Source organism: Cyclobacteriaceae bacterium, from assembly GCA_013141055.1.
Taxonomy (GTDB): Bacteria; Bacteroidota; Bacteroidia; order Cytophagales; family Cyclobacteriaceae; genus ELB16-189.
In genome coordinates this window covers 576,715-634,385 of the sequence record JABFRS010000001.1, presented here as the reverse complement: position 1 = coordinate 634,385, position 57,671 = coordinate 576,715, and the positions used below count along the sequence as shown (strand labels likewise).

Genomic DNA, 57,671 nt, shown 5'->3' with positions numbered 1-57,671 from the left:
TCATCCTTCATCACAATCGGGTTATCAGAAAGCTTATTCCAGTTCCACATACGAACAGAGTGATCGCGGCTTGTGGTTGCAAGGAAATTGCCAGCATTGTTAAAGACGATTTGCTCAATGTGGGCTTCATGACCTGTAAGAACACGCGCTGGTAACGTCGCATCTTCATAGATAACACGTACCTGACCTTCCTCATCACCAAAAACAATACGACGATTGTCAGGTGCAAAAGCAATAGCAGTAATGTCAGATGCATTCTTAAATGCAATCTTCTCAGCATAATTGTTTGTCACGTCCCAGATATACAGTGTTCCAGTCGCACCAGCTCCAGCGATCCTTTTTCCATCATTGCTCATCGCAATGCTGTGGATCTTTTCTTTAGGTTTGATTACTTCACGAACAGTATTGAAATCTGTAAATTTAATACTCATGCCTGCCTGATCACGAACATAGACACCGTTCTCTTTCGCTGAGTAGATCAATGTCTCTACACCGGAAAAGCCCATCACTTTCTTAGGTGCTGTTCCTTTATTTTTCAGATCGTAGACTTCGATATAATTCTTGGTAAGATCTCCCGTCGTTGCTCCTCCGGCTACAAGGGTGTTTCCATCCGGACTTAGATCCAGAGCGTATACCTGATAGTCTGTTCTTCCAACCATAACAGTATCGGCAGTCCAGAAGCCGGCAGTATGAGTCCATCTCAAAATCCGTCCGTCACTACCTCCGGAATAAATCTCCTTCGACTGCACTCGGGTAACCAGCGCACGGGCAGCACCTTTCTTATGACCTGCAAGATTTCTTGTCAATGGGTCATTGAACTTAGGATTATCAAGTGCTTTGTATAAACCGTTGTATACATCGTTATCATAGGGATTTCCCTGATATTTATCATTGAACTTGTGAGCCTGTTGTGCTACGAGAGCTTCCAGTTCAGGGTCACTATCAAGTTCTTTTGATTTAACCGACATGGCTTTTGCCTGGGCGATATAACGCATTCGATTTGCACGAGCCTCCGCTCGTTCAGCAGCGGCCTGAGCAACCTCAGCTTCCTTCTGCTTTTGAACGGCGATCGCAGCACTTGCCTTTGCTTCTGCTTCCGCTTTCGTAGCACGGATTAGATTCTCCTCAGCCTGCTTACGTTTTTCTTCGGCATCAGCTCTTGCAACCTGTGCAGCAGCATTCGCGATACGTGCATTTTCCGCTTCCTGCTTGGCAATCTCTGCCTGACGGGTTGCTTCTTTTGCATTCTCGGTAGCCAGTGCCTCCTGTTTCTTTGCTAATGCTTCCTGTCGCTTCGCTTCAACAGCATTCGCTTCAGCAACTGACTGCTGAACGAACGCATATACCAATGCGATCAACGCAATTACGGCTAGCACACCAAATACGGTAGCAGTCGTACGTGCGCGTTGAAGGCGTCGTTTCTGTTCAAGTTCTTTAATACGTTGCTCTGTCTCCCATTCCTTCTTGGAATACTCCAGGAAAATCATGGTTCTTTCGAATGCAGGATTGTAGCGTTGTCCCCACACAAGGGTAGGACGGTGCTTCGCCTGCCAGTTAAGAGCAAGTTGTAAATCAGGTGGTCTCCATAAACCTGCCTTGCCTACCTGGTATTGAGTGGCGGCTTCTGCCAGACGTAAATACATCTGAACGGCATCCGCTTCATCATCCACCCAGTTCTTAAGTCGAACCCAGATACGCATCAAACTTTCGTGAGAGATATCTACCATTGACTTGGAGCCGAGTACTACTCCATAAGCAGGAGTTACCAATGAACGTCCAGGTGCGCGGAACTTATCAATGACTGCTGCTACATCATTTTCAGATACATCAGCAATCGCAGCAATTTCATTCAATCGTGTTGGACGACGAATGCCAAAGTTCTCACCACGTTTTTCTGTGATGGCCTTAAACATGATTTCGCAAATACGTTGTTGCTCTTCATCCAACTCATCGTACGCTTCATTGGCGTGCATTGACAACGCCTCGCGCATGGTACCAATCGCTTCATAGTGCTTTAAGTCGAGTGGCTCACCATCATAATCTTTAAACCTTGTCCAATAACTCCAGGTACGCATCAAAGCGTGCTGCAGAATTGGCAATTGATCCGGGTTATCACCAAGATCATTAAGTAACTGTTGTGTCAATCGTGGGGCAATGTTTGCTCCACCTACTGCTACTGGTCCATCAATGGCGCGACGTTTCTGATCGCGGGTCATTTGAGGAATCAAGTAGTGACTATCGTTGATTTTTCTTGTTAGTTCTGGGAATTGTGCACAGTCTCCGATAAAATCGGATCTCATGGTAATGGCTACGTAAATAGGGGAGTCTTCGTAGTTAACAGCTTCCATCAACAGGTTAACGAAACTCAACGTTTCATTAATAGAGTTGGGATCAGTGCTGTCTTTGAAACGGAATAATTCCTCAAACTGATCGACCAGGATCAGATAGTTTACATCTGCTGATCTTCTTGATTGTTGAATGGCTTCTACCAATCCGAGCGAGCTGCTTCGCAACAAAGTAGAAACGATCGTGCGCTTGATCTTCTTGTCTTCAGGATCAGCGAGGTTGTATTCTTTGGTTGAGCCAAGCAATGACTCTGCCATGTTGTCGATCGGATTAGCTCCCGGTCGGGTAACGATTACCTCCCAGTTTGGACTGGTATCTGTGAGGAACCCACCGTAAAGAATCGGCAGCACCCCGCAATAAATGAAAGAGGATTTACCGCTTCCAGACGGTCCGATAACACCCACAAACCGGCTTTTGGAAAGCTTGAGGAGTACCTCATCGCTTTGTCCTTCACGACCAAAGAAAAGGTGACTTTCTTCAATCTTAAACGGCCGTAACCCGGGGAATGGATTGTCGACACTGACCTGCAGAGGTGCGCCTGGTAGTTCTTCTACTGATTGGCTCATACAACTTATGATTTAAATTCTTGTAAAAACATTTTCAAAGACTCTGATGATTTATTGCTGTCGCCACTGATGAGAGTGACGTTTTGATTCTTGTAATTTTCAAGGCTGGCTTCACTGACAATCGCTTTACCGCGGATTGGTTTATTGCGACCAAATCCAGGAGCTTTCAACAAGTCAAGCACTTTCATACGAACCCACTGATCATTGACTTTTCCTTTATAGATAATGGCTGCATCAAAATTGCGTAAGTTCTCAATGTGCTTCTTGCGAACTTCCATCAAGTCACCCTCAAATGCAGGGAACACAACATTGAATCCTGACTTTTGAATAACATCCACCAGTGGTAAAACCTGCTGATGATCTACCTTATCATGAACGAGATAAATAGTTTTGCCAGAGGTAACATGATCTGCCGTTTTGTTTTGTGATGAAAGCAGTTCTTCACGCATGATATTTTTAAAATCTTCAAGAGGATTCTGAAGAATTTCTGCACCTTCCTGAGCTTCAATGTCTCGGCGAAGGGAATCAATGAACATCTTTTGTTTGTCGCTCGCATTCCTGAGGTTAGGAGCGATCCAGATCAGTCGGGAGAATTCTTCTTTGCGTGATCTTTTAATAACAGTATGCTCTGCAGCAAGCTTATTCTGAATATCAACTGTTGAGCGATCTGATCCTTCAGGAATTTCCCCATAAGCACTTCCGATCAGGTGAATCGATAAACTGGACTCTTCAAGATCTTTTCTTACAACGCGTTCAAGTTCTTCTCCACGGCCTGGTAATAGCTGGCTTGGAAGGATTACATAACCGTGTCGTTGTAATTCGCGACGAATAATATTGCGTTGAATAGAAAGATCGTGGCCTGTTTCTGCCAGAAAGATCGTTCTGCGCTTGAAGATATTTTTAACTTCTGTTTTTGCCTGACCCTTCAGGATGATCAGTGTCTCGTGAATGTCATACACAAGATCCACCATCTTCATCCAATATTGTTTTTCTGCTTCCTGACTAAAGAAGTCAGTGTATTCTCTCATTAAACCTGTTTCATTATCAAGCTGAAACATATCGTAGGTGAGAAGGTCTCTTAGCCGTGGAGGTTGTTCCTGTAAACTCAGAGGTGATTTCAAAACTTTGAATACACGGCCGATCTTTGAATCAGCCGTTGCCTTGTAGTAAGATTCAACCGTATCGAGACAACGTCCTGACTGTGCGAATTCTTTTGAAAGAACAGTAACCAGAACAGCCGCATTGTTAAGATTGGAAGCTGTGAAGTCATCGTATTCAGACTTTACTACAATGTTTGTCTTTTCCCCCAATACCTGAAAAAGCATGAGGTCAAGAAACTTTTTAAACTGGGATATCCATCCTGTTTCATTTTTCTTTCCCGTCTCGTTGTCTTTTTCGGCAAAGGTGATTAATACATCAATGTCGTAAGCCATATTCCTGTTTGTTATATTAAAAAATTAAAGATCTATTGTATTAGTAGTAGGGGTATTCTTCGAAACGTTTCTTACAAGTCCCTGAACCAATTCATGATGTTTAGCCATTACAAAATAAAAATCTGCAAGATTGATTCTGAAGACAACGGAACGCTCCACTGCTTCAGCTTCTGTTATTTTAACAGAAGGTCCTTCCTGAAAGAGATCTCCGAAAACTGAATTCTTCTTTAATGTTTCAACTTCCACTCCATCTTCTCTCAACTTCACTTCACCATGCGCAACAATAAGGATCGGTCTGTTTTCGTCAGGATTATTGAACATGATCTTGTCGCGTGCTTTAAGATCAAGCGGGATGATCTTATCAGCAAGATCGCTGAGGATTGATCCCTGTATTCCTTTGAAGACCGGCAACGCTTTGATAAACATTACCATTTCAATTCCGAGATAGAATCCGTCATCTAAACCTTCCAGCAACTGATTGTTCTCAATTGCTGAATCGAGGAACTTCTTGTCACGCAATGGCAGACGATCTGCAACGATCTGATATTGAATCTTGTCCTTATTGTAAATTACCCAGGCTGCAGTCTCTTGTAAAAGTCTGTCTGGATTGAACATCTGTCCGATCAATCCACGGCTCACACGGAACTCAGGAATAAATGCAGATGAATAAACGGCACACATTTTTGTCCAGCGATTGTTAAGATTAAAATCCCGGTTCAGGATATAATTAACAACCTGTACAGGATTGTATTCTTCGCGAGGGAAATATATCTGGAGACGATTCATTTTCTCCTTCACAGCGATGTCATCGAAAAGAGGGAAGAGCTTTGGTTTCATTTCCTGATCGACGAACAAGTCCATCAACTCAAGTGCATATGCGATACCATCGGCAGTTCCTGTTTCAACATTCTCACGAACCAGTTGAACGGATTGAGGATCATACAATATGGATAACAATAAAGAGATTTGATCGTAGTTATCACGCAACTCTTCTCTCAGGGCTTCCTTGAGGAAAAGGAAGTGTTCATCTTCCGGAAGTTCATCCTGGGAGCAAAGATTCCAAAGTGTCTTACCAATCTCAGTATCCAGCAACTCCATTACCTGACGGCGTTCACGGCCCTTGGCGCTATAGTTTGTAAATCGAAGTGAATAAAAAATCTGTTTAACGATTCGCTTATCCGGGTAATCAGATTTCTTCCAAAGTAACTGCCACGCTTCCGTTCCGCCGATGTGGCCCATGATCTGAACGATCTTTAACATTACCTGATCAGATTGTCCTGACTTGTAGAAAGCAGAATCCAATACCTGAAGTACAGATGTACCCGCCTCTTTCAATGCTGCCGTTACCTGATTGCTATACATAGGTGATGAAAGCAAATCGATCATGACCGGCCATGTTTCAGGACGCTTTACTTTTCTTGCTGTAAGGATTGCTTCATTACGAACTTTTCCATCCGCATCACGCAAGAGCTCAAGAAGAATGAAGATTGATTTCTGACTAATGAGTTTTCTTAACAGCTTGGCGGCAAGTAATCGATCAGATTGACGAACGGACTTACCTAATTTCATCAGCTTATCAGAAGAGATAGAAAGAAGATCACTGTCTTCAGAAGCGCCAGCAGCCTGTTTCGCCAGGCCGAGCATTTCATTTTCTCCCTGCTGATTGTCAATTCCTAATTCATGAATTTTCTCCTGTGCGAATTTCTTCACCTTCTTCAGGTTGCTTTCTGAAAGCTTCATGATCGACGTCTCAAACAATGCAGGCTCCAGTTTCTCCATAAGCTTAAGGCCATAGATCACTTTCTCTTCTGCAGTGCTGTTAACTTCTTTCTCTAATACGCTATTCAGAGTAAACTCTCTTACAACGTGTCCTTCTACTGATGACCGGTTGCGCTGAAGGGAATTTTGTAATGTTTCCCGATAGCCGTGATACATCTTATTGGTAATGAAATACCAGATTCCCAAAAGAGGAATCGTAAAGAGGGTAATAGATAACAAGTTGAATATCTTGAACGAGTTGATCAATACGATCAATCCCCCTGCAATGATTGTTGCAAAGGCAGTGACAATACCCTCAATTTTTGTTTGGGCATCAAGCTTGATTGACTTCTCAATAGGCACATAATAAAACTTAAATACAGGAGAGTCCAGTGCATCCCGGAGTGAGTTTACAAACAGCTTACTCATCGCCACCATAATAAAGAAGAAGACGACGGAAGATGACCCGCTTACCGTGGGGTCATATCCAAAGAAGAATCCCAATGCCAACGCTGCTGTTGTAAAGATGAGAAGCAGGAGAGGATTAATAATAAGAGAAACCCGTAGTCCGTATTCTTCCTGAATCCGATCCGTTGCAAACGTTGCGAACAAGAAACCAAAGATCACAACCGTTGCCTCAAATAAGCTCAGGAAGATCGGAAGCTGCTCAGGCTTGAACTGTGTGGAAGTGATGTTATAGAAGGAGTAGTCAATGAATCGAAGGGCGGAGAATGAGACAATGATGAAAATAGAAAGCAATACAATGTACCGATAACTGATAAACTTCGCGATCGTAAGCTTTTTATGATCTTTCTCGTTCAGAAGCCCAGCGGAAGATGGACTGGCTGTAGCCGTAGCGGATCTGTGTAGGTATTTATTAGAGAGGATGATGAAAAGGATGAGGTATCCTACAAGACTGAAAAGACCAATGGTGAAGAGTGAATCGATCTCAACGCCGAAATTCAGCATGATTGGGATCGTAAAGAAGGCCAGGATTTGGGCAATGTCCATTCCAACGTCCACACTTCCAATAACTCTTTTTTGCTGCCGCAAAGTGAAAAGTCGGTTGAAAGACCCCCAGAACACAAGCTGGCTAACGAAGGTGAAGGGAAGAATAAGTGTGAATCCTATATAATAGAGTTGGCTGACGTCCTCAACATAAGGCTTTCCAAACTCAATGAAGGCAGTCCCGGCCAGAATCAACAAAAGGAAGAAAACAGCTAGTGAACGGAAGGCGATTCTACCCATTAAAAGGTTGAAAAGTCCTGTTGCGATGAATCCGAACCCCCCGCCAATTACAAGAGCGACAGGAAGTTGCGATTTTTCGTCGTGAGTGTTCAGGAAAAGCGTCTGGGCAGCAACGGCTACGGTAGCCAGAAACAAGCCCATAAAAAAGCTGATTGCCAGAAGAAGGGAAACGGGCCCCGTCTCTTCCGGCTCAACACCCAAAAATTTGGTTAGCCGTTCGTGCATGGTCTAGACATGGTTTAAGTCGACAGGGAAATATCAGACAATTCACCGAAAAATCCTATTCAGCCAATAATTTCAAGGATGTTTATTTATCTACTGGTTAGTAGGTAGTTACCCGTATATAAGAAATTCTACTTCAACCGTTGGGCAGTTTTAGGGGTTTCGATGGCATGATTTTATTGATTAATCCTTCCCTGCATTTGTTTGTAGAACTTTGTCAACAATTCTGAATTTTAGGATCTGAGCAGCAAAGAACTGTCTCCATAGCTCAAAAAACGGTATTTTTTGCTAATAGCTTCCTGATAGACTTTCTTCCAGTCAGAACCTATCAATGCAGCAACCAGGAGGAGTAATGTTGAGGAAGGCTGGTGGAAATTGGTGATCAATCCATCCGTTAATCTGAAGATATATCCGGGAAAAATGAAGATAGAAGTTTGACCTGTGATAGTATCCGTTTTGTGCTGGTCCATATATATTAGCACTGCCTCCAGTGATTTTTCCAATGATGGAAGCTCTCCATCAGTCTGATAAGGTTGAAGTTTCTCTACAACAAATGGAGCAGCCGGGTTTGAAATCAATCGAACCCCATGCCAATAAAGACTTTCAAGAGTTCTCAAAGCAGTAGTTCCAACAGCAATTACTTTTCTATTGCCTTTTAGAAGGTTTTCGATGTTTTGACGGGTAAGAATGATCTGTTCATCATGCATATTGTGATCAAGGGCGTTCTCAGCTTTTACGGGCATAAAGGTTCCTGCGCTAACATGGAGTGTCAGGAAGTCGGTTGCATAACCCCTTGATTTTAAGGCCGCAAGAACTTCATCCGTAAAGTGGAGACCTGCAGTAGGTGCTGCCACTGCACCTTCCATCTTTGAATACACGGTTTGATACCGTTCCTTATCCGAAGCTTCATCTTTCCTTTTTATATAAGGTGGTAAGGGGATAGCGCCGATGTGCTGGACGACTTCTGCAAATGAAACAGATGAGGGCTGCCAGGAGAATTCCACAAGATTCTGATCACGCTCTTTCAGTCTTGCATTTAAGATTATGGTATCAGTCTTTCTTGTAAGGACAAGATTTTCATTCCACTTTTTGAGATTTCCGATGGCGCACTTCCATGTAACAGGTTCCTTTGATTGGAGATTAACTGAAAGGAGTACCGAAGGTTGAATGGGTTGAAGGAGGAAGACTTCTATGGAGGCTCCTGTGTCTTTTTCAAAGAGAAGTCGCGCGGGAATTACTTTAGTGTTGTTAAAGAACAGAATCGCCTTATCAGGCAGTAAATCAGGTAGTTGTGAAAAATCTGAATGCGTTATTTTTCCTTCATGGTATTTTAAAAGTTTGGATTGATCTCTTCTCTCAAGTGGATAGTTTGCTATACTCTGTTCAGGAAGATCATAATTGTAATCCTGAATATTGATGGGAGGAAGATTCTTCATTTGTGCAAAAATAGGAAGGTGATTGTATTTGCCGACCATGCGTACCATATTCGTATGATATATGGCGCTTAAAGCATCCTTTTTTAAGAGAACATTTACTTTCTCATTCAAGGCCCGAACCTCCCGGGGCGCCATGACTCAAAAGGATTCATGGTTCCTAAAGATATGGGATTCAGCTCACCCGGAAGTCATCGGTGTTGGTGAGGCGGGTCCGTTGCCTGGCCTTAGCCATGAGAAACCGGAAGAGGTAGAAGCAGAACTTTATACCATCATTGAAGCGCTATCTAAAGTATCTGTTGACAACCTAAAATCTCTTGAGGAGATCAGCACCTTTATGAAGGGGGGCGGATATCATTCTTCTGTGATATTCGCTGTTGAGACGGCATTACTCGATCTTAAAAATCATGGCAGGCGACAGATATTTGACAATGAGTTTTTAAAAGGTCAGTCCATTCCAATTAATGGCTTGGTGTGGATGGGAGGTCTTGATTTTATGCTCCAGCAAGTCAGTATTAAGCTGGAGGAAGGGTTTTCATGTGTCAAACTGAAGGTAGGCGGTCTTAATTTTGAAAAGGAGCTGGATATTCTTCAGTTCATCAGAAGAAAGTACTTCAGAGATGTGATAACGATTCGACTGGATGCAAACGGATCTTTCAAGCCTGAACAGGCATTATATAAGATTATGGATTGTTCAAGGTATGATGTTCATTCCATTGAGCAACCATTAAGAGCTGGATCTCCCTATTTGGCAGAGCTTTGTAAGCAATCTCCAATACCTATCGCGCTTGATGAAGAATTAATTGGATTGAATACCCGCGATGAAAAGATAGAATTGCTTGAAAGAATAAAGCCACCTCTGATTATTCTAAAACCTTCCCTTCATGGCGGACTTCTGGGATGTCAGGAGTGGATTACGCTGGCGGAGGAGAGAGGTATAGGATGGTGGATGACTTCTGCCCTGGAAAGCAATATTGGCCTGAATGCAGTTGCTCAATTTACAGCCAATTATCATGTTACATTACCCCAGGGGCTTGGAACCGGGTCCATTTATGATGATAATATCCCTTCACCATTGCAGGTAAAAAAGGGGTCCTTGCGCTATAATTCCCAAGAAAATTGGGATATGTCTGAATTTAACTAAAAAATTTAGTTAAAAATTTGCTTGAGAAATCAATTCTAGCTTCATTTGACTAAATATTTTAGTTATGAAACTCAAGCTCTCCAGCAAACGCTTATCATCTGGCAGATTTCAGGTGAATTTTTCAGCGGAAGGTTTTGATCAACCTTGCTATGGTTATTTACTGGCAGATCCGAAGTCTACAGTAACTGATGTAGTCGATAAAATTTCGAGACATGTGAGGGCCATGCAAAGCAGGGATTCATACTTCCAGAGAAATCTCTTTTCGTTACATGCAAGGAACGTTCACTCTGGTCGCATATTATTATTCACCAAGTAATTGAACATATCTCTTTTATAAACGAATCACTTAATTAATCCATAAACCAAGTCAATATGGTGGTCAAGCTTAATGAAAATATTCGCTTTGTAAGAAAGCAATTAAATCTTACTCAGGATCAGTTCGCTCAGCAACTTGATATCAAACGATCGCTGGTGGGTGCATATGAGGAGGGAAGGGCAGAGCCAAGGCTAGAGCTATTACAAAAGATGGCGACGCTGGCAGGACTTTCTGTTGACCTTTTAATCAGTCGTGATATCAGTCAGTTAAAGGAATATGAGAAGAAACTTGCGCGAAGCAAGGAGGTACTTGTTGTTACAGTCGATGAGGAGAATCGTGATAACATTGAATTAGTACCTCATAAGGCAGCTGCTGGTTATCTTAATGGTTATGCTGATGTTGAATATATAAAGGAGCTTCCCAGGTTTAAGCTACCAATACCTTTGTTAAGTCGAGGTACCTTCAGAGCTTTTGAAATCACGGGCGATTCTATGTTGCCGATTCTTCCCGGCACAATTGTTATTGGTGAATGGGTGGAAGATATCCATAGCTTGAAGAATGGAAAGTCTTATGTGCTGGTCACTGAACGTGAAGGCATTGTCTATAAGCGTGTATTTAATTACCTCCAGGAAAATGGAAAGTTATTTCTAGTATCCGATAATCGTCAATATGCACCTTACCAACTGGATGCAGCAGAAGTAATTGAAGCATGGGGAGCGAAAGCTTATATCAGTGTTCAATTTCCGGATGCCAATACAAAGAATGAGATGTCGATGGATCAGTTGTCTGATGTTGTTATGGAATTGAAGCAAGAATTGAAATTCCTGAAATCTGAAAAATCTGAGAACAAGCCTACAAAGAAATCTTCTTAGCCGAGAACTTCTCCGTCCCTCTTTGATAGGAGGGGCGGTGATTTTAATTCCTGAATTTTATTTTGAATGTTGGATCGCATTGATGGTAGCAATGCGGTCAATTTTTTGTGTCAGTGTTTCCACGAAACGCTCAATTGAAAGTACTGATTTAGGGATTTCGTACCTTTTCAAATAAAGCTCCAGGGTGCTTTTTATTTTTTGAGTAGTCTCCTGGTCGGGTGATGGTCCTTCCATTACAAGGGCTACATGCTCACCGAGTTTTGTATCAGAAACACCTGAGACAAAGAATCTATGATTAATATTTAATTCATGGAAGACGATTTCTAACGCTCTTTCAATTTTTTCAGGATGAACTTTTACTCCCCCAGTATTAATAACCTGATCGTAGCGCCCGATCCATTGAAATTTATCTTTGTCCAGTAATGTAACGATGTCATTCGTTGTGATAGGATCTTTCCCAAGATGATCTGCCTGAATAACAAGGCATTCCCGATCATCTACTGAAATTTTGATGCCTGGTAAAACCTTGAAAAAATCCTGTCGATCAGCTCCATTAAGCTTTTGCAATGCGATATGGGTAATGGTCTCAGTCATTCCATAAGTTGCATAGAAATTAGTATTGAATTGCTGGAGTGATTGGATTGTTTCGTACCGTAAAGTGGCTCCCCCTATGATAATTGTTTTGACAGAATTGAGATTCTTATAATCTTCTTCAAGAATAGTCATCAATTGATAAGGTACCAAAGCAACGAAGTCGATTGGTTGATCAATATTTATCAAGGGATTCGCAGAAGGTGATGTGATAATCATATTCATTTCTGTCACCAAGCTCCTGATAACCATTAAAGCCCCGGCAATGAATGTTGCATCCAGACAAACAAGAGAAGTGAATTCTTTTTGGAGATGAATAGCCTGTTCAGTAAGCTTGGCGCTCTGAATAAGTTGATTTCGGGCAAAAGTAATTTTTTTTGGAATTCCGGTAGACCCGGATGTATGAAACTCAAAAACAGACTGATTACTCAGCCATGCTTTACATAATGCAATTACTTTTTTTTCCTGATCAGTTACTGTTTCAGTATTGATAGTGCTGAGATCAGAAAGAGTTATCCATTGATCTCCAATCCTGATCTTTGACTTTATCATTTTTGTTTTGACCTTGGCTTAATTACTAATTCGCTATAGCCGTAGGTAATATCTTTTTCTTTGGTAAATTCCACCTCAGTTAATTCCACTATGATTATCTCCAGAGTAGTGTAAATAAGATTATCCTCCATCAGGTGTCCACCGGTTGTTATTCCTGTGCTATCGGACACAGACAAGTGAATGTGTGAAGAAGTGTCAGAGAATGTTCCTGTTAGTGATACGATTTCAAAATGGCCTTTTTTCTTTTGAGCAGATTCCTGATTTGCGAATCTTATATTTAACTGCTCAAGACTTCCCACTGCTGATACGATGCAGCCTGCTTTGATTTTAGAGTCTTTCGCAAACTTCAGAATGGATTTCTTGATATCTTCATGAGGACCAAGTCTAAAGGCAAAATATTTACCGTTACTGGAAACAACCTGTGGCATTGATTTTAGGGAGATCAGTAGAAAAAAGATAAGGACTAAGTAAGTCTTCATAATTAAGGAAACTTAGGAAACTTTGAAAAGTCAGGTTCACGCTTTTCCAGGAATGAATTCTTACCTTCTTTGGCTTCATCACTTAAATAGTAAAGTAAAGTAGCATTGCCTGCCAGTTCTTGTATGCCCGCTTGACCATCAAGCTCTGCATTGAAAGAACTTTTCAACATTCGAATAGCCAAAGGACTTTTCCTTAGAATTTTTCTGGCCCATTCAACATATGTCTCTTCAAGTTTATCTAATGGAACAACCTTGTTCACAAGTCCCATTTCGATTGCCTCCTGAGCGTTGTATTGATCGCAGAGATACCAGATTTCCCTTGCCTTTTTTTGTCCAACAATTCTTGCCAGATAGGACGCGCCAAAACCTCCATCAAAACTTCCAACTTTTGGGCCAGTTTGACCAAATTTTGCGTTTTCTGCCGCTATTGTAAGATCACAAACAACATGAAGAACATGCCCACCTCCAATTGCCCAGCCAGCTACCGCAGCGATGACAGGTTTTGAAATAGATCGGATGATCTTTTGAAGATCGAGCACGTTTAATCTTGGAACGGTATCAGTTCCTACATAACCGCCATGTCCTCTCACGCTTTGATCTCCACCACTGCAGAATGCCTGACCGCCTTCACCTGTCAGTATAATAACGCCAACATCACTGTCTTCCCTACAGACATACATTGCATCGATCATTTCATGAACGGTCAATGGAGTAAAGGCATTATGTACCTGCGGACGATTAATGCTGATCCGCGCAATGCCTTCAAACTTATGTAATAAAATTTCTTTATACTCCTTAACCGGCTTCCAATCGTAGTTGAGTTTCATAATATTTATTTTAACTGCTTTTTAAAATCTTCAAATATTTCCTTGTTGATGGATTGAGAAGAGATAATCTCAAGTATCCTGACTTTTCCATTTGACTTAAAAAAATCCTTCATATCAACTGTAGGCCCGTCATAAGAAAATCCAAATTCTGAAGCCAATGATTTAGCATTCAATTTTTGTTGGGTAATAAAAAATTCATCTTTCTCAGGTAGTGATGATGGGCCGTCAATCAGGTTGAAAATGATTCCACCTTCATTGTTCAATACAATAACAAAAAGGTTCGGCAATGCATAATTATGCCAGAAAGCATTTCTATCATAGAAAAATGCAAGATCTCCCGTGATTAATACATTTGGAATATCTTTTGCAATAGCATGGCCAACTGCGGTACTGGAGCAACCATCAATCCCACTAGTTCCTCGATTTGAGAAGACATTTACATCAGTCTTAATATTCGTTAAGCCAATATGATTTGCATAACGAATAGTCATGCTGTTGGCAAGATGAAGATTACATGAAGGTAAAGATTCTAGAATTTTCTTGACGAGTTGAAATTCCCCATCATGCTTTTGCTCAAAGAAGTTTTTGATTTTTATTCGAATCCTATCTTCTGCGTTTAACCATTTCTTTTCAAAGTCTGGATCGACTTTTGAAACATTCATCTTTGTCAATGAATTAAAGAATGAAATGGGTGACAGGGGTATGATTCGCGTGAGGCATTGAAAAGTATCAGCCACATCTCCAGATTCCTGAATATGCCAATGTTGTTTAGGCTGAAATTTTCTTAGGAATAATTTTAAATTTTTAGAGATAAGCGATTTTCCAAAAGTGATTAGAACATCAGGCTGAATCTGTTTTTTTTCATCTTCGGAAAGAGCTGCAAGAAAGGTATCTGTGTGTCCGCAGAAAAAGGGCAGGGGATGAAGATTGCTAAGAATATCACCGACGATTGGTAAATGATAAGAATCATGAAACTTTGTAAGCGTTTCGCAAAGTTCTTTATCAGAAGAATTCTGTCCCGAAACAATAAGTACTTTTTTATTCAGAAGCTGCTCTTCAATCAGTTTCCAATCTTTTTGTGAAAGTGTTGGAGATGGAATTAGTGAATCAATGATTCTAACTTCTTTTGTGGTAATTTTTGAGGCATCAGATGGATAAAGAGGTTCGTGGAAAGGTGCGTTAATTTGAACAGGACCTTTTAATCCGGACTGAGAAAAATTGATGGCCTCATTGAGGATACGATTTGCATGCCATTCGGAATCTGTATGCAGGTAATCTTGTGGAAGCTCATAATATTTTTTTACATGAGCACCATATAACTCCTTTTGCCGGATAGTTTGTCCGTCTAATTGGTCAATCCATTCTTTTGGTCGATCCGCTGTAATAACAATCAATGGAATTTGCTGAAAGAATGCTTCTGCAACAGCGGGAGAGAAGTTATAGGCAGCAGACCCTGAGGTGCATACCAGCACGACTGGAAAATCATTCTCCTGAGCGATGCCAAGGGCAATAAATGCTGCGCTACGCTCGTCACTGATCGTAAGACATTTTATTTTTTTATTTCTTGCAAAGGCGATGGTGAACGGTGCACTTCTTGAACCTGGACAAAGCACAGCGTGACGAATGCCCTTTAAAGCACAAAGTTCAACGAGATGATATAAGATATTTTCGTTCACGTTTGATTCTTCTTTCTAAGAATTACTTTCCGACGATCTTTCCAAGGGTATTCATTTTCATTTCTGTTTCTCTCCATTCTTTCTCCGGATCGGAATCTGCCATGACACCAGCGCCGGCGTACAGCGTTGCTTCATTCGCAAAGAGCTGCATACATCTTAGATTAACATAAACACTGGTTTCATTGTTGATATTTACTGGTCCAAGGTAGCCACTGTAAAATTCCCGGTCATATCCTTCATTTTCTTTCAAAAATTTTAATGAATTCTCAAGTGGCATTCCGCATACCGCAGAAGTAGGATGAAGAAGTTTTAACATGGTCGATCCGAGTAGCGGAAAATTGGTCGCTATCATGTCAACCGTGAAATCTGTTTTAAGATGAAGAACATTTCCAGCAACGATTGTTTTGGGGCCATGCTCATCGTATTCACGTAGCCTGATTTTCTTAAAGCAACTTATGATGTAACGTTCCACCAAAGCCTGCTCTTCAATCTCTTTTTGATTCCAGCTAATGGATCTCAAATCCATTCCTTCAAGATAAGGCTGAGTTCCGGCGATAGCTGCGGTATAAAAATGCTGATCGTTTTTGATGCCCACCAGCATTTCCGGGGTGGCTCCGATCCATGTTCCGGTGATGGGACTGGAGAAGATGGAAACCATCGCATAGGGATATAGTTCACAGAGAAGATTGAACGTGTGAATAAAGTTAAATCCTTCCGGAAGCTCAACAGTCTTGAACCGCGAAGGCACAACTTTTTCAAAAGTACCTTTTCCGATCTCTTCAATACATTTAGCAACCAGTTGGTGATAGTGATCCTCTTTTGTTATCGACGAGGGTTTTTTTGTATTGAGATAGGGGATGGAATTAGATTTTTTATCATTTCTTCTTTTAATGATCTCTTCTGTTTTATTTCCTTTGGATATGATGATCTGATCCGATTCGAAGCTATAGAGCTCATCCGCCGCCAAGTGTATTTTTTCTTTGGAAGGATCGAATGGTGAAAATAAAAAACCAGGTGCAATCTCCTCAATACTAATTTCACTGAGTAATTGAGGCTTATCGGTTGCGGCCAGATAAATGGTACTGGAATGTGGGCAACGCCAGAGTGAAAAGGAAAAATTACTTTCAATATATATTGAAATTGCCGCGACAATAAATTCACGCGCAGAGATATCAAGAGTACTATTAACCTTCTCCATTCTACTATTATCTCCTATCAATGACAGCCATTGTGATTCGACTAACACAAACAAGCTCATTTTGCTCGTTTGTAATTTTTATTTCCCAGACTTGAGTGCGGGATCCGACATGAATTGGTCTTGTAACGCCCGTTACAAATCCGCTCTTCACACTTTTCAAATGGTTTGCGTTAATTTCAAGTCCTACACAGTATTTATTCTTATCATCCAAGCTGCACATAGCAGCGACACTTCCGAGAGATTCCGCCAGTGCAACAGAGGCTCCACCGTGTAACAATCCAAAGGGCTGGTGAGTTCTGTGATCCACAGGCATTTTTGCTTCTATAAAATCCTCTCCGATTTTAGTCACAACAATTCCAAGGTGTTCCAACATCGTATTCTTGGAGAATGAGTTTAATTGCTCTACTGTTACGCTTGGGTTAAATATTGATTTCATAGGATGGCGAATTATGTTCCGACTCTGATTCTTTTATCTTTGCGGCCTGTTTGTAAGGCACGGCCAAATTAAAGCAAATTGACCTCTCAAAAAATTTATTTAATACGTCACGGTCAAACTGATTTTAACCTGCGGGGAATAGTTCAGGGGAGTGGAGTGGATGCTTCTTTAAACGAGAAGGGAAGGCTTCAAGCGCAGAGTTTTTTCGATTTTTACCGCTCAGTTCCATTTAACAGGATATACGTTTCAAAACTGAAAAGAAGCAGGGAATCTGTGGCTTCATTCATTGATCTAGGGATTCCTTTTGAAGAACACGCAGAACTTAATGAGATTAGTTGGGGAAACCGGGAAGGTCAGAAAATCACTCCCGAAGAAGATGCCTATTACCATTGGATATTGAAGCAGTGGCAGGAAGGTAAAACCTCAATCCCAATAGAAGGGGGGGATAGCCCTGATGCCGTGGCAATCCGTCAGCGGCCATTTGTCGATTTATTGAGAACACGCAAGCATCAGGACAACACAATACTGATTTGTATGCATGGAAGAGCGATGCGAATTCTTCTTTGTCAACTCCTAAATTATCCATTAGGTTCTATGGATATGTTTGAGCATCAGAATTTGGGACTCTACCTGCTTCAATTTAATGGAGATCAGTTCACGGTTGATCTTTACAATAATACAGATCACTTTACTCAACTGAGCCCTACTCAGGAAGTGAAAATTCTAAGTCCTGAAAAATAACTAGTTCTTAAGGGATTCAAGAGCTGACTTGGCCTTGCTATCAATGCCATTTTTGTATTCATACCGCTTATAGCTGAGGGCCTTCTCATAGTATTTCTTTGCAGAAGCAAGATCACCCTGTGCCTGACTGATATAACCAAGCTGAAGTGCAGCGTTGGGTGCAAAGTACCATGGTTGTGTCCCGGTCATATCAATGGTCTGTTGATAAAACAATTTCGCAGCGGATAGTTCATGGGTTTTATGAGACAACCTTCCTTTACGGTAATAAAATTCAGTTGCATCTTTAGAATTAGGTAAGTCAGCAGGAGTAATTGTCTTCAGAACTTCTTTAGCTTCCTTATAATATCCTCCATCAGTATAGAACCTTGCTTTGAGAATCTTAACATTAGGGAGGACTGACTCTTCCAACATGGCAGCTGCGTATTTATCAGGATCGGAAGAAGCCTTACCTGTTTTTTTGGCAATATCAAAGTTCTTTTGAGCGTTTACCAAATTTCCGGATATGTAATAGCTAAGGCCAATTTTATAATAGGAATCTTTACGATAGCTCTGACTCTTATAGTTTTTTAAAAACTTCTGGTAGGAAAGTATTGCAAGATTGTAATCTCCTCTTTCCATTAATGCTTCAGCTCTCAGATATTCGATGTAGTCCATTGATAATCCCTGAGGCTTCGAATCCAATGAAGTCATTAGCTTTAAAGCTTCCTCACTTTGAGAATCTTTCATTAGCATATTGATTGCCAGAAAGTGTAAGAGCCTACTATCAGGTTCTTTTAATAGAGATTCTTGAAATCCCTTTGCCGCCTCACCGTACTGCTGATTGATAAAACCTTTGATCGTAAAGAACAGAATGTTTGCCTCCTGGCTAAGGGAGGATTTAGATAGTCTTAATTCTTCAAGGTGCTTTTGTCCGACTTTTACGGATCCTTTCATTCCAAGAAGACTCATAAACCACTGGTACTTGTCAGGTACTGAGCCTACCATTACCTGGATTACGCCATATGTTTTTTTGATTGGGATAAAATTGGGATACTTCTTGATGCATTCCTGCGTCGACTGATATGCCTGACGGATGGCAAGGACGGCATTCAATTCTTGTCCAAGATTGAGAAGATTAAATCCTCGCTGGAGATTAAGTTCTGCTTTAAGAAACAACGTTTCAGCTGTTTCAGGAGCTTTTGAGATTATATCGATCCTCTCCTTAAAGCCCTCATTGATTTTGTCAAATCGCTTTTCATCCTCAGTAATGAGCATATCTGCGGTTTCAAGAAAGCTCTGGAGGTATAACTTATGGTATTCGTTAACATTTTTCAGTTGACGAAGTTCTGTATAAGCTTGTTCCGTTTGGAGATTGAGAATCAGCTTGTAGATCTTGTCAAGAGCTGGATCGAATTGCCAGATATTGTCCACGGCAAGAGCGGGCCCTGCGGACATAAAAAAAAAGCAGACGATTGCGGCTGCCTTTTTATAATATTTAATGATGCGATTAGCCAACTTTCTTAGCGCGTCTGGCAGGTGCGGCCTTTTTAGGCTTTACTTCTTCCTCCATAGACTCCATATCTACGTCAGCTAATATGCGACCAGAATGCTCATCAATTACAATCTTTTTCTTCTCACGGATTTCTGCGATCTTTTGAGGAGGGATGATGATGTTACATCCTTCCGCTGCTCCACGTACAACTCGTACTACGGCTAAACCATTTGAAAGATTTACGCGAAGACGCTCGTAGTATTTTAAGAATTTGTCTTCAATCTTTTTCGCAGCCTTCTCACGATCAGTCAAAAGTTTCTTCTCTTCTTCCTGACTTTCACTTGAGATTTCATCGAGTTCTTTCTTCTTGTTGTCAAGATCATCACTTCGATCCTTAATAAGGGTTTCTATTTTGGTGATCTCGGACTTCTTATCTTCAATTTTATCTCTGGATTCCTTAATACGTTTTTCGCAGATCTGAACTTCTAATTCCTGAAGCTCAATTTCTTTTGTGATGGCATCAAACTCGCGGTTGTTCTTTACGTTTTTTTGCTGCTCGTTATATTTCTTGACAAGCTTTTCAGCTTCTTTTATTCCTTCCTTATTCTTCTTGATGGCATCTTCTACTTCTTTCTGATCTGCCTCAAAACGTGTCAATCTAACCTTGTACCCTTCAATTTCGTCTTCCAGATCCTGAACTTCGTCGGGAAGGTCTCCTCTCAATTTGCGGAGTTGATCAAGTTTTGTGTCAATGGACTGTAGCTTTACGAGGGCTTCTAACTTCTGTGTAATTGTCTGATTTTCCATTATTTACAGGTAACTTATTGGATTGGTGACAGTATTTGAAAAATTGATCGCAAAAGTAGTAAATTTTTTACTCAAAACCTCCCTAAATAGCTCTTTAGTAAACTGCTCACTTTCATAATGACCGATGTCTGCTATCATAATTTTGCCCTCTGCGTCAAAAAACTCATGGTATTTGAAGTCAGAAGAAATGAATGTGTCCGCGCCTTGCCGGATGGCTTCATCCAGCAGAAAACTACCCGCGCCCCCGCATACCGCGACCTTCTTTACCGGACGATCCGGTGCTGTATGGCGCAACATTGAAACATTCATCTGTTTTTTTAAACGATTAAGAAATGCTATTGGTTCAGATGCCTCCGCTAATTCTCCAATAAGTCCTGATCCGACATCCTGATCTTCATTTTCAATCTTCGTCACATAGAATGCGACTTCTTCATAGGGATGTGATTTTTTTAATGCTCTAAGAATTTGCTTCTCGAGATGAGAAGCGAAAACCATTTCAATACGGTCTTCTTCAACCTTTTCCGAAACCCCTGACTTACCTATAAAGGGAGATGCTTTTTCATTCGGTTCAAATTTTCCAATGCCTGAAACTTCAAAGCTGCAGTTTTTATAGTTCCCGATTTGACCAGCACCCTCTGCGTGCAATGCCCTCGTAACATTTTCCACATGAGCCTTTGGAACAAAAGTCACCAACTTTGATAGTATGCCTCGCTTTGGTAAAAGAACCCTCGTATTTTCTAAGCCGATTCTTTCGGCAATTTTCTTATTGACTCCTGTGTGAATATTATCCATATTAGTATGCATCGCATAGAGCGCAATATCATTTTTGATTGCTTTGATCAAGGTCCTCTCCACATAAGTCCGACCAGTAATTTTTTTTAATCCTTTAAACAGGATCGGGTGATGGGCAATGATCAAATTGCAATTTGACTGAATAGCTTCTTCAACGACCGCTTCTGTGCAGTCCAGGGTAACAATAATGCCAGAAATCTTTGCGTTCAAGTCTCCGGTAAGCAAGCCAGAGTTGTCATAAGCCTCCTGATAGGCAGTGGGAGCCAATGATTCTAAATAAGCGATTACATCCTTTATCTTTGCGGCTTCCATGTATTTCGGTTTTGTTCAAATTTATAGAATTGGGGCCAAGTGATGATCAAAATATTAAAACTCCTGTTGTATCCCTTTGCGGCCCTCTATAATCTGGCAACAAGGATCAGGAATTACCTGTACGACATAGGTCACAAACCTTCCTTTCAATTTGATACTACAGTGATTGTTGTAGGAAATCTCAACGTTGGAGGTTCTGGAAAGACTCCGATGGTTGAGTATTTAATTCAATTGCTAAGAAAGACAAATAAACTCGCCACACTAAGCCGAGGCTATAAACGTGATACACAAGGTTATCGAGCTGCAGAAAATATAGACACTGCACGTTCGATTGGGGATGAGCCATTTCAGCTTTTTAGAAAATTTGGTAATGAAGTTAAAGTCGTAGTAGGAGAGGATCGGGTATTTGCAATTCCAAATATGCTTCAGGAATTTCCTGAGACCAATGTTATTCTTCTGGACGACGCTTTGCAAAACAGATCAATAAAACCTCAGTTATCTATTCTTGTTACTGAGTGTTCTCACCCTTTCTATGAGGATTTCGTAATGCCTTTTGGCAGGTTGAGAGAAGCGCGTTCAGGAGCAAAGCGTTCTGATATCATTGTTGTTACAAAATGCAAGGAAAATATTTCTCAACAGGAGACTACAAGCATTCAACATAAGATACAGCAATATACAGGTCCAAAGCCAGTCTTCTTTTCAGGAATTCGATACAAGGATCCGGAACCTATTGGTAGCCAAAATTCGATCAGTAAGAATGTAATTCTGGTAACAGGAATTGCGAAGACTGGTCCCCTTAAAGAATTTTGTATCTCCAACTATAAACTGTTAAAGCATTTTAATTACACAGATCATCATCCTTACTCTCTAAAGGATATGAAAGAAATTGAAACTTTTTGTAAAAGTCTTAAGGAAACCTTTTCAATACTTACCACTGAAAAAGATATGGTGAAATTGCTTTCACCGGAATTTAAACCCTATTTAGAGATGTTGCCTTGGTTTTATTTGCCCATTGAACAGTTTTTCATAGAAGATGGACTGAAATTTGATGAACTGGTCGTGCAAGCAGTAAAAGCTACTGCAGAAACTAATTGAGTCGTTTATCTTTGTCCGTGATTCTGCTTCGAATTTTAGTCATAATAGCTGTTTTTACTAGCTTTTCAGCCAATGCTCAACGGCAGAAAAAGCCTGTCAAGCAACGCATTGGCTCTTCGATAGTTGATGATTCCACTAAGAATGTCTACGGTCCGCAAACCACTCTATGGACAACAGAAAAGGATCTATTTGAGAACCGACCCAACTATCGGGTACTCGACACTGCGGTTAATAATTATCATCGATGGACCTATGTGCAGAGGTTCAATAATTTTTACAAGGACCTTGGTCCAATGGGAACAGCGTTGTCCTCAATCTTTCCTCAGGTTCCAGGTATCTCAGGTGCCATTTCAGGCTTCACTGCTTACGAACCATATTATAATTCTGAAGAACCTCATTATTTTAATACAAAGTCTCCCTATACAAGAATGTATGTTGTATGGGGAGGAAATGGTAGAGCGATGACACGTGTTGAGTTTAGTAGAAATATTAATCCGCGATGGAATGTTGGCTTTAACTATCGTCCTATTCTTGTGGAAAAGCAAATCCAAAGAAGAAGAAACGGAGATTACCAAACCATCAGTCACTACTATGACTTTTACACTACCTACAAATCAAAGAATGATCGCTATGCTTTGCTTTTTAACTATAGAAGAATCAGACATCGTGTTAATGAAAATGGGGGAGTCTATAACCCATCCGACACGTTGAAAAATTATTTTGATACAAATGCAAGACCAATCCTCGTAGCAGCTCAAAGTGAAGAATACAGAAGAAATATTCATTTATCACATCAATACCAATTAGCAGAACCTTTTCAGATCTATCACATTGCAGATTTTTCAATTCAGAGCAATGCCTATTCTGATCTGAAGGTAAGTGATCCGAATTCATTGTATGATAATATTGAAGTTGATGCAGACAGTGTAAAGGATCGTACAACATTCGCATCCATGCAACAGGAGGTTGGTATAAAAGGAAATGCTGGCAAGTTATTTTATAGCGCACATTACCGCTTTCGGAATTATGACTACTCCAATTGGTACCTCGATCCCTATGGTAATCACATAAAGGGAACTGAAAATTATCTGGGCGGAACCATGTCTCTCAGATTTGATTCTCTCTCTGTTATTTCAGGGTCCGCTGATTATATGCTGGAAGGGTACTATCGCCTGGAGGGGGAGATTCAAACTCCCTGGATTGAAGGTTCGTTCAAAACATCACTTTCCAAGCCATCACTGATGCAAACTATTTATCGAGGGAGCAAAGATTTATGGAGCAATTCTTTCGATAAAGTAAACTCGACAGAAGCCAAAGGTTATCTTAAATGGAATAGCAGTGATCTTCAATTATGGGTGGGAACCACTTTTACGGTTTTTAATAATTATATCTACTTTAAGCAAGCCACACCGATAGATACAACTGTCAGTAAGCAAACCGTATTGCCATATCAATCCTCCGGAACACAATCTACTTTTTCACCTGAGGTAAAGGCAAGTTTCAGATTTTTTAGAAATATGTTTATCCGACCTCAATTTGTTTATACAAGGATGCTGGCAAACGATCAGAATGTCTTTCAGATACCGGAACTCTTTATGAATGTTCAGTTGGCGTATGAGAATCATTTATTTAAAAGACATCTTCAGATTCAGGTGGGGACAGATTTTCATTGGAAATCATCCTATCAGGCACTGGGTTATGATCCAGCGATTCAGACATTCTATGTTCAGAGGGATGGAGCCAAATTGGTACCTGCTTTTCCTTTGGTAGACGTTTTCTTTACAGGAAAAATGCGAAGGGGTAGATTCTTCTTTAAGTATCACAACCTCGTTCAGGCCATTACGAAGGTTGGCTATTTACCAACACCAGGATATCCTGGACAGGGCAGCATTATCGACTTTGGATTTGATTTCCTCCTGTTTGACTAATCAGGTTTTCTGCTTTTTCTTTTTTGCTGCTGGGAATAAGACGTTGTTGAGGATCAGTCGAAATCCTGGTGAGTTAGGATGTAAATTCAGATCAGTGGGCTCTTCATATACTGTATGTTGATAATCCTCCGGGTCATGACCTCCATAGTAAGTCCAGAATCCTTTACCAAAAACTCCGTGTAAATATTTAGCTTCATTTATCTCCTTATTTTCACCCATGATAACAACATCAGATTTGATCAGATTCTTTTTGAATCCTGTTGTTTGCCCATAGAAGCCCCTGATAACCTTTGTATGACTTTGTGTGAGCATGGAAGGAATAGGATCCCATTTTGCCGAAAATTCAAAAACATTGAAGTAGTCGTTATCCTGCCGTACGCCTCTTTCATGAGCATTATTATCAATATCAGAGAACTCATATTGATAGGGATCTCTTACGAGGTGAAAATTTGTAAACGCTAATGTGTTATTAAAATTAAGTTTTTCCTGAGCTTGAGGATCAGATCCATCTCCATCATACATTCTTTCGCAGATGTCTGTACCTTCCGCTGCGACAGCAATATCAAACGTATCAGTAGCAGAACACATTGCAAATAAGAATCCGCCGCCACCAACGAACTCCTTTATTCTTTTAGCAACAGCAAGTTTCAACTGAGATACTTTTGGAAAGCCATGTTTGCGTGCCATGTCTTCTGCTTCCTTTTGGTTTTCGAGATACCAAGGCATGTTTTGAAATTGCCCATAGAATTTTCCATACTGACCTGTGAAATCTTCATGATGTAAATGCAGCCAATCATATTTTGTCAGGTCTCCATTCATCACTTCATCATCAAATACAACATCGTATGGAATCTCTGCATAACTTAATACTAAAGTTACCGCATCATCCCAGGGCTGCTTTGATTTTGGTGAATACACAGCAATCTTGGGATATTTCTCCAGCTTCATGATATCGTAATTGAGTGCCGGACTGGCAATCTCAGCGAGGATCTGATTGGCCTCAGCGTCTGAAATAACATCATAGCTCACTCCTCTGACAACCAATTCATTTTGTATCAGGGGGTGATACTTGCACATAAAACTTCCGCCACGATAATTCAGCAACCAGTCGACCTCCGTGTCTTTTTTCAGAACCCAATAGGCTATTCCATAGGCCTTTAGATGATCGGCCTGTTTAGTGTCCATGGGAATAAAAAGATAGTTTGCCCTGGCGGCAACTCCACAGATTAAAAAGCAAAACAAAAGCAGAAAGCGCATCGTTAAAGGTACCATTGTTCAGGGAATAATATTAATAGAAACTCTCCTGATACAACGTAAAAGGAGGTATTTTTGTGCTGTATAACTGTTTTTTTCTATAACCTATGCTGGAAAATATAAGGGAAGGCCTCCGTTCGATTAAGGCCAACATGCTCCGTTCGATTCTAACCGCAGTCATTGTGACCTTTGGAATTACGGCATTAGTAGGCTCTCTCACAGCAGTGGATGGGATCGGATATACCCTCAACGAGAGCCTTGCATCCCTCGGTGCCAATACTTTTGACATCGGATCCAAGAGAAATCGCGGAGCAAGCCAGGCGGGTATTAAACAGAAGGTTTATAAGCCGCTTCAGATGAATGAAGCGCAACGTTTTATTGACCTATTTAAGGTTCCAGCGTACATCAGCCTTTCCGCTGACCTTACGGGAATCGCAGAGGTTAAGCATTTATCAAAAAAGACTAATCCGAACATCGCTGTCAATGGTATCAATGAAGACTACATGTATGTGAAGTCTCTCAATTTTGAGAAAGGAAGAAATTTTTCTCCACTCGAAATTCAATATGGTGCGAAGACTGTAATTCTGGGAAAAAAAGTATTCGATGCAATCTTTGACCCGAATGAGGATCCGCTTGGAAAAGAGGTGTCATTTAAAGGAACTCAATTCCGTGTTATTGGAGTACTCGTCGAGAAAGGAAATCTCGCTGAGGATAATTTTGATAATATGGTATTCATACCTGTGATCGTTGCCAATCAGATGGCTTCTGGTCGTGGACTTAGCTATGATATTACAGTAGCAGTCTCTGATGCAACGCAACTTGATCTCGCCATGGGAGAGGCTACCGGGCTAATGCGCTCCATTCGCAGAGATCAGATTGGAAAGCCGAATTCATTTGAATTGGATAAAAGTGATACACTATCCGAGCTCAATAATTTAATGAGCATCATTACCTGGGTCGGATTAGGTATAGGATTTGTAACGCTATTAGGGTCATCCATCGCTTTGATGAATATCATGTTGGTATCAGTAACAGAACGGACTCGTGAAGTAGGAGTGAGAAAAGCACTGGGAGCGACACCTGCAAAGATCCGTCAGCAATTTATCATTGAAGCCATCGTAGTCTGTCTGCTAGGCGGAATATTAGGAATTATCCTTGGGGTCATTGCGGGTAATGCTTTGGCGAAATTGATGAGCATGGCTTTTGTTCTTCCCTGGCTATGGATATTCGTTGGATTGGTAGTTTGTGTTGGAGTTGGATTGTTATCTGGATATTATCCTGCCAACAAAGCATCAAAGCTCGATCCGATAGAATCCTTACGTTTCGAATAATAGCAGAATAGAAATTGACGAAGATTGTTGCCGGATACCTCCAATGGTATCCATCGTCTAAATATTCCTATATTTTATCTAAATAATCCTATAGCCAAAATCGAATGATTCAGGCTATGGCAAAAGATTATGAAGATTTTGTCCTGTTTTCTGTAGTGTACTTTTGAATCCTATCTATTTTCTTTCATTCAAATTGCAGGCAACCAAATTTGCCTCAATATGTCAAAAGTTACACCTGTTCACAGCGTCAATCCTGGCTCACCCCAGGTTTATCATGATAATGATAAGTGTTCGGAAAGAAATAATCTTGAGCGTGATAATATCAGACCCGGGAAGGCGGGAAGACCATTATGTCCGCATTGCATTGCACTGGGAGTTCAGGGAAAATGACACAAGTGACAACAGAACTTAAGCCATCAGGTGATAAGAAGAAGAATTATTCAGCGTATTGAATGACCTTTTTTTCCACACCCCTGCCAGATAGAAATTTCTCTGTTCAGGATTTTGACTTAGTTTAATCTTCAATAAAAACCGAAGAAGATAATTCCAGGTAGGATAGGAGGAATCTCTTTTCAGAATTTCATTTAAAGTGGGCTCAATGACAAGTTCTCCATATCCTACAAAGAACTTTGGCTGGGCATCACCTGCCATATTTTCAAGGTATTTCTTAAATCCTTCCCGATAGGGCAAGGTATTTAAACTATAGACTTTTTCAAGATGCGTCCAGATTTTTTCCAGATCCGACCATTCGATTATACTTTCAATTTCTTTTGAATCAATTACGTTGTTCATAATATTTTTTTTATAATTCATTTCCTGTTGGTTCGTCTTCATAAACTTTAATGGCTGCATCGATCTGAGTATAAAATACTTCGTTTGTCAGTTGCGTGATCGTCTTCGTTTTTACCTGCTGAAGTACGTGATCAAAGATTGTGAGGTCGACATTTTTGGTTTTCAGATAATTAAGCCTGTCTTTTATTTCATCCAATTCTGCTTTAGTTGATTTCATGTTAAATCGATAATCCAGATAAGTAGGAAGGTCCCGGAGCAGGCGATTGATCAGAATCTCCTGATGCTGACTGAGGACTTCCCTGAGTTGTTCAAGCAGGACATCCGGATTGGAATCATCCAATTTTTTGAAACCCAGCAATGCTGATTTGATCGTTTTCACTGCTTTCTCTTTTGATTTACAGCAAACATACAATTACTAAATATATTAGCAAATAGTACTAATTAAATTAGTTAAAATTGCCGTTACAGCCCTAATTTGAAGGATATTTCCTGTAGCAAGTCCACTTTTTAGGTGGAATATTGCCACAATAGGCTATTGACAAGTTCTTTAATATGTTTCCGGAAGTTGACCACTTCATTAAATCCTGGAGAAGCATTTGTGAAACCATTATTTCAATCGGTGTAGAGTTTGTCATTAGCCACCCAGTCAGGGTGAAAATGACTCGGTTTTTAAGTTTTTTATCAATAAACATTAAGGATTGACTCCCCATTGTTTCAAAGTGTTAACACGTTTTTGTATGTTGGTAAAAATTTAGACCATGAAGAACCTACGACTAACCCACCTTCTCAGCATCTGTTTCATTCTTGGACTGTTGATCATTTCATCCTGTAAGAAGGACGATCCTGCTCCGCTAGGTGCTCAGGTGAATGCAAAATTCCTGGCTGGTGAAGCAGGGAAGAGCAAGAGTTGGAAGATGAGAGAGTTTACTTATAAAGTTGGTTCAGCGGCGGTTCAGACAGCATCTTTTAATGGATGTTTTACTGACAACGTCTATTCTTTTACAAACAATGCAGCTCAGGATTATGCAGCATCAGAAGGAACTTCAAAATGTGATACAGCCGATCCGGATGCTATTGAAAGCGGTACATGGGCATTCACATTAGATGGCCTAACTTTAAACATTGAAGTCGATAATTCCCAGACTCCAAATGGACTCTTTGCTTCAGCGATTTATTATTATGGAGATGCAAATGGTAATCTGACAGATGCCGGCAATGGAGGTATTGTGCCATACCCTGCGTTTGTCAAGAAGCTGGATGATAATAACATGATTCTTGAGTTTAACATTACTCAAGGCACTTCTACAATTGTATTCACATTAACCTTTACTCCTGCATAAGGTTAAATGAGGGCTTTTATTTTAGGGGTCATCATTTTATTAAATGTTCAGGTAAGCTATTCTCAAGTGAGTAAAAAATTTCTGGCTCTAGGTGATTCTTATACCATCGGAGAAAGTGTTTCTGAAAGCGATCGGTGGCCTGAACAACTGGCAAAAGTCCTCCAATCCAAAGGTGAAAAAATTGAAAGACCTCATATCATTGGGGTCACAGGATGGCGCACCGATCAATTAAAAAAGGCAATTGAGGAAGCTCATTTAAAAAATGAATACGGACTCGTATCTCTTCTAATTGGAGTTAATAATCAATATCAGAATAAGTCAGTAGAAAGCTATATTCCGGAATTTGAAGAGCTTCTTCAAATGGCAATAACCCTGGCAGGTGGTAAAAAGGAAAACGTGTTTGTGGTTTCCATCCCTGATTATGGTTATACTCTTTTTGGAAAACCAAGACAACCGGAAATCACAAAAGCCATTGATCTCTACAATGACGCAAATCGCTCCATCACAAAAAAATTAGGTGTTAAGTATGTCAATATAACAGACCTTACTCGTCAGGGTCTTGACAAACCTGAGTATGTAGCAGGCGATGGTCTGCACCCTTCAGGAATCATGTATTCTCTCTGGGTGGAAAGAATACTGTCCGTTATTCGCTAGTTGTTCACAACAAGCGGAGAGATTACCTCAACGAGATGTTTTGCAACAATCTTGTGTCCTTCCGCATTAGGATGAATCCCATCTGCCTGATTTAATTTTTCTATTCCACCCACATCCTGAAGCAGAAAAGGGATGAGTGTTGCATCGTTTTTCTTAGCAATGTCTTTGAACAGATTTTGAAAAGAGGTTGCATAATCTTTCCCCATATTGGGAGGTACCATCATTCCGGCAAGAACTATTTTACAGTCAGGATATTTTTTTTTGACTTTGTCAATGATTGATTGAAGATTGGATTTGGTCTGATCAATCGGAAGACCTCTTAACCCATCATTTCCGCCAAGTTCAAGGACAAACACATGGATCGGTTGCCGCAAGATCCAGTCGACTCTCGCCAATCCTCCGGCTGTAGTTTCTCCACTTAGTCCGGCATTCACCACTTTGACGCTGACCCCGTTTTTGATCATTGATTTTTCCACCAGCGCAGGAAACGCTTCTTCAGGTGAGAGGCCGTACCCCGCAGAAAGGCTGTCTCCAAAAAAAAGCACCACTTTTAAAGAAGAAGATGTCTGAAATAGCAAGGCTGTCACAATAAAGAGAAATATCTTACCGACCATAGGAGAAGCGATTGCGTTTAAAACAATTTTAGGTAATTAACGATTTATTTCACGATCCGACTGACGTTATATGGCAGAAATACTTTTATCCGTAGAGAATCTCACCAAAGCTTATCCTTCAGGGGAAAAGGATCTGGTAGTTCTTAGCGACGTATCATTCAAGGTGGAGCAAGGATCGCGCCTGGCTTTGATCGGCCCTTCAGGGAGCGGCAAAACCACGTTATTGGGCCTGTGCGCTGGTCTGGATGTACCAACCAGCGGTGCAGTCTCTCTCATGGGATTTAAACTCAACTCAATGAGCGAGGACGATCGGGCTTATCTTAGAAATCAGTTTACGGGATTTGTATTTCAAAACTTTCAACTTCTGTCAACTCTCACTGCCCTGGAGAATGTTATGGTGCCGCTTGAGCTAAGAGGTGAGCGCAATATTGAACCACGTGCAATTGAATTGTTAAAAAGAGTTGGTTTGGGTGATCGGCTTCATCATTTTCCTTCACAGCTTTCGGGAGGTGAGCAGCAAAGAGTGGCGATTGCAAGAGCCTTCATCACGTCACCAAAAATTCTGTTTGCAGATGAACCAACCGGAAATCTCGACGAAGAAAACGCTAAGCAGGTAATCGATCTTTTGTTTGGAATCAATGGGGAAGAGAAGACAACTCTTGTCCTTGTTACGCATAATCTTGAACTGGCCCAGAAAACGGATTGGATCCTTCAAATGAAGGGAGGAAAAATTGTTGAGGAAAGACGATTGGTAACGTCATGATCGAATACCTCATTAAAATCAAGCGCGATGTTCGGCCGTTCTGGCGTGACTCATGGGTTTGGGTGATGGCCTGGCGCGATGCAAGAAATAATTTCTCAAGATTGTTTCTGCTTGTAGCTTCCCTCATAACGGGAATTGCAGCCGTTGTATCTATTGGCTCTCTCAATTATTCATTGCAGGATTCACTGGACCAGAATGCCAAGGAACTTCTTGGTGCTGATTTGGTCATCAGTAGCAACCGAAAATTTGAAAAAGAAATCCTTACCACCCTTGATACAGCACATCTGACAACCGCAGGAGATGCTGAGATGGCATCCATGGTGATGTTCATGAATACACGTCAGTCAAGATTGGTAAAACTGACGGCATTGCACGGTGATTTTCCTTTTTATGGAAAGCTTGAAACGCAACCATCCAATGCGTATGAACTAATGAAGACAGGAAGTTATGCGATGCTTGATGAGTCGCTTGCCCGTCAATATGAGATAAGTTCTGATGATTCTGTTAAGATCGGAACCCGGATATTTAAAGTAGCTGGGGTTGTTACCAGGATACCTGGAGGAGGAGCGTTGACTTCCACATTAGCGCCATCCGTATACATTCAAACGGAAGCTCTGGATTCAACGGGGCTTGTTCAATTTGGAAGTCGGGTAAGCTACAGATTGTTTGTTAAAACTTCTTCAAACAAGGAAACTGAAGAAACGATTGAAGCTATCAGGCCTATCGTAAAGAAATCCGGATATTCATTTGAAACAGTTGAAAGAAGAAAGGAAGGGTTGGGAAGAAGTTTCAGGTCAGTTTATCAATTCTTCTCATTGCTGGCTTTTATAGCCTTAATCCTTGGATGTATTGGTGTTGCCAGTTCTGTTCACATTTATGCTCAGGAAAAACGTAGTGAGGTGGCGTTGCTCCGTTGTATTGGATCCTCCGGATGGCAAGCTTTCAATATTTATTTTATTCAGGTTGTTACTCTTGGGATAATCGGAAGTGTAATAGGTTCAGCACTGGGCGCCGCCATTCAGAAGATCATTCCGATTGTATTCAAAAATTTTATTCCTGTTGAACTTGCATTTGCGATTTCATGGGAAGCGGTGGCGGAAGGACTTATTCTTGGAGTTGTGGTTTCTGTTCTGTTTGCTATTCTTCCTCTTAGCTCAATCCGTTTTGTGCCGCCTCTTGCAGTGCTGAGATCACCATCCTCTCCTTTAAAGGTTTTTTCAAAACTAAGAGCTGTTGCCATTGCTTTGATTGTATTGTTTCCGGTAATCGCAGCTTCTTATCAGACAAATAGTATTAAAACGGGTGTCGTATTTTCAGCAGCCATTGCTCTTGCGCTTGGACTTCTGACATTAGTTGCGATCGGATTACTAAAATTGGTGAGAAGATTTTTTCCTAAGAAAGCAAGTTTTGTATTTCGTCATGCACTTTCAAATCTGTTCCGTCCTAACAATCAGACTCGTGTTTTAATGGTTACAATTGGCCTTGGAGGATTTATTATTGCCACGTTGAATATCGTTCAACATAGTTTGCTCGGACAGGTTGAATTCACTGGCAATAGGAATCAATCGAATACGATCCTTTTTGATATCCAACCGTCCCAAAAGGAGGGGATATTAAAGCTGATTGATGATCATCATCTGCCCTTGAATCAAATGGTGCCAATTATTACCTGTAGGATCCAGGAAATAAAAGGAAAGAGTGTCGCACAGCTTCAAAAAGATACTGTGAATAAGACACCAGGTTGGGCGTTGACCCGTGAGTATCGTGTTACATATCGTGATTCACTTCATCGTTCTGAAGAAATACTGAAAGGAGAGATTCAGTCTTACAAGCCTGGACAGAGAGATTCAGTCTGGGTGACGATCTCAGAAGGAATGCAGGAGTCTTTGAATGTAGATGTGAATGACTCTTTGGTATTTGATATCCAGGGCGTTCCGCTGCGAGCTAGGATCAGTGGTATTAGAAAAGTAGAATGGCCAAAAGACCCGCCTAATTTCATTTTCGTTTTCCCGAAAGGAGTTATTGATAATGCCCCTCAAATCTGGGTGGCAACTACGAAAGTTGGGGATTCAAATTCCGCGAACAGGTTTCAGCAGGAATTGGTAATGAGCTTCCCAAATGTGTCCCTTATTGATTTGCGATTGATATTGAGCACAGTAGAGAATTTGTTCAGCAAGATCAGTGTGGTCATTCGGTTCCTGGCATTGTTCAGCGTCATTACAGGATTGGTTGTGCTCGCGGGTGCGGTCGTGAATAGCAAGTTTGTGCGTATAAAAGAGAATGTTTTGTTAAGGACCATTGGTGCCAGAACTCAACAGATCATGCGGATTACTCTTATTGAGTATGCCTATCTAGGCTTGTTCTCAGCCCTTACCGGAATGATCCTTTCATTGGCAGGAGGATGGGCACTTTGCAAATTCTTCTTTGAAGTAAAACTTGGAGTATCATGGATAGATCTCATAATCGTCGGTGTGGCAGTGATGGTTTTAACTGTTTTTATTGGATGGTTCAATTCCCGCAGAATTATTTCTACCCCACCTTTGCAGATATTACGAAAAGAATAATAAAATGCCAGTTATAAGATACTAATCTATAACTGGCATTATAAAATTCAGAAGACGCTCTCCGTTTGTAAAACCCGGGATGCCGCTGTAAGGTCATCAATAAGATCATCCACATCTTCAAGGCCTACCGACAATCTAAGAAGACCTTCGCTAAGACCGAAATCAGCATGACGATCTTTAGGAATGGAAGCATGAGTCATGGTAACAGGATGAGCGACAAGACTTTTTACTCCTCCAAGGCTTTCAGCAAGCTTGAATAGTTTGGATGATTTTGTAAATCTTTTAACTGCATCCAGAGTTCCTTCTTTTAATGTGAAGGAAACAATGCCTCCAAAATATTTTTGTTGGCGAACTGCTATATCATGACCTTGATGAGATAGTAATCCCGGATAAAATACCTTTTCCACCCAAGGTTGACCTTGTAAATACCGGGCGATGGCAAGAGCGTTGGATGAGTGCTGCTTATAGCGCAAGTCGAGCGTTTCAAGCCCGCGGATGAGCAGCCAGCTTTCAATAGGACTGAGTACGGCACCGCTGGCATTTTGGATGAAGAGAATTTCTTCTCCTAGCTTTTTGGTTGAAGTAACCACCAGGCCAGAGATCACATCACTGTGGCCTCCAATGTACTTAGTCGCACTGTGCACAACAATATCGGCCCCTAATTCTATGGGCTTTTGAGCGATAGGAGAACAGAAAGTATTATCGACACACAGGAGAATGTCATTCGCTTTTGAGATTTCTGATATAACCCGGATATCAACAATTTTAAGAGAAGGGTTGGAAGGAGTTTCAACCCAGATCAATTTAGTATTAGGCTGAATAGCTTCGATAATCTCTTCCTGATTTTGAAGGTCAATAAAACTCACGCTCACCCCGAATTTTTTAAAGATGGTTGTAAGCAATCGATACGTCCCGCCATAAATGTCATTACCGGCAATGACATGATCTCCTGCCTTTAATAGTTTGAGGACCGCGTCAATAGCAGCCATGCCACTCGCAAAGGCGGCTCCGGTAGTTCCCTTTTCATACTTGGCGATAAGATCTTCAAGCACTTTCCGTGTCGGATTACCAGAGCGCGTGTAATCATAACCCTGATGAACTCCAGGTTCGCTGTGAACAAAAGTTGTGGTTTGATAAATTGGTACAGAGATAGCACCTGTTAATTCATCTACCGGAATACTGTGAATGATTTCTGTGTTAAGTGACATGTTTTTTCGTTTAGTGTTTTGAGTTTTTCGCTCATTGAGCAGCACTTAACAAAAAAGATCAGAGTTAATCTGAAGAAGGGTAGAGGTTCTATAAAATAGAATCTCTCTCACTCATCTTTCTCTCCAAACCTAAGTTCGGAAAGCTGGATTTGGCACCTGAAATAGTGTTTCGGTTGCCAAGGCTTCATAGGGCCAGTCCCTCTGCCTTTCTTGATAAGTTAGTGTTACAAAGAACGATCTGATGCAAAATTAAAAAGGTTTTTGAATTAATCAATAAAGTCTATGGATTTAGTAGAATTAATTACAATCTTTGAAAGAAAAATTGATTCTATGACCCGAAACCAAAATGCAGCGGTACTGACACTCGATAGCCCGATAGCCCGATTTTCTGTAAGTGATGCCAATCCTAACGTTCATTGGCTAAAGGAAGGAGCCAACTATTTCGGAAGGGCAGCTTCAAATACTATCGTTTATCCTGGAGGAGAGGTGGCTTTATTTGCAGGAATTTTATTCCTCAATGAAGATAAGGTTTTAATGCGGGTGGCTGCAGGTCAAAAAATTCTTCACGATAATAAAGCCGTTGATAATATTGTCATCTATGCAGAGCATACTCCGCTGATTCTTGAATACGCTTCATTCAAATTCAAGATTCTTCGTAAAGGAGATCGATACGCTCTTTCTATTTTTTAATACATCCTCATAATGGAAATAAATTATGTGGCTTTTGCAATCCCGGCTTTTTTCATTTTTCTGGGACTGGAGTATGCAGTCGCAATTCGGAAGGGGAAATCCCATTTATTTAAATATGAAAATTCAGCTTCAAACATTTCTGTAGGAATAGCGGAGCGATTACTCAATCTGCTTATCACAGGGAGTTTCTATAGTTTGTTCTATTATGTGTATAATAGATTTGCTATCCTATCGATTCCAAATCATTGGATCGTTTGGATGGTACTGCTACTTGCAACGGATCTCGTGTGGTATTGGTACCACAGAATGGGTCATGAGATCAATTTATTCTGGGGTGCACATATTGTTCATCATCAAAGCGAAGAGTTTAACTATACCGTTTCGGCAAGGATCACTACACTTCAGGCTATTGTAAGAAATCTTTTTTGGTGCATTTTACCGATTATCGGATTTCATCCTTCGATGGTGATAGCCATTCTGGTAGTTCATGGAACATATTCATTTTTTACACATACACAGTTGATAGGAAAATTGGGTTGGCTTGAGCACATCTTCATTACACCTTCTCATCATGGAGTGCATCACGCATCAAATGAAAAATATCTAAATAAGAACTATGGAGACATATTTGTTTTCTGGGATAAAATGTTTGGAACTTTTCAAAAGGAAGAGGAGCGACCTGTTTTTGGATTAACACACCCACTAAAAAGCCATAGCTTTCTTTGGCAACACTTTCATTATTACATGGAACTGTGGGCTGCCTGCCGAAAGAAAAATAGTGTCTGGCAAGTATTAAAGATCATTTTCGGAAGACCGGAGGATATTGATCAATCATTGAGGGTTGCATTGGAGAAGAAACTACTTTTGCCAAAAGCAGGAATGAACTCAACCTTCAGATTTAAGGTATATCTAAACGTTCAGCTAGTTTTATCAGTAATTATTCTGTTTGCGTTCACGCTGCTCTTCTTTTACAACGATCCGTACCAGAAAGGATTCGTAATCGCCTTTATATTACTAACTCTGGTTAATTGCGGTGCGATGCTTGAACAGCAGAAATGGATTCATTATCTCGAATTATCCAGACTGATACTTCTCTGTGGTTTCCTGAGCTATACAATCGGAAGTCCGATATTTTTAATCGCGAGCCTGACATTTTTATTCTTATTCATTTATACCATTCCAGCTCAACAATGGTATTATAAATTTGTGTATAACAAGTGATCGGATCAGATGTATCCTGCGATACGATAGGCGATGTACCCGGCCCATTCCTTAAGCAAAACATTCCAGGATCCCATCGCTTCTGTTTTTGGAATGAATAGTGTATCGAAGGAAAAATTACGATTATGGCTCAGCACATCTGCGCTGAATGAATCCATTGGCCATCCAACTTTGGAAAAACAACCAATTGATCTTCTGATGTGAAATGCTGAAGTAATGAGCAGACATTGATCTGCTGTGGTAAAAGGAGCTAGGATCTTTTTAATTTCAATGGCTGATTCATGCGTATTCCTGGATTGATTCTCGATCATGATATCCTGAGCCGGTACTCCCATCAATTGAAGAAGAGATGATAATTTATCTGCTTCACGCTCTCCGATGTCAATGAGCCGGCCACTACCGCCTGAAATAAGAATCTTTTTGATAAAACCCATTTTATAGAGTTGCAGCGTGTGGTTTACCCTGTCCGCCGCAGAGCCAATGTAAACCCTATCATCTGGCCCCACTTCAGATTTAGCCACTCCGCAAAGGAGAACACCGTATTCGTATTTTTTTTCTATTTGTGAGAATGGGGTGACGCTCACTTCCCATGACCTCATTGCTTCATTTGCTATGAAGTCGTTTGAAAAGAAGAGAAGCAGAATAATACTGGTGATTAACAATCTCTTGTTCCATCTGGAATTCTTTATCAACCATGAACATATCAGTAAACCGCATATGATTACCAGCGGCTTCAGCAGATAGCTCAGGGTTTTGGAAAGAACAAAAAACATCGTCTCTTACTTGCGTTTAAAGGATATTCGATCAAAGCTTCCAATGATCTTTCTCAAAATGTTGTAATACAATGTAACGTATAGAAATATCGACATCGCCCAGATGACACTTAAATTAAACATGAGCGTATCAATAGTAGCATTCAAAAAGTGCTTTGTTGGCAGATAGAATTGAGCATCGAAGTCGATCAGGTGATCTGGCTCCGGATTTTTGTAAATAGGAGATATCTTCTGCACCAGCTTACCCTTTGACTCAATGATCCTAACTGGCTCATCCTGATTCTTGACAAGCATTCCAATCGATTCATTCTGATGAGACTCACGGAATTCTTCAAATTCTTTCCGTCCACCCAATTGAACGGTGAGATTTTCAGCGATCTTCTCTTTTTCCTTGTTCGCGTTTATGGATCGATTGGAATAATATTGTTTTAGCGTATGAAGAAATTTCTTCGTTTTAGAATAGACTGATGAATCATACGTACTTCTTTGCAAGAGGGCGAGCTCAAGAAAATGTTGTCTGCCAATTCCTTCAAGCTCAATATCAATCTGATTCTGAATAAGCTTCAGGTCTGATACAACAATGGCCGGGTCAGTTTCCTTCTTAAGATAATTCTGATTAACGAAGTCAAGTTTGGATTCTAATGTCGGGATGTAATAGAGTCTCTTATACTCTGAGTCAGAAATTATTTTATCCTGCTCATAGAATTCTCTTTCATAACGATTGTCTTTGAACTGCGCTACCATCGATGCCTCAAAGGCCCATCGGGAGGTCATCATATCACCTACCAGCGGTACTGTTTCAGAATTTCCAATAAGAGGATTCAGCTTATCGAATTTCACAACCACTCCGCTCAGGATCAACTGCGGAATAAGAAGAATGGGGATCAGGATATAGATCGTCACCGCGGAGTTGAACGCTGAAGAAATGTTGAGTCCCAGCATGTTTGCAAAACAGGAGACGGTAAATAGTATCCCCCAGTGGATAAAGAGCATCCCGTCAATTTCCAATATGGAATTCCCTACCAGCACAAAGAGGAAGGTTTGAATGGCTGATATCATAAAAAGAATACCAACTTTTGAAATCAGATAGCTACTTCTACTAAGGTGCAGGAATGCCTCACGCTTGAGGATCTTCTGGTCACGGATAATCTCTTCCGCGCTGACAGTTAATCCCATGAAAAGTGCGACAATCACACTCATGAATAAATATGCCGGCAGGTTGAGATTCTTGATGAACACATATCCGGAATGATAAGGATCATCTGTATTATAGTAGCGGGTAATGAATGCTAAAATGAATGCAAGTAAAGGTGCCTCCAGTAAATTGATCGCAAGATATTGGCGGTTACTTAGCTTGGAAAGAAAGTCCCTTAGTCCAAATAATCTTATCTGACGTGTCCATCCTGGCAGGCGTAAGGTAGAGTGGGGTGGTTCGGTAGAAGTTGAGAGCGTCGGGATTTTTATTTTATCTCTGAAAATGATATTCCATTGCTCAGGAATGATCTTTCTCTCATTGGTAAAGTTTCCGTACTCATCGATCACTTTGGTTTCGATGATATTGAAAATCTGTTCCGGATTTACATTTCCACACTCGGGACATTCGCCCTGGTCACTGTTGACAAGATTAATATTCTGCTTGAAATAGGTAACAGCATCAACAGGATTACCGTAATAGATCTGATAACCACCAGTATCCAGGATAACGAGTCTGTCAAACATCTTGAAAATATCTGAGCTTGGCTGGTGAATTACTGCAAAGACAAGCTTGCCTTTGAGTGCAAGTTCTTTTAACAGATCAATGATGTTTTCAGAATCGCGGGAAGAAAGTCCTGAGGTTGGCTCATCAACAAACAATACAGAAGGTTCGCGCAATAGCTCCAGACCGATATTCAGTCGCTTGCGTTGACCGCCGCTAATGGTCTTTCGTAGAGGAGATCCGACTGTTAGATCTTTTGTTTCGCTTAACCCAAGATCATCAAGTGTTTTTAATACCAATAAGTTGACTTCGGTTTCTGATAAATGATTGAAACAAAGTTTCGCAGCAAAGTATAAATTCTGGTATACCGTAAGATCTTCTATCAGCAAATCATCTTGTGGCACAAATCCGAATACGCCTTCTACCTTTTTGCTTTCGCGATGAATATCAATCCCATTGATCAATACTTGGCCACTGGAAGGTTTTTCGGATCCATTAAGAACCTGAAGCAGGGTAGACTTACCTGCTCCGCTGGCGCCCATCAAAGCGATCAGGTTGCCTGATTCTTCAAAGATGTTGACTTCACGAAGACCTAGTTTACCATTCTTGAATTCATAGAAAATATTTCTGGCTTCAAAGGTGGTTCTGACTCCGCTGTTAAGCTGTTTGAATAAACTTAAAGTCTCTCCGAAGTATACGGGCTCTGCACCTTCCCAACGCATACTACTGCCATGGGCGAGGGGATTGATGTTGGAAGACTTTTGGGGAATGCCATTAAGGAATACATCTCCTTTGCCGGTAAACTTAAAGAAATACAGTTCTCCGGAACTTAAGTAAAGGATAGCAATGGTTCCATCGAGCTTCTCACGATAGATGTGCTTGGTAGTTTTGGGTTTTTCCGGTATGGAATCGATAACCAGTATTTTTTCTGATTTGAAAGTATCACGATGTGTTCCAAGAATAAAGTGAGTCATCAGATCGATGTCTTCACTGCTCACGTTCAATGCGGAGCCAATCATCTTTGCGTAATGATTCTCTTTATCTGAGATTACGCCATCCGCCAGGATAACACTCATCAACTCCAGCAGTATGACGGCTTTTTGCTTTTGAGTTACTTCTGCATTGATTTCCTGGCAATACTGTTGAATATTCTTTTCCTGATTGGAAGATAAGTGCAGAACGAAATCATCAAAAAAAGCAATCTTCTCCATGACTGCCTTACGCCCCAGGTGATCATTAAGAAAGGCAAGAACATAATCGCGTTCTTGTCGTGTTACCTGATCTTCCTTTGCGACAATGGCAAAGAGACGGAGGATTGATTTTAGGACGGGTTCACTCATGGCGTTGATCTAGGGGAAAGAGAAATGAAATATCAATAAATAAAAAAAGGGATTGGTGGAGAACCAATCCCTTTTTCAAATAACCATACTATTATTCGACGATATCTTTTCTGAGCTTTTCAGTGATCTTGGTGATCTCTTCAAGACTCTTGTCGGAAAGCGCCATGTTGGCTTTGTTATTCTTGATCTGCTCTTCAAGATTTGAAGCGGCATAGGCTGCCTCAAGGCTTTTCAGATCAGCCAGGATCGCAGGAATAGGTCCTGTCTGATCAACTGTACTTAACATCTTTGTTACTTCGCTCACTGATTTTTTCTGATCAATGATGATGCGCATCAAAGGAGTAAGGATAAGGATTCTTTTGTCAGCGGGAAGAATATCCTTTGGATATGTCTTAACGATACCGGTAGAGATATAAAGACTTTCAACAAAGCTTCCTGTAACCATCAAAGCTCCAAGCTTACTGCGATTGTCATCTTTCATGTATTTGTCAGTCTTCTTCATTGCGCTGTTTAAAAGGGCAGCTAAAGAATCCTTATTCGCAATGTTTGCTTCGAATTTTTCAAGAGTTGCACGATCGAATGAACCGCTAACGCCAAGGTCATCAGCAAGAGCTTTGCAAGCATTCAGATAGTCAATTGACTCCTGAGTTTTTCCATAAGAGCTCAGATATCCGATATCGGCAGTATATACTCCCAGGTTGAGAGCAGCTTTGTCAGGTTGAGACTTGTATCCGTCAGCCTTTTTACGATCATTTACAAGGCCTTGGTTGTATTCCGCACCAGATGCTTCCAATAAATAAGGAATTTCAGAAGGAGAAGGGATGCTGTAAGCGATGTCTTTAATTTCCTCATTAAGCGATTTCTCAGCCTCAGTGAATTCATCCGAATTTTTGTTCTGCTCGCCTTTAGGGCCACAGGAGCACAGTACGAAGCAAGCGAGAAGAACCAGGAGCAATGAATTGAGTTGGAATTTCATAGTTTATGTATTGGTTTTAAAAGGTCTATGTTACCGTTTTCGGAATTACCAATGATGAATGACTTTTGACGGCATTTCACGGTTTTTACGTTTAGGCCTCCAATTTTAGCACATTTTTCCTAACCGAAGAACACCCTGGAAGTTTAAATTTTAAACGGTCCCGTAAAATTTCTTGCTACTCTTCTGATTTGGGGTACTTTATTCCGGATTGTAACAATTACCAAGGCAGAAAGTAGTTGAAGGGAAAATAAATGTGCCGCCACGAGTAATGGCGGCATCATATCTGTGTGGGCCCTGCTGGGCATGATCCAGCGACCCCCTGATTATGAGTCAGGTGCTCTAACCAGCTGAGCTAAGGGCCCTCTCAAAGAGGCTGCAAGTTTAAAGATTTAATTTTCGACTATGAAATATGGCCCGGTATTTTAAGGTTCGTTTTGGAAATCGGTTGCCGGTTCCGGTCTGCAATTTGATCGAAAGGTGACTATTTTTGAAGTCCCGATATAAAAGGACGGCGCAACGAATAAATGACGATGATCGGCAAAGGTTTACTTTTTACAGTTTTTCTAGCCTTTATTTCAAATCAGGTATTTGCTCAGGCGGACCCAAGGATCCAGTTCATTGAGAATAAGAATCAATGGCCTTCAGGAATAGAGTATGGAGCCCGCGTAAGTGGTGGTCGTATGTTCCTGAGTTCAAAAGGATTCAGCTACTACTTTCTTGATCAACGCAAGCTCGAAGAGCTCCATGACCGTTCCCATAATCCAAAGGGAGAATCTTCTTCAAGTCCGGATGATCAGGTCATCAACGGTCAGAAGATAGAAGTCAGTTTTTTAGGGTCGAATCCCAATCCAGTCATAAAGCCATTTCAACCACTTTCAACTTACTATAATTACTTTGTAGGATCCGATAGATCGTCATGGGCTTCCAAAGCAAAAGCATATGAGGGCGTTTACTATTCTTCATTTTATGATAGTATCGATCTCAAAATTTATTCTTCCGGTGATTTCGTCAAGTATGATTTTATCGTTGCGCCTGGTGCAGACCCATCTGAAATAAAACTGAAGTATGAAGGCGTCGATGAACTCTCCATGATCAACCAGGAAGTTCATGTGAAGACAGAATATGTTTCGATAAACGAACAAAAGCCTGAAGCCTTCCAGTTCATCGATGGAATTAAAGTTTCTGTTAAGTGTGAGTATGATCTTTTGGATGGCATCATAACTTTTCGTTTCCCGGAAGGATATGATTCCAGTAAGGAACTTGTGATTGATCCCATTCTCATCTTTTCAACTTACTCAGGATCGAGAGCCGACAACTGGGGTAGTACTGCAACGCCTGGTGAACATGGAAACCTTTATTCTTCAGGAGTTACCAATGAGTTTCCCAATACAAGCGATGCAGGACTTTTCCCTGTAACACCCGGAGCGTTTCAAACAACCTATGGAGGTATTTATGATGTTTCTATTTTAAAGTATGATTCTATTGGTCAGCATCTCTTGTACGCGTCTTTCTTAGGTGGCTCTCTTTCAGAATCTTCTCATAGTCTTGTGGTGAATAAGAACAATGAGCTAATCATATTAGGAACAACCAGCTCTTCAAATTTTCCTACCTCCATCACCGGATTTGACCAGACATTCAATGGTGGAACAGTTGAGACTAATGTCGTCACCTACAATCAAGGATCAGATATTTTTGTCACGAAGATCAGTGCCGATGGGAGTCAGCTTCTTGCAAGTACATTTATCGGAGGCTCAGCAAATGATGGAATGAATCCATCCAATGGAATTCTTACGGCTAATTATGGAGATCAGCTGAGAGGCGATGTGATCACAGATGATCTGGGTAATATCTATATCAGCAGTGTGACGGCTTCTTCCAATTTTCCGGTCGTTAATGGTTTTGACCTCACCTTTAACAATGGAGTTACAGATGCCATCGTTCTCAAGCTTAATCCTGACCTTTCACAAATTATGTGGGGAACATTCGTTGGAGGATCCGGAGCAGACGCATCTCATACTATTAAGTTGGATGCTTCGAATAATGTTTATGTGGGTGGAGGAACCAGTAGTATTAATTTCCCGGTAACGGCAGGAGTGTATCAGGGAACTTACTTGGGCGCAGGAGATGGTTGGATTGCGAAGATCGCTGATGACGGATCATCCATTCTGGCATCCACCTTTACGGGAACCAATGCTTTCAACCAGGTATATTTTCTCGACCTCAATTCAAGTGGTGATATCTATGTGTATGGACAAACGGCCGGAAGCTTTACCGTCACAGCCGGAGTTTATTTCAATGCCAACGGTGGTCAGTTCATTCAGAAGTTCAGTAATGACCTGAAGACACTTAAATTCTCTACTGTCTTTGGATCAGGCCGTGGAATTCCTGACATATCGCCAACAGCCTTTTTAGTAAATGAGTGCAATAACATTTACGTTTCTGGTTGGGGAGGAGTTCTGAATTCCGCTCTTGGCTTTTGGCCGGGCAGCAGCACTTTTGGAATGCCACTAACACCGGACGCCTATCAGCGAACGACAAGTGGTTCTGATTTTTATTTTATGGTTCTGACAGATGATGCTTCCCAATTGCTTTATGCAACTTATCTGGGCGGTAATGTCTCCAAGACTCATGTTGATGGAGGAACCAGCAGGTTTGATAAGAGTGGCGTAGTCTATCATGCTGTATGCTCCGGATGCGCCGCTTTTGTTGGTGGCCCATCTTCAGATTTCCCCACCACTCCTGGTGCATGGTCAAGAACCAACCGAAGTACGAACTGTAATAATGCTGCTTTTAAGTTTGACTTGTCTTCCTTGAAAGCCCGCATTCAAACCAATAATATCAAGTTGAATTCACCTGGTATCAGTCGCGTATGCCTGGGAGACAAAATCGTTTTTCAAAACAGGAGCATCGGAGGGGAGAGATTCATCTGGAATCTTGGTGACGGACCCAACATCATCAAAACCGATACCTCTGCCATCACACATCAGTATACTGCAACTGGCCCTTATACTGTGAAGTTGAAAGCAATAGATACTGGTACATGCATTGGCAGTGATTCAACATCAACGGTGATTACGGTAATACCTCCGTTGGGAAGGGGCGGGCCGGATCAAATTGCTTGTAAAGATGCACCTGTCCAGTTGACAGCGAGTGGAGGAGTGATGTACCAATGGCTTGATAAGGACAGAAAGTTCATATCAAATCAGGCGACACCTACTGTTACGCCACTTGACACAACCCGATATTTTGTTGACGTTACCGACATCAATGGATGCGTTGTCAAAGACACAGTCAACATAAAGGTGGTTCCTGGCATCGACCTCAAGTTTGAAGTTTCAAAAGTGTATGATTGCCTTACGAGGGCGAAAGCTAAACTGATTAACCTCAGTGATGAAGAGGAAGAAACGTATTTAGATTTTGGCGATGGTAATACTTCTGAGCAAAAGCAAGCGATACACAGTTTTGACAAGGATGGGATATATAACGTCAGGGTCGTGGGGAAAAAAGAATTCTGTACATATTATGAAGAGGTACAGTTTCCATCCTTAACACTATTCGTTCCAAATGTTATAACGCCTGGATCTTCGCCAGGACTGAATGACACCTTTAAGATCAAATTTGGTGACCAATTGATTTCTCAAACTGGTAAAAATGTTTCTTTCACTGTGTATGATCGCTGGGGTGGGTTGGTGTATGAAAATCCTAATTATCGTGATAACTGGGGTGCAGAGAATTTGTCCGCCGGCACCTATTATTATGAAGTAGTAATAGAAGGGGAGGCTACTTGTAAAAATTGGGTTCAGATTATTAAGTAGTGAGCACTAATCGATAATTATTTTTAAACTTTAACAATATTGAGCGTAGCCGGTTATTCGGAACGCAATTTTTTAGACTTATATCATGGAACTATCGCGAAAGGAAATTCTCCTTCATCTTGGTCTTTTTATCCTTACGTTCATTACGACAACTCTGGCAGGCACCTCATGGGTGTATTCCAAATTCTTAATTTATATCGAGAAAATTGTTCTTGGGTTTATTCCGATAACCGCCATCAACCATGATTTCACGTGGCAGGATTTTGTGAATGGCATGCCGTACTCCATTCCATTTATGTTGATCCTCACGGTTCATGAGTTTGGTCATTATTTCACGGCCAGGTATTACAAGGTTAGGACAACATTGCCTTATTACATTCCGTTGCCGCCACTTCCGTTCATGTTAGGAACGTTAGGTGCTGTGATCAGATTAAAAAGTCCGGTCCACAGCAAAAAGCAGAATTTCGATATCGGAATTGCGGGACCCCTTGCCGGATTCGTCATCGCTCTTGGAGTTTTGTGGTATGGCTTTGCAACTCTTCCGCCTCCGGAATACATATTTCAATTCCATCCTGAGTATGAGAAATTTGGGTTGAACTATGCTCAGTCAGTTTACGGTGAGGGACTGCCAGCCAATACAATTGATCTCATCACGGGAAAGAATCTGCTTTTTCTTTTCTTTGAAAAATTCGTTGCGGATCCCGCAAGAGTTCCTAATGTTCATGAATTAATCCATTACCCATTTCTTTTCGCAGGTTTTCTTTCTCTTGTATTCACCAGTATCAACCTTCTGCCTATCGGACAACTGGATGGAGGTCATGTATTGTATGGCCTGATGGGTTTTGATGGTCACCGTAAGATTGCTTCGGCCATCTTTATTTTATTTTTGTTTTATTCAGGCCTTGGAGTTGTTGTGCCCGGACAACCTCTGTCGTTCATCTTTGATATTCCTTTTCCTTTTACCATTCCATTCTTTATTGGATTCCTATATCTGTGTCTTACAGGATTACGATGGAAGTGGCAGAATCAGTTAATGACAGCTGTTATTCTATTTGCAGCGCAGTATTTCATCGTAATGCTCTTTCCAAAGGTTCATGGATATTCCGGATGGCTGCTCTTTGCATTTATTATTGGAAGATTCGTGGGTGTAATGCACCCTCGTTCTGAGATAGAAGAACCTTTGACAATGAATAGAAAAATTCTTGGATGGTTTGCGCTATTTGTATTTGTAATCTCCTTTACGCCGGCGCCGATTGAATTGATTTTATCTACTGCGCCTTCACCATGATCTTTTCGGTGTGCAGTTTGCCACCCAGGCTATAGCGAATAAGAACAAGTCCTGAATGGGAAGTTAGAAACGTGAGAGACTTGCGATCGGAGAGATCAGCAATCTCTGTCTCCACTTTCCGACCGGTAATATCAATGGCAAATACAAATTCAGCACCCGCTGGCAGGTAGCAGACTCTTTCAGTAGGATTGGGATAGATAGGATCGTAGATCACGGTCTCCAATCCTGAAACTGGATCAGGTACCCCTTTACCGAATACTGGTCTGACCATCATGCTTCCTTTAACTGTAGTATTCTGAATCCACGAACCGTTCGTATTGTAATAAAGCTTGTCTCCGTTATCAGTATTCTTGTCCAGTCCGGCGAGGATAGAAGCATTGGATGTTAATTTCCAGCCTACATAAAAATCACTGTTGATGATAACTGCAGGGGCGAGCTTATAGTTTGTAAAAAGATTTTGTGTTGTCCGGTTTACCTGAATTGTGCTTTGATAAAGTATAGAACCGGGGGCGTCACTAAGATCTTTTCGGATCTGCAACAGGACTGACTGACTGGAATTGTCACCAAACTGGGGAAAATAGATATCAACAGATGACAGTGTGTCAAACTGATTACTCTTGAAGAGATATTTAAATGCCACATAAGCTCCGGATTGACTGATACCTGCGGCGTATTCTGCCTGACCATCATCATAAGCGTAGTAGTTTGATAATGTATAGACCGTTCTGGTAGTGTCGTTGGTTCTAAAATCAATCGGACTATACTTTATGTCATAATCGCCTGCCGGCATAGGGATGTTATCTTTTACAAGAACATTAAGCCTGAAGTTGATCTTGAAAGATTCTGCTGGTCCTGTAAACGCGCTAGCTGGCGGAATTTTGTTAAGCGTAAGATTAAAGAATTGTAATGAATTCAAAACTGCTCCTCCGCCGGGTTCTTGTGCGGAGTCAAGTTTATAAAGAGTGGTTGTTTCTACAGCGTTATATTTTTTTGTAATGGTTGCAATACTTGAGTAACTAAGCGTTTGTGGGGCGCCTTGTTGTAAATTATATAAATAGACGGAAGGCTTTTTAAGGAATGAAGTTGGATTCTGAAGAAAGTGCTTTGAGGGAACAGAAAAGTAATTTTCAAATAAAGATGTGAGGGAAGAGGAAATCGTTCTGTCAGGATAGAAAGTATCCGTCGCATTGCGATTGGTATTGAGATAGACATAATCTACATTCCAGGTGTCGTATGCACCGGATAGACGCGCCTTGTTCTGAAATCTGAATTGGAAATCGTTATGGTAAAACTTGTTGTCAGCTACAGGAATGATCACCTGATAAAAAGTAGAGGGATCAATATTAATACTGTTTTCAACGGAGTAAACGACTTCCCATTTTCCATCTGAATTTTTAAAAGAAAGAATAAGCAGATCTCCAGGATCAGGAACTTCTCCCAGGCCTTTTGCCTGATAGAAGAAACTGAAGTAGACCGTAGGGCGTAATGCCGGATCCACCAGATCCATTCTGATGGGAAGTGAAACAAGACTGTCTGCGTAGCCCTTGGCAAGAACATCGTTAATGCTATAGGTCTTTCCCTGTGAATCAGTTCCATCAAAGGTCACACAGTTTTTTGAAGGGGCGTTAATGCCAATCCCGTTATTAAGTAAAACAGAAGTTCCTTCTTTCCAAAGATTAACGTCGGGTTGTGTTTTAGAATCGGAGTAGGAAAAATCATCCCAGAAGGGAAGGATCAATGGACCGGCGGATTGAGTTCGGGCACCACTATTAACGGAACGTACTTGATGTGAGGCAACAGGGTATTCTACCAATTGTGCGAAGGCGGAGGATAAAGAAAGGATTGTTAAAAGCAGAAGACCTGTAACTTTCACACGGGTAGTTTCTTATTGATTCTCTTCCTCTTCGATTTTGTAACCCTTTGGACCGATCCAGAGACTTACAGGATCTCCAACACTGACGGAATCACCCACCGCCGGAGATTGTTTTAAAACGTAGGAAATGATGTCTGTAGTATCTGCGCCCTCCGGAATTAGAACAGAGCCGAGGTGCAAACTCAGGTTATCAAGCCTTAGCAGGGCATTCTCATACGTCATGCCCACAAAATTACCCATCACAAAATCGCTGGCGCCAGCACCGTCTCCAACGACGAGATCAATGACAGATCCCTTCGGAATTCGAATTCCCGGCAATATAACCTGTCCATTCATGCGGATCTCAATCAACAGATCGCGATTCGGATGCCGCTGGTAAATGATCCTTCCACGTTTCAATTCATTACTCTTCAATACAGCTTCAGCATTCAGCAATGAGCCAGAATTACCTTCGCCAAAAAGATTCGGAAGAGGTAAGGTGGGTGGCGATTTTCTATTAATGGATATATATATTTTTCTGTTCTCCTTAACGAAGTGACCTGCTTTTGGAAACTGCTGAAGAACCGTGAGAGGAGGATAGCTTGCAGAGTATGCTGAGTCTCCAATCTCATAGCGAAGGTTGAAGGGAGTCAGGATAGTTTCTATTTCAGCAATACTCTTTCCGGTAAGATCAGGAATCGGAATCTCTTCACCATGATTCGTGGAATTCGGCAGATACACATAGAAGTAAGCGACACCCAGCAAAAGGATAATTCCTATCGCAAGTCCGAATGAAGCAATCACGGAGCCAAGTGTTGTCTTTCCCTGAAATGGAAACTTAAATTTCATTGATCATTAGAATTTTAAAGACGATGCAAAGTTATGTTGGATCCTTTCATTCAATTTATTTCTTTCCAGGGAAAGGTGAATCAATTTCGTAATAAGGTCTGTAAATGATATTCCACGTTCCTTCCACATCATTGGAAACATGCTTGAGTTTGTGAATCCGGGAATGGTGTTGATCTCATTGACATACACTTCACCGGTATTTTCAGCAAAGAAGAGATCTACTCTTGCGTAGTCCTCACATTTCAATGCCTGAAACGCTTTTACAGAAAGAATGCGGATCTTTTCAGAAGCAGCCTTTGGAAGTTTTGCAGGAACATCAATCGTTACCGCTTTGCCATCGACATACTTGGCATCAAACGTATAGAATTCATATTCTTTGCTGATGATGATTTCTCCCGGCAAGGAGGCTTCCGGTTTTCCATTGCCCAGCACGGCGCACTCAATCTCTCTTCCCTTTACATATTTCTCGAAAAGCAATTCATGATCATACCGGAAAGACTCCTCAACGGCAGGAGCGAAGTCCGCTTTGGTGTTAACTTTTGTAACACCTACTGATGAACCAAGGCTTGCAGACTTTACCATAAACGGTAAGCCCAGCTTTGCTTTGATATCTTCAAAGGATGGTTTGACTGCGTCATAGAAATTGACCGCAATAAACTCCGTTACCGGAATGCCTGCTTCACGCAAAAGTCTTTTGGCAACGATCTTGTTCATCGAAAGAGATGAACCCAATACTCCTGTTCCGACAACCGGCAGATCAAGAGATTTTAATAATCCCTGTATGCTTCCATCTTCGCCGTCGGTGCCATGCAGGAGCGTGAAAACAACATCTGCGGAGATCTTTTTTGAACCGTCTTTCAGGACTGGATTCTTGGGATCCAGCTGAATGGATAAAGGCTTTCCTTTCTGAATATTCTTATTAACATCCTTCGTAAGATGCCATTTCCCTTTTTGTGTAATGCCAATCGGGATCGGATTGAATTTCTTGCGATCTATGAATTCGAAGATGTTTTTGGCTGAATTGACTGACACAGCGTGTTCTACAGAACGTCCGCCATAAAGAATTGCTACGTTGATTTTGCCCATGGATTATAAAATCAATCCAAAGATAGAAAATCCTGTTAATGCCCGATGAATACTTTCGTTGTGGTGACCTGCTGGTCGATCTGAAGTCGGAAAAGATATATGCCCCTTGCCTGAACGCCAAGGTCAAAGTAGTAGGTCTGATTGATTGTCTCCGGCAGCATGTTATCTGCCACGATCTGTCCCATCAGTGAGAAGATCTGAAGCCTTACATCTTTTTTGACAGGCAAATTGAATGAAAGAGCTATGTCTGTCAGACTGCTCCGGTTGGTATAATATAATCTGAACTGATCAGTCGGAATCGGTGGAGTAGGACTGCTGTCTGCAAAGATCTCCAGGTTGTCAATATATAAATTGTTGCCATGCTGATTGGCTGCGACGATAGCAAGGCGAATGTTCTTTTTCCCTGATAGCTGATTGATGATAAGATATTGCTGCTTCCAGTCTGCATTCACAGTGGGCACCCATGGTGAAGAAGTAACGGCCGATCTGAAGTCGTTTCCTCCCTGATCAAAGATTGTTTCTGAATAAGTTAATCCACAGTCATACGACACAAGAACTTTCAACCGGTCTTCTGCCGGCAATCGCTGGCCATAGCTCAGGTCAAAGAATAAACTATTATTGGTGTTGTTCGAAAAATCCAACACAGGACTAACAAACCACGACTCTTCTCCAAGGGTAGAGTTGTTGTAACCCTCATATACAAGTGAATTGCTTTTATTGGTGATGACGCTCTTCCAGGGTTGTGCGCCAATAGGCGGAGCAATGAACCAGGATTTTTCTCCTTCCTGATCAAAGTTTATCCGTAGTGGAGCAGTGTCTGTTGATTGATCAAGATAAGTCCTGAATGTTTTACTGTTATTGGCTGGCCCTGAATCGGGTAATCCGTTAGGACTAAGAATGGTAAGGGAGATATCATTTTTTCCCGTTACTACTGTAACAGGATTCAATTGAAACAGTTGCTCGTCGCCGATACCAATAGACACATTGCTAAACTCCTGAATGACGGGGGTGCTTCCGTTTAATACTCTTCTTATTGAGAAACTTGTAATGGGAGTGGTGCTGAAATTCTTAATGAGCAGTTTAATAGCAGGTGTGGATTCACACATCACCAACCCGGGACTGAGAACTTCACTGATCCCAAGATCATTTGAAAAGCCAGGAGGAAAATTCAGGCCATGAGAGGTGGGAAGGGTTGATCGTCTCACGCTGTTCTGCATCACGATGTCCATCCGGTCGGCCTGGTTCTGGGTGAAGATGTTCATACACATATCATTCGTGTAGTCCATAAAGTTCTGAAACATCTTATGCGGCTTGGCTGGAATGTCGCAGGAAGCTTGAGGATTGTCAGGACATCCTGCAGAGTTTGTAGTCTGTTTGGGAGTGTCATTAACATAGTCAGTAGCACAATTATCATCGCCCCAGATATGTCTTAGTCCGAAGAAGTGCCCTGCTTCATGAGTAGCAGTGCGTCCTTTATTGAATTGCGCTATCAGATCGAATTCTGATCCGGAACCAAAAACCCTATAGTGTATTGTTATTCCATCGGTAAGTCGTTCAGTTGAAGAATCTTCCAGTCCACCCAGAAGAGCAGGATTGATCGTTGGCAGTTGAGCGTAGCCAAGAAGTCCTCCGGAGAAATTTACTACCCAGATATTAAAGTAATCTTCAGCAGGCCAGTAGTTAAGTGCTTTGTATGTTGCATTGTCAGAAAGATTGTATGAAGTCTTGTTTCCTTTTGTGCGGGTGATGCCATTGGAAGCAAAGCCGTTAGGATCCTGCTTCGCCATGACAAATTCAATGTCAATGCTTCCGGCAAACGGGAGGAATTCAGAAGGCGTGTTGACGGCATCAGCATTTAATCTTTTGAAGTCGTCATTCATCACCTGAATCTGAGAAAGGATCTGCGCTTCGGAAATGTTTGTGCCGGCTCCAACCGTTTCTCCGTTGTGAATAACATGAACGACGACGGGAATTTTATAAGAGACTGATTGAGTTCCCAGTGTCTGGAAGACTCTCATCTTATTTTCATTTATCTTATTGAGCATCCATTGCTCAAACTGTTGTTCCTTTTTCAGCTTGACGGCCGAATTCATCATCGCTTCATACGCAACGGTGCCGCATCGTTCCTGTCCAACAGCAAAATCGGATTTTAAAAGCTGCAGGAAGACGCTTGCGAAAAATAATAGAGCGTGAATGCGGTTCATCAGGCTAAGCGTAAATCCAGGCTTGTGGTTAATGCACCATTAACGGTAAATGCAGGAATTTATGATTAATTCCACATGAAAGTAGACCGGTAACCCACAGGGGATTAAAGTGAGGTCAAATTGACCACCTCAATAGACCGGATTTCAGGAACGGATTTGCGAATAGCTTCTTCTACGCCTGCTTTGAAAGTCATAGTTGACATGGCGCAGTTGCTGCAATTACCCATAAATTCTAGTCGCACAACGTTGTCTTTTGTGATCTCTAATATCCTGACATTGCCACCATCTGCTTCGAGGTAGGGCCTGATGCTATCAAGGGAAGATTCAATTCGCTGTGCGAGGTCTTCAGAATTCAACTGGGTAGCGGTTGTCATACAGTGATCTCAACTTTTTTGGTATTTGCAAAGTTAGCATTTCTAATGGCAATTTGACGCGCCAGGGTTTCAGCAAGTTCAATGAAAGCATCTGCCGTCGGACCCTCTTTCATGACTGCCGGAAGTCCACTGTCGCCGCTTTCGCGGATACTTTGAACCAACGGTATCTGGCCGATCAATGGAACCCCGAATTTCTCAGATAAGTTCTTGCCGCCGTCCTTACCAAATATATAGTACTTATTCTCCGGCAGCTCTTCGGGAGTAAAATATGCCATGTTTTCAACGATCCCGAGAATAGGAACATTGATGGCAGGCTGACGGAACATATTAAGTCCTTTGGTGGCATCTGCCAGGGCAACTTTCTGAGGCGTCGTTACGATAACAGCTCCCGTGACAGGCACGGTTTGAACCAATGTAAGATGTATATCGCTGGTGCCGGGAGGAAGATCAATGAAGAGATAATCCAGATCGCCCCAGATGGTATCCGTTATAAATTGTTTGAGTGCTGAGCTTGCCATAGGACCTCTCCAGACCACAGCACTATCTGGTGGAGCAAGAAATCCGATGGAAATCAGCTTCACTCCATATTGCTCAAGAGGCAGGATGTAGTTTTTTCCGTTGACAACCTTCACTTCCGGCTGATCCCTTTCACAGTTGAACATCACGGGTACCGAAGGTCCTGAAATGTCGGCATCAATGAGGCCAACTTTTGCTCCGGACATAGCCAATGCGACGGCGAGGTTGCTGGTAACGGTAGACTTTCCAACGCCACCTTTTCCGGAAGCAATGGCAATAATATTTTTAACACCCGGGAGGATGGGAGTATTGTCTCTCATGGTGGTAACAGAAGAGGTCATTCTGATATCAACAGGCATATCCTTTCCGACCACTTTTCTGACTGCCTGTTCGCAATCCCGGCGGATCACTTCTTTCAATGGGCAGGCCGGAGTAGTTAAAACAACTGTAAAGCTCACGCGATCAGCGCCTACCTCCACATCACGGATCATGTTTAAGGTCACCAGGTCCTGTTTCAGATCAGGGTCATTTACAGTAGATAAGGCCTTAATTATATCTTCTTTTGTCAAGCGCTGTTAATTTTAAAAATGCGAATTTAGGGAATAGTAGGCACCCACCGAATAACTATCTTTGGACCCCAATAGTTTAAAATTTGCCATTTAAATCCACGAAATCCTCAAATCATTGATCAGCAGGGAGACCATAGATGAAGTGAAGAGCCGCGTTGACATTGTCGACGTGATCAGCGACTTTATTTCCCTGAAGCGATCAGGCGTGAATTACAAGGCGATGAGCCCTTTCAGCAATGAAAAGACTCCTTCGTTTTTCGTGGTTCCCGCCAAGGGAATTTTCAAAGATTTCAGCAGCGGCAAAGGGGGAGATGCGATCACTTTTGTGATGGAGCATGAAGGCATGAGCTACCTCGAAGCCATTCGTTTCCTTGGAAAGAAATATGGTGTTGAGATACAGGAGACTGTTGTCTCCGATGAGCTGCGTGAGCAGCAAAGTGAACGTGAAGGACTTTACATCCTCATGAACTTTGCAAAAGACTACTATCACCAGAATTTATTTGAATCTGAAGAAGGCAAAGCAATCGGGTTGAGTTATTTCCGTGAACGCGGATTCAACGATCGCTCGATTCAGAAGTTTGAACTTGGCTATGCACTGGAGGGATGGAATAATCTCAGCGATGAAGCCATTAAGAAGAATTATAACAAAGACCTGCTGGAGAAGACAGGCCTTATCGTAAAGAATGAAGAGGGTCGTACCTATGATCGCTTCCGCGGAAGGGTAATCTTTCCGGTTCATAATTTATCCGGAAAGGTAATTGCGTTTGGTGCCCGGATGCTGGGGAAAGACAAGAACCAGCCCAAGTACATCAACTCGCCTGAGACGGAAATCTATCATAAGAGCAATGTGCTCTATGGTTTGTACCAGGCGAAGAATGCGATTCGTCAAAAGGATAATTGCTTCCTTGTAGAAGGATATACAGATGTTCTCTCAATGCATCAATCGGATGTGGAGAACGTGGTAGCATCTTCCGGTACCGCTCTTACGGAAGAGCAGATCAAGCTGATCAAACGATTCACTGAGAATGTTACGGTCTTGTTTGATGGTGACGCAGCAGGTATCAAAGCAGCGCTTCGAGGCATTGATCTTATCCTCAAAGGTGGATTGAACGTGCGTGTGGTTCTATTACCAGACAACGACGATCCTGATAGCTATTCAAAGAAAGTAGGAACTTCAGAATTCCAGAAATACCTCGCACAGAAATCCCAGGATTTCATTTCATTCAAGTCCGGACTTTTTGCTGCAGAGGCTGGCAATGATCCCATCCGGAAAGCAGAGTCAATCAAAGAGATAGTTGGAAGCATTGCATTGATCCCGGATCCCATCAAAAGATCTGTTTATCTGCAGGAGACAAGCCATCAGTTAAAGATCGGAGAATCAGTTCTGCTCACAGAGCTTAACAAGCTTCTCATTGAAGAGAGAAAGAAAAGGGAAAAAGACGGATCACAACCATCAAGAAATCCCTTTAATCCTGCCGAGATCATTGAGCATATCGCCGATGCAACTACAGTCTCTCCGGATGCAAAAGATGTGTTGTTCTATCCTGAGCGTGAAGCCATCAGGCTAATGCTGAACTACATGGACAATGCCTTTGACGATGAGAAGGTGGTGGACTTTATGATTCACGAACTGGACGATGTAGAATTCTCCAGTGATGTATTCCGTGATATCTATAATCATATTCATGAAGTTATTCGCGAAGGTGGAATTCCCAGCAGTGATGAGTTGATTTTGAATGGAAGCCCTGAGGTAAAAAATGCTGTAGCCGGCCTCATGACTTCAAAATATCACATAAGCCCGCACTGGAAGAAGAAGAATATTTATGTTCCTGAAGAGACAGAGAATCTTTCTCATGCTGTAACAAACAATGTTCTGTTCTATAAATTCAGGATCATTCAGAAAATGATCAGTGACAATCTCCTGAAAATCCGTGAGGCAGAGGCTTCCGGAAATGATTCTCTTCTGGAAGAAACCATGGGGCAGCAACAGGAACTTAAAAACGCCGAACGCGAACTGGCATCGCGATTGACAATTGTAGTGTCTAAATAGGAACATACTGAAGTATATTTTTGTTAGTAATACGGGGACTTGACTGAAATGAGCAAAGAAATAAAGCTTGACCGAATAGAAGAGGGGATTGAAGCCATCAAAAATGGTAAGATGATCATTGTGGTGGATGATGAAGACCGTGAAAATGAAGGTGATTTTGTCTGTGCGGCAGAAGCCATCACTGCAGATATCGTGAACTTTATGGCACGCGAAGGCAGAGGACTTATCTGTGTTCCGTTAGTGGAAGACCGCTGTGAGCAGCTTGGTCTTGATCTCATGGTGGGAAAGAACACCGCCATCTTTGAAACTCCGTTTACCGTTTCCGTCGATTTGATTGGTCATGGTTGTACTACGGGCATTTCTGCTCATGATCGCTATCAAACGATTCGTGCACTGGCCAATCCTGAAACAAAACCTGAAGAGCTTGGAAAGCCAGGACATATCTTCCCGCTAAAGGCAAGAAAAGAAGGCGTTCTCAGAAGAGCAGGTCATACAGAAGCAGCTATTGACTTTGCAAGACTTGCCGGATTCAGTCCTGCAGGGGTTCTGGTGGAGATCATGAATGAAGACGGCACGATGGCACGATTGCCTGACCTGAGAAAGGTGGCTGATAAATTTGACCTGAAGCTCGTATCGATCAAGGACCTGATAGCATACAGGATGAAAACCGAATGCCAGGTTCGCAGACGCGTGGATGTAGCAATGCCGACAGAGTTCGGTGACTTTAAGCTTGCGGCTTATGAACAGATCGATAGTGGTGAACTGCACCTCGCTCTTATCAAAGGGGAGTGGAAGAAGGATGAAGCTGTCCTTGTGAGAGTTCATTCTTCCTGTGTGACAGGAGATATTTTCGGTTCATGCCGTTGTGATTGCGGAACGCAGCTTCATGTGGCAATGAAAATGGTAGAGAACGAAGGCAGGGGTGTTGTTCTTTATATGAAGCAGGAAGGACGAGGCATTGGTCTGCTGAATAAACTGAAAGCATACAAGCTTCAGGAAGAAGGACTGGATACCGTGGAGGCAAATCTTCAGCTGGGATTCGATATGGATAACAGAGATTATGGTATCGGAGCACAGATATTACATGATCTGGGTATTACCAAGCTTAAGCTGATCACCAACAATCCAAAGAAGAGAGTAGGTCTTACAGGCTATGGCCTTGAGATCGTGGAAAATGTTCCTATTGAAACAATACCGAACCGGCACAACGAACGTTATCTGAAAACCAAACGTGACAAACTGGGTCATACGATTTTAAAACATCTATGAGATTTATCGTTGTTATATTTTTTATACTTATTCAGACGCATATTATTAATGCGCAAAAATTCCCATCCGACCTTTGGCATGAAGGAAAGCTGGTGCTGGAAGACGGAGATACGTTGAAAGGCAATGTGAAGTATGATCTTGAAAAAGATCTGATTCAATTGGATGTCAATAACAAGCTTGAATCAATGACAGCCCGCAAGGTTGTTTTTTTTGAGATCTTCGATAAGACCATCAAGGCTTACCGTCAATTTTACAGTCTTCCGTTCGCTGCGAGTGGTGGATATAAAGCTCCCGTCTTTTTTGAACTGCTGTCTGAAGGGAAGCTTACACTGCTAAGTCG

46 protein-coding genes, 1 tRNA gene and 1 riboswitch (2 of these 48 only partly in view) are annotated in these 57,671 nt (G+C 41.5%); of the genes, 19 read left to right on the top strand and 28 right to left on the bottom strand.

What is annotated here, in order from left to right; translation table 11 throughout:
• From HOP08_02800 to HOP08_02785, 4 genes are all read right to left on the bottom strand, one after another.
• Positions 1 to 2,912, bottom strand: partial view of a High-affnity carbon uptake protein Hat/HatR gene (locus tag HOP08_02800; protein ID NOT73830.1) — the 5' portion only. 250 nt of this gene lie to the left of the window's left edge; the window shows 2,912 of its 3,162 coding nt (coding positions 1-2,912); the start codon lies at positions 2,910 to 2,912; the stop codon falls past the left edge of the window.
• Positions 2,913 to 2,917: 5 nt separating this feature from the next.
• Entirely contained in the window at positions 2,918 to 4,345 is a 1,428-nt protein-coding gene (locus HOP08_02795) for a hypothetical protein (protein NOT73829.1), read from the bottom strand.
• A gap of 24 nt (positions 4,346 to 4,369) precedes the next feature.
• Complete coding sequence (locus HOP08_02790; protein NOT73828.1) at positions 4,370 to 7,576, bottom strand: hypothetical protein; 3,207 nt, start codon at positions 7,574 to 7,576, stop codon at positions 4,370 to 4,372.
• Positions 7,577 to 7,806: 230 nt separating this feature from the next.
• Positions 7,807 to 9,009, bottom strand: a complete 1,203-nt coding sequence (locus HOP08_02785; GenBank protein NOT73827.1) for an S-adenosylmethionine:tRNA ribosyltransferase-isomerase — start codon at positions 9,007 to 9,009, stop codon at positions 7,807 to 7,809.
• Positions 9,010 to 9,070: 61 nt separating this feature from the next.
• Here HOP08_02785 and HOP08_02780 point away from each other — a divergent pair, with 61 nt between their 5' ends.
• From HOP08_02780 to HOP08_02770, 3 genes are all read left to right on the top strand, one after another.
• Positions 9,071 to 10,150, top strand: a complete 1,080-nt coding sequence (locus HOP08_02780) for an o-succinylbenzoate synthase (GenBank protein ID NOT73826.1) — start codon at positions 9,071 to 9,073, stop codon at positions 10,148 to 10,150.
• Between the two features lie 64 nt (positions 10,151 to 10,214).
• On the top strand, positions 10,215 to 10,466 hold the full coding sequence (locus HOP08_02775; GenBank protein NOT73825.1) for a hypothetical protein: 252 nt from the start codon (positions 10,215 to 10,217) through the stop codon (positions 10,464 to 10,466).
• A gap of 56 nt (positions 10,467 to 10,522) precedes the next feature.
• Entirely contained in the window at positions 10,523 to 11,338 is an 816-nt protein-coding gene (locus tag HOP08_02770) for a helix-turn-helix domain-containing protein (GenBank protein NOT73824.1), read from the top strand.
• A gap of 57 nt (positions 11,339 to 11,395) precedes the next feature.
• Here the strand turns inward: HOP08_02770 and HOP08_02765 are convergent, their stop codons facing one another.
• The 6 genes from HOP08_02765 to HOP08_02740 are packed head-to-tail and all read right to left on the bottom strand — an operon-like array spanning position 11,396 to position 17,097.
• Complete coding sequence (locus HOP08_02765; GenBank protein NOT73823.1) at positions 11,396 to 12,481, bottom strand: AMP-binding protein; 1,086 nt, start codon at positions 12,479 to 12,481, stop codon at positions 11,396 to 11,398.
• Positions 12,478 to 12,960 (bottom strand): DNA-binding protein, encoded by a 483-nt coding sequence (locus HOP08_02760; GenBank protein ID NOT73822.1) that lies wholly within the window; start codon positions 12,958 to 12,960, stop codon positions 12,478 to 12,480. The genes HOP08_02765 and HOP08_02760 overlap by 4 nt, the downstream gene beginning before the upstream one ends.
• A gap of 2 nt (positions 12,961 to 12,962) precedes the next feature.
• The gene (gene menB / locus HOP08_02755; protein ID NOT73821.1) at positions 12,963 to 13,787 is read right to left on the bottom strand and encodes a 1,4-dihydroxy-2-naphthoyl-CoA synthase; all 825 of its coding nucleotides are present in this window, start codon (positions 13,785 to 13,787) and stop codon (positions 12,963 to 12,965) included.
• A 5-nt stretch (positions 13,788 to 13,792) separates the two neighbouring features.
• Positions 13,793 to 15,463: a 2-succinyl-5-enolpyruvyl-6-hydroxy-3-cyclohexene-1-carboxylic-acid synthase gene (gene menD / locus HOP08_02750; protein ID NOT73820.1), complete on the bottom strand. Its 1,671-nt coding sequence runs from the start codon at positions 15,461 to 15,463 to the stop codon at positions 13,793 to 13,795.
• 22 nt (positions 15,464 to 15,485) lie between these two features.
• A complete protein-coding gene (locus HOP08_02745) occupies positions 15,486 to 16,661 on the bottom strand; it encodes a chorismate-binding protein (GenBank protein NOT73819.1) in 1,176 nt (391 codons plus the stop codon).
• A 7-nt stretch (positions 16,662 to 16,668) separates the two neighbouring features.
• Positions 16,669 to 17,097 carry a hotdog fold thioesterase gene (locus HOP08_02740; GenBank protein ID NOT73818.1) on the bottom strand — a complete coding sequence of 143 codons (429 nt, stop codon included), beginning with the start codon at positions 17,095 to 17,097 and terminating at the stop codon, positions 16,669 to 16,671.
• Between the two features lie 78 nt (positions 17,098 to 17,175).
• On the opposite strand from HOP08_02740, the gene HOP08_02735 reads away from it, so the two are divergent.
• On the top strand, positions 17,176 to 17,838 hold the full coding sequence (locus HOP08_02735; protein NOT73817.1) for a histidine phosphatase family protein: 663 nt from the start codon (positions 17,176 to 17,178) through the stop codon (positions 17,836 to 17,838).
• On the opposite strand, the gene HOP08_02730 is transcribed toward HOP08_02735, so the two are convergent.
• The 3 genes from HOP08_02730 to HOP08_02720 are packed head-to-tail and all read right to left on the bottom strand — an operon-like array spanning position 17,839 to position 21,220.
• Positions 17,839 to 19,272 (bottom strand): tetratricopeptide repeat protein, encoded by a 1,434-nt coding sequence (locus HOP08_02730; GenBank protein ID NOT73816.1) that lies wholly within the window; start codon positions 19,270 to 19,272, stop codon positions 17,839 to 17,841. It lies immediately after the preceding gene.
• Between the two features lie 52 nt (positions 19,273 to 19,324).
• Positions 19,325 to 20,116 carry a hypothetical protein gene (locus tag HOP08_02725; protein ID NOT73815.1) on the bottom strand — a complete coding sequence of 264 codons (792 nt, stop codon included), beginning with the start codon at positions 20,114 to 20,116 and terminating at the stop codon, positions 19,325 to 19,327.
• A 3-nt stretch (positions 20,117 to 20,119) separates the two neighbouring features.
• Positions 20,120 to 21,220, bottom strand: a complete 1,101-nt coding sequence (locus HOP08_02720; GenBank protein NOT73814.1) for a Nif3-like dinuclear metal center hexameric protein — start codon at positions 21,218 to 21,220, stop codon at positions 20,120 to 20,122.
• 42 nt (positions 21,221 to 21,262) lie between these two features.
• On the opposite strand from HOP08_02720, the gene lpxK reads away from it, so the two are divergent.
• A complete protein-coding gene (gene lpxK, locus HOP08_02715; protein ID NOT73813.1) occupies positions 21,263 to 22,315 on the top strand; it encodes a tetraacyldisaccharide 4'-kinase in 1,053 nt (350 codons plus the stop codon).
• A gap of 17 nt (positions 22,316 to 22,332) precedes the next feature.
• Positions 22,333 to 24,243 (top strand): hypothetical protein, encoded by a 1,911-nt coding sequence (locus HOP08_02710; protein NOT73812.1) that lies wholly within the window; start codon positions 22,333 to 22,335, stop codon positions 24,241 to 24,243.
• Here HOP08_02710 and HOP08_02705 read toward each other — a convergent pair whose 3' ends face one another.
• Positions 24,244 to 25,515: an asparagine synthetase B gene (locus tag HOP08_02705; GenBank protein ID NOT73811.1), complete on the bottom strand. Its 1,272-nt coding sequence runs from the start codon at positions 25,513 to 25,515 to the stop codon at positions 24,244 to 24,246.
• Positions 25,516 to 25,604: 89 nt separating this feature from the next.
• On the opposite strand from HOP08_02705, the gene HOP08_02700 reads away from it, so the two are divergent.
• Positions 25,605 to 26,828 carry an FtsX-like permease family protein gene (locus tag HOP08_02700; GenBank protein NOT73810.1) on the top strand — a complete coding sequence of 408 codons (1,224 nt, stop codon included), beginning with the start codon at positions 25,605 to 25,607 and terminating at the stop codon, positions 26,826 to 26,828.
• 219 nt (positions 26,829 to 27,047) lie between these two features.
• Complete coding sequence (locus HOP08_02695; GenBank protein NOT73809.1) at positions 27,048 to 27,218, top strand: hypothetical protein; 171 nt, start codon at positions 27,048 to 27,050, stop codon at positions 27,216 to 27,218.
• A gap of 18 nt (positions 27,219 to 27,236) precedes the next feature.
• Here HOP08_02695 and HOP08_02690 read toward each other — a convergent pair whose 3' ends face one another.
• Together HOP08_02690 and HOP08_02685 are read right to left on the bottom strand one after the other, a co-directional pair.
• Positions 27,237 to 27,620, bottom strand: a complete 384-nt coding sequence (locus HOP08_02690; GenBank protein ID NOT73808.1) for a hypothetical protein — start codon at positions 27,618 to 27,620, stop codon at positions 27,237 to 27,239.
• Positions 27,621 to 27,630: 10 nt separating this feature from the next.
• Positions 27,631 to 27,999: a hypothetical protein gene (locus HOP08_02685; protein NOT73807.1), complete on the bottom strand. Its 369-nt coding sequence runs from the start codon at positions 27,997 to 27,999 to the stop codon at positions 27,631 to 27,633.
• Positions 28,000 to 28,378: 379 nt separating this feature from the next.
• Between HOP08_02685 and HOP08_02680 the strand changes: the two genes are divergently transcribed.
• Together HOP08_02680 and HOP08_02675 are read left to right on the top strand one after the other, a co-directional pair.
• Positions 28,379 to 28,960 carry a hypothetical protein gene (locus HOP08_02680; protein NOT73806.1) on the top strand — a complete coding sequence of 194 codons (582 nt, stop codon included), beginning with the start codon at positions 28,379 to 28,381 and terminating at the stop codon, positions 28,958 to 28,960.
• Between the two features lie 6 nt (positions 28,961 to 28,966).
• Complete coding sequence (locus HOP08_02675; GenBank protein ID NOT73805.1) at positions 28,967 to 29,614, top strand: SGNH/GDSL hydrolase family protein; 648 nt, start codon at positions 28,967 to 28,969, stop codon at positions 29,612 to 29,614.
• Here HOP08_02675 and HOP08_02670 read toward each other — a convergent pair.
• Positions 29,611 to 30,228: an arylesterase gene (locus HOP08_02670; protein ID NOT73804.1), complete on the bottom strand. Its 618-nt coding sequence runs from the start codon at positions 30,226 to 30,228 to the stop codon at positions 29,611 to 29,613. The two genes, HOP08_02675 and HOP08_02670, sit on opposite strands and share 4 nt — an antisense overlap.
• Before the next feature lie 70 nt (positions 30,229 to 30,298).
• Here HOP08_02670 and HOP08_02665 point away from each other — a divergent pair, with 70 nt between their 5' ends.
• Together HOP08_02665 and HOP08_02660 are read left to right on the top strand one after the other, a co-directional pair.
• A complete protein-coding gene (locus tag HOP08_02665; protein NOT73803.1) occupies positions 30,299 to 30,991 on the top strand; it encodes an ABC transporter ATP-binding protein in 693 nt (230 codons plus the stop codon).
• The gene (locus HOP08_02660; protein ID NOT73802.1) at positions 30,988 to 33,555 is read left to right on the top strand and encodes an FtsX-like permease family protein; all 2,568 of its coding nucleotides are present in this window, start codon (positions 30,988 to 30,990) and stop codon (positions 33,553 to 33,555) included. The genes HOP08_02665 and HOP08_02660 overlap by 4 nt, the downstream gene beginning before the upstream one ends.
• 47 nt (positions 33,556 to 33,602) lie before the next feature.
• Here the strand turns inward: HOP08_02660 and HOP08_02655 are convergent, their stop codons facing one another.
• Complete coding sequence (locus HOP08_02655) at positions 33,603 to 34,763, bottom strand: PLP-dependent transferase (protein ID NOT73801.1); 1,161 nt, start codon at positions 34,761 to 34,763, stop codon at positions 33,603 to 33,605.
• 108 nt (positions 34,764 to 34,871) lie between these two features.
• Positions 34,872 to 34,983: riboswitch (SAM riboswitch) on the bottom strand.
• A 110-nt stretch (positions 34,984 to 35,093) separates the two neighbouring features.
• Between HOP08_02655 and HOP08_02650 the strand changes: the two genes are divergently transcribed.
• The gene (locus tag HOP08_02650; GenBank protein NOT73800.1) at positions 35,094 to 35,453 is read left to right on the top strand and encodes a hypothetical protein; all 360 of its coding nucleotides are present in this window, start codon (positions 35,094 to 35,096) and stop codon (positions 35,451 to 35,453) included.
• 12 nt (positions 35,454 to 35,465) lie between these two features.
• Entirely contained in the window at positions 35,466 to 36,674 is a 1,209-nt protein-coding gene (locus HOP08_02645) for a sterol desaturase family protein (GenBank protein NOT73799.1), read from the top strand.
• A 5-nt stretch (positions 36,675 to 36,679) separates the two neighbouring features.
• On the opposite strand, the gene HOP08_02640 is transcribed toward HOP08_02645, so the two are convergent.
• The 4 genes from HOP08_02640 to HOP08_02625 all read right to left on the bottom strand — a co-directional run bounded on the left by HOP08_02640 (position 36,680) and on the right by HOP08_02625 (position 41,821).
• Entirely contained in the window at positions 36,680 to 37,447 is a 768-nt protein-coding gene (locus tag HOP08_02640) for a YdcF family protein (protein NOT73798.1), read from the bottom strand.
• 6 nt (positions 37,448 to 37,453) lie between these two features.
• Entirely contained in the window at positions 37,454 to 40,483 is a 3,030-nt protein-coding gene (locus HOP08_02635) for an ATP-binding cassette domain-containing protein (protein ID NOT73797.1), read from the bottom strand.
• A gap of 91 nt (positions 40,484 to 40,574) precedes the next feature.
• The gene (locus tag HOP08_02630; protein ID NOT73796.1) at positions 40,575 to 41,459 is read right to left on the bottom strand and encodes a hypothetical protein; all 885 of its coding nucleotides are present in this window, start codon (positions 41,457 to 41,459) and stop codon (positions 40,575 to 40,577) included.
• Between the two features lie 288 nt (positions 41,460 to 41,747).
• Positions 41,748 to 41,821 (bottom strand) — tRNA-Ile (locus HOP08_02625).
• Between the two features lie 168 nt (positions 41,822 to 41,989).
• Between HOP08_02625 and HOP08_02620 the strand changes: the two genes are divergently transcribed.
• Together HOP08_02620 and HOP08_02615 are read left to right on the top strand one after the other, a co-directional pair.
• Positions 41,990 to 45,274: a PKD domain-containing protein gene (locus HOP08_02620; GenBank protein ID NOT73795.1), complete on the top strand. Its 3,285-nt coding sequence runs from the start codon at positions 41,990 to 41,992 to the stop codon at positions 45,272 to 45,274.
• Positions 45,275 to 45,359: 85 nt separating this feature from the next.
• Entirely contained in the window at positions 45,360 to 46,562 is a 1,203-nt protein-coding gene (locus HOP08_02615; protein NOT73794.1) for a site-2 protease family protein, read from the top strand.
• Here HOP08_02615 and HOP08_02610 read toward each other — a convergent pair.
• The 6 genes from HOP08_02610 to HOP08_02585 all read right to left on the bottom strand — a co-directional run bounded on the left by HOP08_02610 (position 46,543) and on the right by HOP08_02585 (position 54,012).
• Positions 46,543 to 48,435: a hypothetical protein gene (locus HOP08_02610; GenBank protein ID NOT73793.1), complete on the bottom strand. Its 1,893-nt coding sequence runs from the start codon at positions 48,433 to 48,435 to the stop codon at positions 46,543 to 46,545. The genes HOP08_02615 and HOP08_02610 overlap by 20 nt on opposite strands.
• A 12-nt stretch (positions 48,436 to 48,447) precedes the next feature.
• Positions 48,448 to 49,263, bottom strand: coding sequence for a PASTA domain-containing protein (locus HOP08_02605; GenBank protein NOT73792.1), 816 nt, complete (start codon positions 49,261 to 49,263; stop codon positions 48,448 to 48,450).
• Between the two features lie 6 nt (positions 49,264 to 49,269).
• Positions 49,270 to 50,349, bottom strand: a complete 1,080-nt coding sequence (locus tag HOP08_02600) for a D-alanine--D-alanine ligase (protein NOT73791.1) — start codon at positions 50,347 to 50,349, stop codon at positions 49,270 to 49,272.
• Between the two features lie 35 nt (positions 50,350 to 50,384).
• Entirely contained in the window at positions 50,385 to 52,553 is a 2,169-nt protein-coding gene (locus HOP08_02595) for a T9SS type A sorting domain-containing protein (protein NOT73790.1), read from the bottom strand.
• A gap of 104 nt (positions 52,554 to 52,657) precedes the next feature.
• Entirely contained in the window at positions 52,658 to 52,927 is a 270-nt protein-coding gene (locus HOP08_02590) for a NifU family protein (protein ID NOT73789.1), read from the bottom strand.
• Entirely contained in the window at positions 52,924 to 54,012 is a 1,089-nt protein-coding gene (locus HOP08_02585; GenBank protein NOT73788.1) for an Mrp/NBP35 family ATP-binding protein, read from the bottom strand. The genes HOP08_02590 and HOP08_02585 overlap by 4 nt, the downstream gene beginning before the upstream one ends.
• A gap of 115 nt (positions 54,013 to 54,127) precedes the next feature.
• Between HOP08_02585 and dnaG the strand changes: the two genes are divergently transcribed.
• The 3 genes in view from dnaG to HOP08_02570 are tightly spaced (at most 48 nt apart) and all read left to right on the top strand, a layout consistent with a single transcriptional unit that may run on beyond the window.
• On the top strand, positions 54,128 to 56,062 hold the full coding sequence (gene dnaG, locus HOP08_02580; GenBank protein NOT73787.1) for a DNA primase: 1,935 nt from the start codon (positions 54,128 to 54,130) through the stop codon (positions 56,060 to 56,062).
• Between the two features lie 48 nt (positions 56,063 to 56,110).
• Positions 56,111 to 57,331 (top strand): bifunctional 3,4-dihydroxy-2-butanone-4-phosphate synthase/GTP cyclohydrolase II, encoded by a 1,221-nt coding sequence (locus tag HOP08_02575; GenBank protein NOT73786.1) that lies wholly within the window; start codon positions 56,111 to 56,113, stop codon positions 57,329 to 57,331.
• A protein-coding gene (locus tag HOP08_02570; protein NOT73785.1) for a hypothetical protein crosses the window boundary here: on the top strand, positions 57,328 to 57,671 show its 5' portion. 262 nt of this gene lie beyond the right edge of the window; the window shows 344 of its 606 coding nt (coding positions 1-344); its start codon is at positions 57,328 to 57,330; its stop codon lies beyond the right edge, outside the window. The genes HOP08_02575 and HOP08_02570 overlap by 4 nt, the downstream gene beginning before the upstream one ends.

Excerpts from the sequence above, each read along its gene's own strand:
- HOP08_02795 (NOT73829.1), bottom strand. The coding sequence starts at position 4,345 with ATGGCTTACGACATTGATGTATTAATCACCTTTGCCGAAAAAGACAAC.
- HOP08_02790 (NOT73828.1), bottom strand. The coding sequence starts at position 7,576 with ATGCACGAACGGCTAACCAAATTTTTGGGTGTTGAGCCGGAAGAGACG.
- HOP08_02785 (NOT73827.1), bottom strand. The coding sequence starts at position 9,009 with ATGAAGAATCTTCCTCCCATCAATATTCAGGATTACAATTATGATCTT.
- HOP08_02780 (NOT73826.1), top strand. The coding sequence starts at position 9,071 with ATGGCGCTTAAAGCATCCTTTTTTAAGAGAACATTTACTTTCTCATTC.
- HOP08_02775 (NOT73825.1), top strand. The coding sequence starts at position 10,215 with ATGAAACTCAAGCTCTCCAGCAAACGCTTATCATCTGGCAGATTTCAG.
- HOP08_02770 (NOT73824.1), top strand. The coding sequence starts at position 10,523 with ATGGTGGTCAAGCTTAATGAAAATATTCGCTTTGTAAGAAAGCAATTA.
- HOP08_02765 (NOT73823.1), bottom strand. The coding sequence starts at position 12,481 with ATGATAAAGTCAAAGATCAGGATTGGAGATCAATGGATAACTCTTTCT.
- HOP08_02760 (NOT73822.1), bottom strand. The coding sequence starts at position 12,960 with ATGAAGACTTACTTAGTCCTTATCTTTTTTCTACTGATCTCCCTAAAA.
- menB (NOT73821.1), bottom strand. The coding sequence starts at position 13,787 with ATGAAACTCAACTACGATTGGAAGCCGGTTAAGGAGTATAAAGAAATT.
- HOP08_02745 (NOT73819.1), bottom strand. The coding sequence starts at position 16,661 with ATGGAGAAGGTTAATAGTACTCTTGATATCTCTGCGCGTGAATTTATT.
- HOP08_02740 (NOT73818.1), bottom strand. The coding sequence starts at position 17,097 with ATGAAATCAATATTTAACCCAAGCGTAACAGTAGAGCAATTAAACTCA.
- HOP08_02730 (NOT73816.1), bottom strand. The coding sequence starts at position 19,272 with ATGTCCGCAGGGCCCGCTCTTGCCGTGGACAATATCTGGCAATTCGAT.
- HOP08_02725 (NOT73815.1), bottom strand. The coding sequence starts at position 20,116 with ATGGAAAATCAGACAATTACACAGAAGTTAGAAGCCCTCGTAAAGCTA.
- HOP08_02720 (NOT73814.1), bottom strand. The coding sequence starts at position 21,220 with ATGGAAGCCGCAAAGATAAAGGATGTAATCGCTTATTTAGAATCATTG.
- lpxK (NOT73813.1), top strand. The coding sequence starts at position 21,263 with ATGATCAAAATATTAAAACTCCTGTTGTATCCCTTTGCGGCCCTCTAT.
- HOP08_02705 (NOT73811.1), bottom strand. The coding sequence starts at position 25,515 with ATGGTACCTTTAACGATGCGCTTTCTGCTTTTGTTTTGCTTTTTAATC.
- HOP08_02700 (NOT73810.1), top strand. The coding sequence starts at position 25,605 with ATGCTGGAAAATATAAGGGAAGGCCTCCGTTCGATTAAGGCCAACATG.
- HOP08_02695 (NOT73809.1), top strand. The coding sequence starts at position 27,048 with ATGTCAAAAGTTACACCTGTTCACAGCGTCAATCCTGGCTCACCCCAG.
- HOP08_02690 (NOT73808.1), bottom strand. The coding sequence starts at position 27,620 with ATGAACAACGTAATTGATTCAAAAGAAATTGAAAGTATAATCGAATGG.
- HOP08_02680 (NOT73806.1), top strand. The coding sequence starts at position 28,379 with ATGAAGAACCTACGACTAACCCACCTTCTCAGCATCTGTTTCATTCTT.
- HOP08_02675 (NOT73805.1), top strand. The coding sequence starts at position 28,967 with ATGAGGGCTTTTATTTTAGGGGTCATCATTTTATTAAATGTTCAGGTA.
- HOP08_02670 (NOT73804.1), bottom strand. The coding sequence starts at position 30,228 with ATGGTCGGTAAGATATTTCTCTTTATTGTGACAGCCTTGCTATTTCAG.
- HOP08_02665 (NOT73803.1), top strand. The coding sequence starts at position 30,299 with ATGGCAGAAATACTTTTATCCGTAGAGAATCTCACCAAAGCTTATCCT.
- HOP08_02660 (NOT73802.1), top strand. The coding sequence starts at position 30,988 with ATGATCGAATACCTCATTAAAATCAAGCGCGATGTTCGGCCGTTCTGG.
- HOP08_02655 (NOT73801.1), bottom strand. The coding sequence starts at position 34,763 with ATGTCACTTAACACAGAAATCATTCACAGTATTCCGGTAGATGAATTA.
- HOP08_02650 (NOT73800.1), top strand. The coding sequence starts at position 35,094 with ATGACCCGAAACCAAAATGCAGCGGTACTGACACTCGATAGCCCGATA.
- HOP08_02645 (NOT73799.1), top strand. The coding sequence starts at position 35,466 with ATGGAAATAAATTATGTGGCTTTTGCAATCCCGGCTTTTTTCATTTTT.
- HOP08_02640 (NOT73798.1), bottom strand. The coding sequence starts at position 37,447 with ATGTTTTTTGTTCTTTCCAAAACCCTGAGCTATCTGCTGAAGCCGCTG.
- HOP08_02635 (NOT73797.1), bottom strand. The coding sequence starts at position 40,483 with ATGAGTGAACCCGTCCTAAAATCAATCCTCCGTCTCTTTGCCATTGTC.
- HOP08_02630 (NOT73796.1), bottom strand. The coding sequence starts at position 41,459 with ATGAAATTCCAACTCAATTCATTGCTCCTGGTTCTTCTCGCTTGCTTC.
- HOP08_02620 (NOT73795.1), top strand. The coding sequence starts at position 41,990 with ATGATCGGCAAAGGTTTACTTTTTACAGTTTTTCTAGCCTTTATTTCA.
- HOP08_02615 (NOT73794.1), top strand. The coding sequence starts at position 45,360 with ATGGAACTATCGCGAAAGGAAATTCTCCTTCATCTTGGTCTTTTTATC.
- HOP08_02605 (NOT73792.1), bottom strand. The coding sequence starts at position 49,263 with ATGAAATTTAAGTTTCCATTTCAGGGAAAGACAACACTTGGCTCCGTG.
- HOP08_02600 (NOT73791.1), bottom strand. The coding sequence starts at position 50,349 with ATGGGCAAAATCAACGTAGCAATTCTTTATGGCGGACGTTCTGTAGAA.
- HOP08_02595 (NOT73790.1), bottom strand. The coding sequence starts at position 52,553 with ATGAACCGCATTCACGCTCTATTATTTTTCGCAAGCGTCTTCCTGCAG.
- HOP08_02590 (NOT73789.1), bottom strand. The coding sequence starts at position 52,927 with ATGACAACCGCTACCCAGTTGAATTCTGAAGACCTCGCACAGCGAATT.
- HOP08_02575 (NOT73786.1), top strand. The coding sequence starts at position 56,111 with ATGAGCAAAGAAATAAAGCTTGACCGAATAGAAGAGGGGATTGAAGCC.